Source organism: Actinomadura sp. RB99 (assembly GCF_014706005.1).
Taxonomy (GTDB): Bacteria; Actinomycetota; Actinomycetes; order Streptosporangiales; family Streptosporangiaceae; genus Spirillospora.
In genome coordinates this window covers 1-43,805 of record NZ_JABMCA010000079.1, presented here as the reverse complement: position 1 = coordinate 43,805, position 43,805 = coordinate 1, and the positions used below count along the sequence as shown (strand labels likewise).

Here is a 43,805-nt window from a genome sequence, read left to right as displayed (position 1 = left end):
CGCCCGCCGAGGCGGCCGCGCCGGACGACGCGGCCGCGCCGGCCGATGAGTCCGCGCCCGGCGACGCCGCGCCGGGCGAGGCGGCCGACGCCCCTGATGAGGCTCCGAAAGCCGCGCACGACCTGGAGGAAGGACGGCAGTGAGCATCGCCTCCACGGGCCCCAGCGGCCCCCAGGACTTCGGGTGGCTGCTGCGGCAGTTCGCCTCGTCCACCCCCGGCGTGACGTTCGCGCTGATCGTCTCGTCGGACGGGCTGGCGCTCGTCGAGTCGGGCCCGATGCCGTCGGAGTTCGTCGACCCGATGGCCGCGCTGACCAGCGGGATGATCAGCCTGGGCAACAACATCGCCAAGCACGTCGGCGCCGGCGGCTGCGACCAGGTGATGCTGAAGTTCGCGTCCGGGCACCTGCTGTTCATGGGGATCGGGCAACTCGCCGGGCTGGTCGTGCTGGTCGGCGAGGGCGCGAACCTCGGCGCGGTCGCCCACGAGATGACGAAGTTCGTGCATGGCGCCGGGCACGTGCTGACCCCGCAGATGCGCGACGATCTGCGCCGCATGACCGAACAGGCGATGCCGTGACCGGCGCCGCGGGCGCCGCGCCCCGGCCGGTGCGTCCGGTGGGCCCGGTCCGTCCGGGCCTGCGGGGAGGAGGGACATGACGGCCAATCCGTGGGTGCGGCCGTACGTGCTGACCGGCGGGCGGACCCGGGGCAGGCGGCACCTGTTCGTGCACACCGTGGTGTCCGGCGCGGGCTACGACGCGGCGTTCGCCGAGCGGCTGCTGCCCGAGGCGCGGGCGCTGTACGAGCGCGCGCACACCGCCGCCGAGTCGGTCGCCGAACTGTCCGCGCACTGCGGGGTGTCGCTCGGGGTCACCCGCGTCCTGCTCGCCGACCTGGCCGCGGGCGACCGGATCGTGATCGCCGCCGAGGGCGCCTCGCCGTACGACCCGCACGTCCTGGAGAGAGTGATCGATGGTCTACGCGAGCTCGCCTGACCCGGGGCAGGGGCCGGAGGACGGGCGCCGGTCTCCGGGCGCGCGTCCGGCGGCGCCCCGCACCTCGGTCAAGATCGTCGTCGCGGGCGGGTTCGGCGTCGGCAAGACCACGCTGGTGGAGGCGATCTCGGAGATCCCGGCGGTGAACACCGAGGCGTGGATGACGCAGGCGGCCCGGACCGTGGACCCGCTCGCCGACGCGGGCGGCAAGACGACCACGACGGTCGCGATGGACTTCGGCCGCGTCACCCTGGCCTCCGACCTGGTGCTGTACCTGTTCGGGACGCCGGGCCAGCCGCGGTTCTGGCCGATGTGGGACGACCTGTGCCGCGGCGCGAGCGGCGCGCTGGTCCTGGTGGACACGCGCCGGCTGGACGTGTCGTTCCCGGCCGTCAACTACTTCGAGAACGACTCCGACGTGCCGTTCATCGTGGCGGTGAACCTGTTCGACGGGCGGCGGACGCACTCGCTGGAGCAGGTCGCCGAGGCGCTCCGGCTGGACCCGGGCGTCCCGGTCGTCGCCTGCGACGCCCGCGACCGCGGCTCGGTCGTCGGGACGCTGACGGCGGCGCTCGGCCACACCCTCGACCGGACCGCGGGACGCGGGACCGCCGCGGCCCGCTGACCCCGGCCCCGGCCGCGCCGGCGCCTCCGGGCAGGGCGTGCCGGGCCGCCCCGCATCCATGACGCCCCGCACAAGGAGGAAGCGTTGCGAAGGATCTTGATCGTCGGAGCGGGGCAGGCCGGCCTGCAGCTGGCCCTGAGCCTCCAGTCGGCGGGCTACGAGGTCACCGTGATGTCGGCGCGGACGCCGGACGAGATCCGCACCGGCCGGATCATGTCGACGCAGTGCGTGTTCTGGCCGCAGCTGCGGATCGAGCGCGAGCACGGGCTGAACCTGTGGGAGGACCGGGCGCCGAAGATCGTCGCGCAGCGGGTCACGGTGGCGGCGCCGCCCGGCACCCGCGCGTTCCAGACCCTCGGCCGCTGGGACGACTACGCGCAGTCGGTGGACCAGCGGGTCAAGATGGCGGGCTGGCTGGAGCTGTTCGAGGAGCGCGGCGGCAACGTCGTCTACCACAGCGTGATGACGTCCGACCTGGAAGGGCTCTCCGCCCTGTACGACCTGACCCTCATCGCGGCGGGCAAGGGCGAGCTGGTGGACCTGTTCGACCGCGACGCGAGCCGGTCGCCGTACGACCGTCCGCAGCGCAAGCTGTCGTGCATCTACCTGCACGGGATGACGCCGTGGCCGGACCACCCCGAGCCGCACGTGCGGATCACCGCGACGCCCGGGGTCGGGGAGCTGTTCTTCATGCCCGGCTACACCAACACCGGGCCCTGCGACATCCTGCTCTGGGAGGCGGTCCCCGGCGGCCCGTTCGACGTGTGGGACGACCGTCCGGACCCCGCCGGGCACCTCGCCCGCACGCTCGAACTGATGCGGCAGTACGCGCCGTGGGAGTACGAGCGGACCGTCAACGCCGAGCCCACCGACGCCCGCTGCACGCTGTACGGGGGGTACGCGCCGGTCGTGCGGCGCCCGGTGGGGCGGCTGTCGGACTCCGCGCTCGTCCTCGGGATGGGCGACGTCGTGGTGGCGAACGATCCCGTGACGGGCCAGGGCGCCAACAATGCCGCGCGCTGCGCCGAGATCTACTTCCAGGAGATCCTGCGCAACGCCGACCGCCCGTTCGACGCGGCGTGGATGCAGCGGACGTTCGACGCCTACTGGGAGTACGCCAAGCACCCGACCGCCTACACCAACATGATGCTGGGGCCGCTGCCGGAGCACGTCCAGAAGGTGCTGGCGATCGCGGCGCAGAACGAGGCGGTCGCGTACCGGTTCGCCTACGGCTACGCCAACCCGAGCGATTTCTCGAACTGGCTGCTCGACCCCGCGAAGACCGAGGCGTACCTGGCCACCGTCACCGGCTGACGTCCCGCACCTCGGAAAAGGCCCGTCGTCCAGGGCGTCGCCCAGGCCGCCGTCCAGGCCGTCCGGACCATCGTCAAGACCGCCGTGAAGGCCGTCCGTCCCCCCCGGGGCGGGCGGCCTTCCGCGTGCCGCAGTGCGCTGGATCACCATCCGCCGTGTTGCATGATCATGCATTGGCGTGCATACTTCTACTCATGTCCAAGGTGCTCACCTCTCTGCCTGTCGGCCAGCGCGTCGGGATCGCCTTCTCCGGCGGCCTCGACACCTCGGTAGCGGTCGCGTGGATGCGCGAGAAGGGCGCCGTGCCCTGCACCTATACCGCCGACATCGGCCAGTACGACGAGCCCGACATCGCCTCGGTGCCGGGCCGCGCCACCGCCTACGGGGCGGAGGTCGCCCGGCTGGTCGACTGCCGGGAGGCCCTGGTGGAGGAGGGGCTCGCGGCGCTGGCGTGCGGAGCGTTCCACATCCGCTCGGCCGGCCGCGCCTACTTCAACACCACCCCCCTCGGCCGCGCCGTCACCGGCACCCTCCTGGTCCGCGCGATGCTCGAGGACGACGTGCAGATCTGGGGCGACGGCTCCACCTACAAGGGCAACGACATCGAGCGGTTCTACCGCTACGGCCTGCTCGCCAACCCGTCCCTGCGCATCTACAAGCCGTGGCTGGACGCCGACTTCGTCGGTGAGCTCGGCGGCCGGACGGAGATGTCGCAGTGGCTGCTCGAACGCGGCCTGCCCTACCGCGACAGCACCGAGAAGGCGTACTCCACCGACGCCAACATCTGGGGCGCGACCCACGAGGCCAAGGCCCTGGAGCACCTCGACGCGGGCATCGAGATCGTCGACCCGATCATGGGCGTCCGGTTCTGGGACCCCGAGGTCGAGATCCTCACCGAGGACGTCACCGTCGGCTTCGAGCAGGGCCGCCCCGTGACGATCAACGGCAAGGAGTTCACCACCGCCGTCGACCTGGTGCTGGAGGCCAACGCCATCGGCGGCCGGCACGGCATGGGCATGTCCGACCAGATCGAGAACCGGGTCATCGAGGCCAAGAGCCGCGGCATCTACGAGGCGCCCGGCATGGCGCTGCTGCACGCCGCGTACGAGCGGCTCGTCAACGCCATCCACAACGAGGACACCCTCGCCACGTACCAGAGCGAGGGCCGCCGCCTCGGCCGGCTGATGTACGAGGGCCGCTGGCTGGACCCGCAGGCCCTGATGCTCCGCGAGTCGCTGCAGCGCTGGGTCGGCACCGCCGTCACCGGCGAGGTGACGCTGCGGCTGCGGCGCGGCGAGGACTACTCGATCCTCGACACGTCCGGCCCGTCGTTCAGCTACCACCCGGACAAGCTGTCCATGGAGCGCACCGAGGACTCCGCGTTCGGGCCCGTCGACCGCATCGGCCAGCTCACCATGCGCAACCTCGACATCGCCGACTCCCGCGCCCGCCTGGAGCAGTACGCGGGGCTCGGCATGGTCGGGGACGCCCACCCGGCGCTGATCGGCGCCGCGCAGGCCGCCTCGACGGGGCTGATCGGCGCGATGTCCGCCGGCGGCGCCCAGGCGATCGCCTCGCGCGGCGAGACGACCACCGGCGAGGAGCTCCTCGACGCCGCCGCCATGGAGTCCGGCACCGACTAGCCCCCGAGTCGTGGCGTGTCGCCCTTATCCGGCGCGGGACAAGGGCGACACGCCGCATTCCGGCGTCAGGACCGCGCCTTGGCGGTCTTGCGGGTGTTGGCCTTCTCGATGGCCTTGACGAGCTGCTTCTTGCTCATCGTGGAGCGGCCCGAGACGTCCAGCCGCTTGGCGACGTCGTACAGGTGCTTCTTCGACGCGTTGGCGTCCACCCCGCCCGCGGTCTTCCGGGAGGTCCTGACGCCGCCCGCGGCCTGCCGGTCGGACGGGCCCTTCGCGCCCCGGGGCTTCGGCGCCCAGTGGTCGCCGATCTTCTCGTGCGTGTGCTTGAGCGCGGAGTAGGCGACGCGGTAGGCCCGCTGCCCGCTCCCGTACTCCTTGGCGGCCGAGTCGTGCGCCTCCGCGAACGTGCGCTGCGCCTTGGCGTCCGAACGCTGGATGGTGCTGGGCAGCTCGCCCTTCTTGACCCGGCCGGTCCTGGTCGTCATAGGCATGATGCTGTCCTCCGTACGCATATCGCGTCCTTACGCACGGCGTACCCAGCCAGCTGGAACATCCACATCCACATCCGCGCGTCGCGGCGTGTCGGCATGAGGGTGACATGTCGCGACTCAACGGAGTCGGCGGGCGGGGCTCGATCCGCGGGCGGGGGCGTGTCAGGATGGGCGCGAGTCCGGAGACGCCGTCAGGGCGCTTCGAGATGAGCAACGGGAGCCGTCGTCATGACGCGTATTTCGCATGCCCGAAAGCAGGAGCCCGCAGAGCGCCGCACGTCCCTGTACGGGGGTGAGTTCTCCCGCCGGATCACCCTGCGGGACATCGCCGCCGCGAAGGAGCGCGGCGAGAAGTGGCCGATGCTCACCGCCTACGACGCGATGACCGCGTCCGTCTTCGACCAGGCCGGGATCCCGGTGATCCTGGTCGGCGACACGATGGGCGCGTGCCACCTCGGCTACGACTCGACCGTGCCGGTCACGCTGGAGGAGATCCTCGTCCTGTCCGCGGCCGTCGTCCGCGGCACCGAGCGGGCGCTGATCGTCGGCGACCTGCCGTTCGGCACCTATCAGGCGGGCCCGGAGCAGGCCCTCCGCAGCGCGACCCGGCTGGTCAAGGAGACCGGGGTCGGCGCGGTCAAGCTGGAGGGCGGGGAGCGCAGCGCCCGCCAGATCGACATCATGGTGTCGGCCGGGATCCCGATCATGGGCCACCTCGGGCTGACGCCGCAGTCGGTGAACGCGTTCGGCGGGTACCGGGTGCAGGGCCGCGGCGAGGCGGCGGCGCGGCGGCTCGTCCGGGACGCCCGCGCCGTGCAGGACGCGGGCGCCTTCGCGGTCGTGCTCGAAGCGGTGCCGGAGGAGGTCGCGACCGAGATCACCGCCGCGCTGGACATCCCCACCGTCGGCATCGGCGCGGGCCCGAACTGCGACGCGCAGGTCCTCGTCTGGACGGACGCGATGGGCCTCACGCCGGGACGGCTGCCCCGGTTCGTCAAGAAGTACTCGGGTCTCCGCGACACGCTGGACGAGGCGGCCCGTACCTTCGCGGAGGAGGTCGTGAGCGGCGCCTTCCCGGCGGCCGAGCACGCCTACCACTGACGGGAGTCCGTTCCGGGGCGGCCGGGCCGCCGGCCGCCCCGGACGGAATGGGGGCCTTTAGAGCGAAATGCCGGAGAATGGCGGTGATCGCCGAGAATTCGGCTGGAAAGGGGTGCGCGATGGAGGGCTCCGCGAAGGTCCCGCCGGCGGCCGGGGTGGACATGACCACGCCGAGCGTGGCGCGCATGTACGACTACTTCCTCGGGGGCAAGGACAACTACGAGTGCGACCGCGTCGCCGCGCAGGAGGTCGTCCGGGCGCTGCCCACGGTCGAGGGCGTCGCGCGGGCGAACCGGGCGTTCCTGCAGCGGGCGGTGCGGTTCGTCGCCGAGGCCGGGATCGACCAGTTCCTCGATCTCGGCACCGGTCTGCCGACGCAGGGCAACGTGCACGAGGTCGCCCGCGCGGTGCGGCCCGGCGCGCGGGTCGCCTACGTCGACAACGATCCGCTGGTGGCGGTGCACGCGCGGGCGCTCGTCGACGCCGACGACCGGACCGCCGTCGTCCAGGCCGACCTGCGGGATCCCGACGCGGTGCTGGGGGATCCGCAGGTGCGCGCGCTGATCGACTTCGGGCGGCCGGTGTGCGTGCTGTTCGTCGCGGTCCTGCACTTCGTCCCGGACGAGCGGGATCCGGCGGGGATCGTCCGGCGGTTCGCCGAGGCGGTGCCGCCCGGCAGCCACGTGATCCTGTCGCACGCGGCGGTGGAGGAGCGGCGCAACGTGAACGTCGGGGCGACCTACCGCTCGCAGTCGGCGAACGCGGCCCTGATCGCCCGGACGCGCGACCAGGTGGCGGGGCTGCTGGACGGCCTGACGATCCTGGAGCCCGGCGTCGTCCCGCTGCACGAGTGGCGCCCGGTCGGCGGCGAGTACGTCACCGGCGCGGGCTGGACGGCCGTCGCCCGCAAGGACCGCTAGGCCGGCGAGCGCAGGAGGGCGGCGGCGTCGGACAGCGCCTTCCGCGTGTCCTCCACGGTGGTGTACCGGCCGTCCTCGTCCAGCCAGCCGTAGGTCGCGCGCCCCCGGATGCGGCTCTCGGCGACGACGAGCCGCCGCCCGGACCGTTCGAGGGCCGGACGCGCCTCGGTGGCCGCGGCGAGGACGTCGCCGCACTGCGCGAGCAGGTCCCGGACGTCGGCCGCCGAGCGCTCCCGGTCCATGTAGACGCCGCCCCAGCCGGTCTGGGCGAAGATCGCGACCGGCCCCCAGACGAGGTGGTAGTTGACGCAGTACGAGTTCACCCCGTGGCCCGCGTGGCACACGGCCATGTAGTCGCCGACGCGGCGGCTCATCGCTTCGGTGACGTGGTCCCGGAACATGTACATCGCCATCGGGTCGATCCCGCGGGTGGCGTACAGCCACTCGCCCCGCCGCCGCACGCGGGACTCCAGGTCCGGCGGGACGGGCGGCGCTGACAGCCCCGCGCCCTCGAACACCTGACGCATCTCGTTGGCTCCGTCCACGGACGGAGCCTATCCCCGCGAACCCGGCCGATCCGGTGTGAAGGCCCGCTAGCGCTCCGATTCCAGGCGCGGCAGCTGGCCGCTCGGGCCGGAGACGAACGGGGCCATGCTCATCGTGTCGGAGCCCTGCCCGCCGAACCGGCCGGGGCCGATGCTCACGTCCCCCGTGGGGCCGGACGACACCTGCTGAAGGCTCGCCGACAGGTCCGCCTCCACACCGCCGGGCAGCTTGAGGCGGACCAGCAGCGGCAGCACGAATCCCAGCGCCACCAGGCCCACCAGCACCGGGGTGAGGGTGGCGAGGACCGTCGAGCTGATCCGGTTCGACAGGAAGAACCCGATCCACAGGGCGGCCAGCAGCGACGTCGCGATGGTCATGAGGATCGCGCTGCCCGCGGCCCCGCCGCGGGCGGTCCGCGCGCTCTCCTCGGCGAGCAGCAGCAGCCGGCGCCCCTCCACGTGCCCCGCGTCGCGCCGGACGCATTCCTTGAGGTACCGGACGGCGCGGCGGCGGTAGAACGGGCGGGTCCGCACCTCCGCCCCCGCCGCGGCGGTCTTGTACGTGGCGACCCCCGCGACGAAGTAGGCCTCCGCCTCGCCCGAGGCCCGCTCGATGGCCTCCTGCGCCGTGGTCACCGCCTCCCGGTACAGCTCGGGACGCTGCGTCGCGTCGCCCCGCTCCACCAGGAGCCGGGCCAGCGCCAGCAGCAGCTTCGGACGCGACGGGCCGGTCCCGGCGCGCTCCACCGCGTCCCGCAGCACGCGCTCGGCGGCGAGGAGGTCGCCCGGCGAGCGGGCCAGCCCGATCGCCAGCCCGATCGCGGCGGGGCCGCTCGCGGGGCTGAGCGTCAGCGCCTGCCGGAAGTGCCGGACGGCCTGCCGGGCCCGCGCGTCGGCCTCCGCCTCGTCCGACTCGCACTGCAGGCACAGGTTGCCGTACTCGATGTGCGCCTGCGCGTCGTAAGCGTCCCGCCGCAGGGCCTTGTCGAGCATCTCCTCCGCCTCCTCGAAACGCCCCAGGTGGACGTACAGGGAGGCCAGGTCGACGTAGCCGCCGTCGTACGGGTCGAGTTCGATCGTCCGCTTCAAATGGTGTTCGGCGGCCGCGTACTCCTCGCGCCGGTAGTAGAGGACGCCCAGGCACGTGTGGGCCATCAGGTGCCCCGGGCGTCTCTGCAGGAGGTCCAGGCAGAGCCGCTCGGCCTCGTCCCAGCGCGCCCGGTCGGGCCGGCCGGCCAGCGTCCAGGCCAGCCCCACCTGCCAGTCGCCGGGGCCCGCGCCGGCCTCGCACGCGGCGCGGAAGTGCCGCTCCGCCGCCGCGTGGTCGTCGCTGGTGAACGCCGCCCAGCCCAGGCCGGCGCACGCCTCGGCCCGCCGGCCGGGGCTCCTCGCCTCGTCGCGCAGGCTCTCGAACACCCGGCGCGCCTCCGCCGGGCGGCCCTGGTCGCGGTGGATCCAGCCGAGCTCCATGCGCAGCGAGGCGTTGCGGGGGTAGCGCTCGGCGGCGGCCGAGACCGTCCGCTCGGCCTCGGAGAAGCGCCGCAGCGACCGAAGCGTGGACGATCTCGCGATGACGGCGACGTTGAAGAGGGGGAGCAGCTCCAGCGCGCGGTCGAAGTCCTCCAGCGCCTCGGCGTACTCGTTCCGGTCGTCGAAGACCCTGCCCCGCGCGATGACGAGGGCGGCGTTCCCCGGCATGCGCGTCAGGGCCTCGTTCGCGGCCGCCTCCGCCTCGTTCGGCCGCTGCTGGAGCCGCAGCACCCTGATCCGCTTCTCGTGGGCCTCGACGTGGAACGGGTCCACGCCGATGGCCTGCTCGGCCGCGGTGAGCGCCTCGCCGTACCGCCCGAGGTCCTCGTACACGTCCGCCAACTCGACCCAGGTCTGGGCGTAGTTCGGGCGGAACGCGGCCTCGGCCCGGAGCAGGGACATCGCCTCGTCGTGGCGATCCAGCCTGCACAGCGCGGCCGCGCGTCCGTAGCAGGCGGCGCGGGTGGGTTCCGTGGCCGACGCCTGTTCGAACTCGGCCAGGGCGTCGCCGTACTTGCCCCGGTCATAGAGCGACCAGGCCAGGTGCTGGCGGAGCCGCGCCTTTCCCGGGTGGAGCGGCATCGCGTCCTGGATCGTCCGGACGGCCTCGTCCTGCCGGTCGAGGTCGTCGAGGAGGTCGGCGTGCTGCAACAGGACCGTGACGGACCGGGGCGAGGACTCCAGCAGGCACTGCGATTCGCCGAGCGCGTCCTCGTAGCGTCCGAGCCACCTGTGGAGATTGAGCAGCGCTTGCAGGATGTCGGGATCCCGGGGGAAGCGGTGCAGGGCGTCCCGCAGCACGCTCTCCGCTTCCGCATGGCGCCCCCGGTCCGAATGGACCTGCGCGAGTTCGAGGTGGTGCCGCACGATGTCCGGCCGCCGTTCCACCGCGTCGAGCGCGAGCGCCTCCGCCTCCTCGAACCGCCTCGCCTGCCGGAGCGAGGAGATGCGCAGGTCGGTGATGATCCCGACGTCGCCCTGCTCCGCCCCGGTCAGCTCGTCGAAGGCCGCGTCATGGCGGTCCTGCGCCGTCAGGACGGCGGCGAGCGCCTGGATCAGCTGCGCGTTGCCGGGCTTCTTCCGCAAGGCGTCGCGCAGGAACGACTCCGCCTCGCGGTACCGGTTGAGCCAGAGCAGCGCATAGCCGACGTCGACCTGGTAGTACGGGTCGACGGGATCCAGCTCGACCGCTTTGCGGAACTCCTGGAGCGCCCGCTCGTCCATGTCGCGGGAGACGTGGAGGTAGCCGCACTCGCGGCGCACGGCAGGTTCGTTGGGGAACCTGGCGACCGCCTGCTCCGCGGCCTCCTCGGCCTCGTCGAACCGCGCCGACCGCCGCAGGCAGTCGACGATCGACACGTGCGCCCAGACCTCGCCGGGATCGAGGTCGAGCGCGCGGCGGAAATCCGCCAGCGCCTCCGGATAGCGTTCCTGGTCCCGGTACAGCCTTCCGCGCTCCAGGAAGTTGCCCGCCGAGGGAACGCTGTCGAGCGCGGCCCGGGACGCCTCCTCCGCCTCCTCGTAGCGGCGCAGGCGCCGCAACTCGGTCACCCGCCAGCTCAGCGCGAAGTCATCGAGGGGATCCGCCTCCAGGGCCTTCTCGAACTGCTCCAGCGCCTCGCCGTACCGCTCCTGCTCGTCGAGGAGCAGTCCCCATTCGTCGCGGAGCCGGGGCGCGAAGGGCACGAGCGCGACCGCGTCGGCGATGGCGGCCTCCGCGTCCGGGAAGCGGCGCAGGCTCCGCAGGGCGGTGGCGCGGCCGTCCAGAGCCCCCGCGTGCCGGGGGTGGAGGGCCAGGGCGCGCTCCGCCATGGCGAGGGCCTTCTCGTACCGCCGGAGCAGGAGATAGTGCCAGGCGAGCGCCGCGAGGAGGTTCGCGGACCGGGGATGCGCGCCGATGGCCCGTTCGACGGCCTCCTCGGCCTCCTCGTAGCGGCGGAGCTTGCGGAGGATGTCGATGCGCTGCTCCAGCGCGTCGGGGCAGTTCCCCTGGAGGCGGAGCGCCGCGTCGGCGTCGTCCAGCGCGTCTGTAAGGCGCCCCTCGTCCTCGGCGAGGTAGCTCCGGTGGACGAGGACGTTCGCCGACCGGGGGAGGAGCCGTGCGGCTTCGTCGGCGGCCGAGCGCGCGTCGTCGTACCGGCCCGCGCGGCGCAGCACCCTGACCCGCTCGCAGAGCATCACCCTGTCGTCGGGGTGCGCGCCCAGGACCTTCTCGTAGCGGTCGAGCGCGGCGTCGAAGCGATGCTGCTTCCGGTAGATGTCGCCGACGCTCTCGCTGATGCCGGGCGACTCGGGGTGGCGGGCCAGGGCGATCTCCGCGACGCGCTCCGCCTCGGCGTACCGGCCCAGCCCGGCCAGGATCTCGATCTTCCATTCCAGGGCGTTCTCGTCGTCCGGGCACCGGTCCAGGACGTGGTCGAGCCGCGCCAGCGCCGCGTCGGGGTGCTTCAGCACGTTCAGCAGCCGGGCCAGTGCCACCCCGATCGTCGCGCTGTGCGGGAAGCGCGCCAGGCCGTCCTCGGCGGTCCCGCGCGCCTCGTCGAAGCGGCACAGCCCTTCCAGCGCGGCCACCTGCCAGCCGATCGCGTCCTCCGAGCCGGGGTCGAGCGCCGCCGCCTCGGTGAGCCGGGCCAGCGCGGCGGCGAAGTCGTCCCGGTCGAACTCCAGCCGCCCCCAGGCCAGCTCGACCGCCGCCCTGCCCGCCCCGTCCGCCTGCTCTGCCGCGGCGGCCAGTTCGGCCTCGGCCGCCTCGTACTCGCAGCGCCGGCGGAGCCGGTCGGCGTTCGCCAGATGCACCCGCTCGTCGGCCACTGCCCCACGCACCCGCCCTCGCCTCGCGATCCCCGGCAGTCCGGATGGTAGACAAGATGTGCCGGCTTGTCGGTCCCTACGGCGATCTCGCGTCCGGCGGTGGCCGCGGAGGCGGCCGGTCGTGTTCTCTCAGGTTCGCCTCGTAGCCTGAAACGGACACCCATCCACACCGGCAGGAGACACATGAGCCCGCATCCCGCCGCCGCGCCCGTGCCGCCGCCGGACGCGGGCGAGACCGCGCAGGAACCGGAGCCGAGCGGGGGCCCGCCCGTGTCGCGGGCCGCCGTCGTGAAGCTGCTGGTCCTGGGCGCGGTCCTGCTCGGCGTGGGCGTGGTCGTGGCGATCGCCGGGGGCGCGGTGTGGGGCGACGTCAGCGCCTGGGTCGACTCGCTCGGGTGGTGGGGGCCGCTCGTGTTCGCGGTCTGCTACGCCCTGGCGGTCACGGCGCTGGTGCCCGGATCGGTGCTGAACGCGTCCGCCGGGGCGCTGTTCGGCGTCGCCGTCGGCGTGGGGTCGGTCCTGGTCGGCGCCACCGCGGGCGCCGCGATCTCGTTCGCGCTGGCCAGGGCGCTGGGGCGCCCGGCCGTGGCCCGCTACGCCGGGTCCGGGCGGCTCGCCCGGCTCGACGCGTACCTGTCGCGCCGCGCGTTCGAGTCGGTGCTCGTGCTGCGGATGGTCGGGCTGTTCCCGTTCGGGGTGGTGAACTACGGCGCGGGCGTCGCGGGCGTCCGGTTCGCGCCCTACATCGCGGGCACCTTCGCCGGGATCATCCCGGGGACGCTCGTCTACACCGGGCTCGGCAAGGCGCTGCGCGAGCCCGGGTCCCCGATGGTGTGGATCGCGCCGGTCGGGCTGGTCGCGCTCAGCGGGTTCAGCTGGTGGCTGTCGCGGTACGTCCGCTCTCGGGGCGAGCGCGCCGAGGCGGGCGCCGTGCCCGCCCTCGCCGAGATCGACGACTAGCGCTTGACCTTGACACCGGTGTGAGGCCCTAGCGTCGCGGCCGACGAAGGGAGACGACATGCCGGGAGCAGTGGTCATCGGGGCGGGGCCGGGGATCGGCGCGGCCGTCGCGCGGCGGTTCGCCCGCGAGGGGATGCCGATCGCCCTCATCGGGCGCAACCCAGGGAAGCTCGCCGAGATCGAGGAGGCGACGGAGCCCGTCCTCAAGCTGGCCGCCGACGCCGCCGACGAGGCGGCGCTGCGCGGCGCGCTGGACGCGGCGTCGGCCGAGTTCGGCGTCCCGGACGCCGTGGTCTACAACGCGGCGCTCGTCCGCCCGGACCGGATCGGCGAGCTGTCCGCCCGCGCGCAGATGGACGCCTGGGCGGTCAACGTCGGCGGGGCGCTGACGGCCGCCGCCCGCGTCGCGCCGGACATGGCGCGGCGCGGGAGCGGCACGTTCATCGTCACCGGCGGCATGCCGGAGCCGAAGCCGGGGTACGTCAGCCTCTCGCTCGGCAAGGCCGGGGTGCGGACGCTGGTGACCCTGCTCGACCAGGAGTACGGGCCGTCCGGCGTCCACGCGGCGAGCGTGACCGTGGACGGCCCCGTCGCCCCGGGGACGTTCTTCGACCCCGACCGCATCGCCGAGCACTACTGGCGCCTGCACGTCCAGCCGCGCGGCGAGTGGCAGCGCGAGATCGTCCACACCCCCGGGTAGGTCACCAGGGGAGGCGGCCTTCGGCGTCGAAGTAGCCGCCGGTCGGGCCGTCCGGCGCGACCCGCGCCATCCGGACGATGATCTCGGCGCCCTCCTCGACGGTCTGCGTGCCGGTGCGGCCGTTCAGGTCCGTCGCGGTGAACCCGGGCTCGACCGCGTTGATCCGCATCTCCGGGAACGCCTTCGCGAACTGCACGGTGACCATGTTGACCGCCGCCTTGGACGCCGGGTACGCGACGCCAGGGTAGGCGTACGCGGGCGAGGCCGGGTCGCTGACCCCCGCCAACGAGGCGAGCCCGCTGGACACGTTCACGATGACCGGCGCCTCCGACCGGCGCAGCAGCGGCAGGAACGCGTGCGTGACGCGGACCACGCCGAACACGTTGGTCTCGAAGACCGTCCGCATCTGGTCGGCGGTGACGTCGGCGGCGCCGGGCACGCCGTTGTCGGGCAGCCGGGCCTCGATCCCGGCGTTGTTGACCAGCACGTCGAGGCCGCCGTCGGCCTCGATCGCCTTCGCGGCGGCCTCGACGGACGCGTCGTCGGTGACGTCGAGGACGACCGCCCGCGCGCCCAGCTCGGCGGCGGCGCGGCGGCCGCGCTCGGCGTCGCGGCTGCCGATGTAGACGGTGTGGCCCGCGGCGATGAGCCGCCGTGCGGTCTCGTGGCCCAGGCCCTTGTTCGCTCCGGTGATCAGTGTCGTCGTCATGTCTCCAGCCTGCGGCAGGACGCTGCGGGCAGCCAGTCGTCCCGTCTTCCTGGGAACGGCGGTACCAGGCAGGCCCCCGGCGGGAGCGGGCAGACTGGGGGCATGGCACCGGGGAAGTTCGGCAGGACGCTGCACCGCTGGCGCGACCGGGTCCCCCCGGAGGCGGCGGGGCTGCCCGCGGGCGGGCACCGGCGCACCGCCGGGCTGCGCCGCGAGGAGCTCGCCCAGCTCGCCGGGATCTCCGTCGACTACGTCACCCGGCTGGAGCAGGGCCGCGCGTCCAACCCGTCGCCGCAGGTCGTCGAGGCGCTGGCCCGCGCGCTGCGGCTCTCGGCGGACGAGCGCGAGCACATGTTCCACCTCGCCGGGCTGGTGCCGCCCGGCCCGGACGCGGTGCCCGCGTACATCACGCCGAGCGTCCAGCGGCTGCTGGACCGGCTGTCCGGGACGCCCGTCGCGGTCTACGACGCGGCGTGGACGCTGCTGCTCGCCAACCCGATGTACACGGCGCTGATGGGCGACACGTCCGGCTGGCGGGGGATCGAGCGGAACGGCGTGTGGCGCAACTTCCTCGGGCCGGAGAACCGCGTCCGGTACACGCCGGAGGAGCGGCGCGAGTTCCTGGCGGCACTGGCCGGGGACCTGCGCGACGCCGCCGGCCGCTACCACGCCGACCTGGGCCTCCAGCGGCTGATCGCGGAGCTGCACGCCAAGAGCCCGCTGTTCGCCGAGCTGTGGGACACCGGGACGGTCGGCCGGCACGAGGCGTCCCGCAAGACCATCGACCACCCGCGGGTGGGGGCGCTCACGCTGGACTGCGACGTGCTGACGGTGCGCGGCCCCGACCTGCGCATCATGATCTACACGGCGGAGCCCGGCACCGAGGACGCGGACCGGCTGGCGCTCCTCGCGGTCCTCGGCACCCAGTCCCTCACGGGCTAGCCGGCGTCCGCCACGGGCCGGCCGGAGTCCAGCGCGCCCGCGCTCGCCGCCGGTTCGGCGGGGACGGGGGCCTCGCCGTCCGCCTCGCCGGGCTTCGCGTCCACGACGTCCGTGACGCCGACGACGTCCGCGACGTCCGCGGGGTCGGGCACGTCCGCGGGTGCGGGGTCGGGGACGGGCGCGGGGCGGTTGCGCTTGATCAGCTGGCCGGCCGCGTAGGTCGTCCCGTTGCCCGCCCAGACCAGGCCGGTCCCGAAGAGGGCCGCCATGGACACCGCCACGCCCGCGATCACGTCCAGCACGTAGTGGTTGGCGGTCACCACGACGACGATCGCGGTGACGATCGGGTGCAGTACGGCGATCCAGCGCACGCGGTGGCGCGGCAGCAGCGCCATGATGACCACCGCGACCCACACCGCCCATCCCATGTGCAGGGACGGCATGGCGGCGAACTGGTCGGCCTCGACGCCGCCGGGGCTGTGGACGGTCCCGAAGCCGGCCATGGCCACCGAGTCGACGAACCCCTCGTCCGGCAGCAGCCGGGGCGGCATCACCGGCAGGACGAAGAACACGACCAGCCCGGCGAGGTTGGTCAGGACGAGGGCGTTGCGCGCGGGCCGGTAGACGCCGGGCCCGGCGAGGTAGCACAGCAGCAGGATGCCCATCGTGAAGCCGGTGTGCATGTGCTGGTAGATCCAGACGGCGACCTCGGACAGATCGTGATGCCGCGTCAACCAGTGGTTGGTGCGGAGTTCGAGATCGAGGCCGAGGTGCTTCTCTATGCTCAGGACGTCCCGGCCATGGGAGAGCGCCGGGCCGTAGCGCGTGTCGGCCAGCGACCGGATGTAGCCGTAGACCTGGAGCAGCACGAAGACGATCGCCAGCTCGCCGATCAGCCATGGCCGCTTGCGGCGCGGCCGGCGGACGTCGGTGTCGTGGCCGGTGCGGCGCCCCTCGGGGCGCAGGAGTAGCGCGCGGACGGCTCAGCCCTCTTTTCCCCACGACGGCCCGGCGGGACCCTGCGCGAGCCGCTCAACGGCCGACCGTACATCCCTCACGCCCCCTGTGGCACACCGGGGGCCGATCTTGTGCTCGGTCACGGCCTTCCCCGGGCCGGTCGGCTGACGGCCCGGGACGCGTCGGCGGGCGCCCACGCCCAGGTCAAACAGGGTAAAGCACGCTCGACGGACACGGGTACGGCCGGTGTCGGCCGCCGGTCGCGCCGGCGGCGGATCAAAACCGTATAACGATCGGTTTTCTCGCCCGGAAGCATTGACGCGCAGAAACCGATCAGATTACGGTTTTCGCCAATCGACGGACCGCCGTCCCCGCTGCGGCGCCGTCCCGGACGCCCGCCGGCGACGCTGGTCCCGGCCCTCCAGACGGAGAGATCATGACGAGGTACTCCACCCGGATCGCGGCCTCGGCGGCCTGCGCCGCGGCCGCGCTGGTGCTGACGGGCTGCGGAGGCGGCGGCTCGGCGAGCGGCGGCGCCGCCGAGCTCGACGTCGCGACGCTGACCAACGCGCAGAGTCTGGACCCGGCCGACGCCATCGGCAGCGCGCTGCCCTTCTTCCAGGCGACGTACGACACGCTGATCAAGCGGGACGCCGACGGCTCGTACAAGCCGATGCTCGCCACGCAGTGGTCCTACGACAAGGACCGCACCCACCTGTCGCTCACCCTGCGCACCGGCGTGAAGTTCACCGACGGGACGGCCTTCGACGCCGCCGCCGTCAAGGCGAACCTGGACCACTTCAAGAACGGCGGCGGGGGCGGCGCCAAGTACGCGAAGTCGGTGAAGGACGTCAAGGTCGTCGACCCGGCGCACGCCGTGCTGGAGCTGTCCGAGCCCGACCCGGGCCTGCTGTTCTACCTCAGCGACGCCGCCGGGCTCATGGCGAGCCCCGCCAAGCTCAAGGACGGGAGCCTGAAGACCGCCCCGGTCGGCACCGGCCCCTACGTCCTGGACAAGTCCAAGACCGCGGTCGGGACCAAGTACGTCTACGACCGCCGCGACGACTACTGGGGCGAGAAGGCGAAGTTCACGACGCTGACGATCAGCGTCTTCGACAACGAGACCGCGGTCGTCAACGGGCTGAAGACCGGGCAGATCGACACCGCGGTCCTCCAGGACGCGGGGCAGCAGCAGGCCGTGGCGTCCGACGGGCGGCTGACCAGGACCCCGTTCGCCTTCGACTTCCAGGGCCTGCTGCTGTTCGACCGGAACGGCGTCCGCACCCCGGCGCTGAAGAAGCCCGAGGTGCGCCAGGCGATCAACTACGCGCTCGACCGGAAGACGATGCTGGACAAGATCCGGCAGGGCCGCGGCGAGGTCACCGACCAGGTGTTCGGGCCCGGGACCAAGGGCTACGACCCGAGCCTCGACGCCTACTACCCGCACGACCCCGCCAAGGCCAAGCGGCTCCTCGCCCAGGGCGGGTACGGGAACGGGTTCACGCTGAAGCTGCCGCGCGTGCCGTCGATGGGCGACGCGCTGGCCTCCTCGATCCAGACCGACCTCGGCGCGGTCGGCATCAAGGTCGCCTGGGACCAGATGGACGCCGCGGGCGCCGTGCAGAAGGTGTACCGCGACCGCGCCTACTCGGCGATGGTGATGAACATCGGGCAGCCGGACGTCGACTGGCTGACCGACCAGGACCTCGTGACGCCCGGGGCGTTCAACATGTTCGGCACCACCGACCCGACCGTGCGGCGGCTGCTCGGGCAGGTGCAGGCCGGCGACGACGCCGCGGCCGCCGCCGCGTCCAAGGAGCTGAACAAGCACCTGGTCGAGCAGGCGTGGTTCGCGCCCTTCTACCGGATGAAGTACCTGCTCGTCGCCGGGGACGGCGTCAAGGCGGTGCCGCAGTCGGGCATGGGCGTCCCGTCGGTCTACGACTACGCGCCCGCGTCCTGACGCGGCGCAAGCGCGAGCCGACACCGCCATGGCGAGACGGGGGCCGTACGAGAAGGGCCAGGCCAAGCGCAAGGAGATCCTCCTGGCCGCGCTGGAGGTCTTCGCGGCGGAGGGGTACCGGGGGACCTCCCTGCGCAAGGTCGCGGACCGGTGCGGCCTCAGCCTGCCCGGCCTGATGCACTACTTCGAGTCCAAGGAGGACCTCTTGGCGCAGGTGCTCCGGATGCGCGACGAGACGGCCCGCCTCCGGCATCCGGACCACACCCCGGAGACCTACCGGCGGATCGTCCGGGAGGGGACGTCCACGCCCGGGCTCGTGGAGCTGTTCGTGTCGATGGCGGCGGCGGCCGGCGACCCGCGGCATCCCGCGCACGGCCACTTCGCGGAGCGGTACCCGCTGATCCGCGGCCAGGTCGCCGCGTTCCTGCGCGCCGGCATGGACGAGGGACGGATGCGCTCGGACGTCCCGCCCGACCGGCTCGCGGCGCTGTTCGTCGCGGTCGCCGACGGCGTCCAGATGCAGTGGCTCGTGGACCGCTCGATGGACATGGAGCAGCCGATCGCCGACGTGATGCGGCTCCTCACGCCCCCAAACGCGGTCGCGGTTCCGGCCGCCGACGCGGCCGGGGCGGCCCACGCCGGGGACGGGGCCGGGGGCGGGGCCGAGGACGGGGACGGAGAAGGAGGAGGCCGATGCTGAGGTTCGTCGTGCGGAGGCTGGCCGGGGGAGCGGTGCTCCTGTTCGTCATCTCCCTGCTGTCGTACCTGCTGCTGTCGATCCCGGACAACGACGTCGGGCGGCAGCTGCTCGGGCAGAGCGCGGACCAGGCGGCGGTCGACGCGAAGAACGCCGCGCTCGGCCTCGACCGGCCCGTGCTCGTCCAGTACGCCGACTGGCTGTCGCACGCCGTCCGCGGCGACCTCGGCGCGTCCTGGTTCACCAGCGAGGACGTCACGCAGGCGATCGCCAACCGGCTGCCGGTGACCGTCAGCCTGATGGTGGGCGTCACGCTCGTCACCGCCGTCGTGTCGTTCCTGCTGGGCGTGTGGGCCGGGGTGCGGCGCGGCGCCGTCGACCGGTTCGTGCAGGTGCTCGGCGTCGCCGGGTACGCGCTGCCGGGCTTCCTGGTGACGCTCGTCCTCGTGCTGGTGTTCGCGGTGAAGCTGGACTGGTTCCCCGCCATCGGCTACACCCCGTTCGCCGAGTCGCCCGGCGGCTGGCTGTCCACGATCACGCTGCCGGTGGCGTCGCTGTCGATCGCGTCCGTCGCGGGCGTCTCGCAGCAGGTGCGCGGCGCCGTCATCGACGTCCTGCGCCAGGACTACGTCCGGACGCTGCGCGCCCGCGGCCTGTCCGCGCCGCGGATCGTGTTCAAGCACGTGCTGCGCAACGCGTCCGCGCCGGCGCTGGTGCTGCTCGGCATGCAGTTCGTCGGGCTGCTCGGCGGCGCGGTGCTGGTCGAGCAGATCTTCGGGCTGCCCGGCATCGGCGGCATGACCGTCACCTACACCTCGCGCGGCGACATCCCGGTGGTCATGGCGCTCGTCATGCTCACCGTCGTCGGCGTGGTCCTGATCAACCTGGTCACCGACGTGCTGGTCGGCTGGCTGAACCCGAAGGCGAGGCGGTCATGACCGAGGGCGTGACCGGGGGAGTGACCACCGGTGTGACCGAGGGCGTGACCGAGGGCGTCCGCCGCCGGGGCGCGTTCGGCCGGCTGGTCCGCAACCCGCTCGGCGCAGCGTCGCTGCTGCTGCTGGCGCTGCTCGTGGTGGCCGCGGTGCTGGCGCCGCTGCTCGCGCCGCAGGGCCCGCAGGCCGCGTCGCTCGCCCACGCCTTCGACGGGCCGAGCGGCGGGCACCCGCTCGGGATGGACTCCGCGGGCCGCGACATCCTGTCCCGCCTGCTGTACGGCGGTCGCGGCACGCTCGGCGGCGCGGTCGTCAGCGTGGCGATCGCGCTGGTGCTCGGCGTCCCCGCGGGCCTGTACGCGGGGTACCGCGGAGGCGGGTTCGACGCCGCCGCGAGCTGGACGGCCGACCTGGTGATGGCGCTGCCCGCGATGGTGGTGCTGCTCGCGTCCCGCGCCGTCCTCGGCTCGAACGTGTGGGTCCTGATGGTCGTCCTCGGGTTCCTCGTCGCTCCGTCGTTCTTCCGGCTGGTGCGCGGCATCGTCGCCGACGTGCGCGGCGAGCCGTACGTGGACGCGGCGCGGGTGTCCGGGCTGTCCGACCTCCGGATCGTCGCCCGGCACGTGCTGATCGTGGTGCGCGGGCCCGTCATCATCCAGATCGCGCTGGTCGCGGGGCTGGCCATCGGCCTGCAGGCGGGCCTGGAGTTCCTCGGCGTCGGCAGCGGCTCCGCCGCGACCTGGGGCGCGATGCTGAACGAGGCGTTCCAGAACATCCAGCGCGCCCCGATGCTGCTGCTGTGGCCGGGCCTCGCCCTCGGCGTGACGACCGGCGCCCTCGTCCTGCTGGCCACCGCGCTGCGGGACGCGCTGGAGGACCGCACCGGCACGCCGCCCGCCCGGCGCCGCCGCCGTGCCGCCGCAGCCCCGGCTCCGGTCGAGGCCCCGGCGGGGGACGTCCCCGGGGACGACCGCGCCGAGCTGCTGTCGATCCGCGGGCTGGCCGTCGCCTACGCGCGTCCCGACGGCTCCGAGGCCGAGGTCGTCCACGGCATCGACCTGGACGTCCGGCCGGGCGAGATCGTCGGGCTGGTCGGCGAGTCCGGGTCCGGGAAGACGCAGACCGCGTTCTCGGTGCTCGGGATCCTGCCGGACGGCGGGCGCGTCACCCGCGGCAGCGTGATCGTCGCGGGCCGGGAGGTCGCCGGGCTGTCCGAGCGGCGGCACCGCGGGCTGCGCGGGACGACCGTCGCGTACGTCCCTCAGGAGCCGATGAGCAACCTCGACCCGGCGTTCACCATCGGCAGCCAGCTCACCGAGCCGATGCGGCACGTCATGGGAATGTCCCGCAGGCAGGCCGCCGAGCGCGCCCTCGACCTGCTCCGCATGGTCGAGATCCCCGAGCCCGAGCGGGTGCTGCGCCGCTTCCCGCACCAGATCTCCGGCGGGATGGCGCAGCGGGTGCTCATCGCCGGGGCGATGTCCTGCGACCCGGCGCTGCTCGTCGCCGACGAGCCCACCACCGCGCTGGACGTCCGCGTCCAGGCCGACGTCCTGGACCTGCTGCGCCGCCTCCGGGCCGAGCGCGGCCTCGGCGTCCTGCTCGTCACCCATGACCTCGGCGTCGTCGCCGACCTCTGCGACCGCGTCGCGGTGATGAACGGCGGGCGGATCGTCGAGACCGGCCCCACCGACCGGGTCCTGCGGGACCCGCGCGACCCCTACACCCGCGGGCTGCTGGACGCCGTGCTGGACGACGCGCCCCCGCGCCCGCCCTGGCGGTCCGTCGAAGCGAGGAGCGAGACCGCGTGAGCACCACCGCGTCACCTACTGGCCCGCTGCTGTCGCTGCGCGACGTCCGCGTGTCCTTCCCGGGCGGGCGGCGGCGCGCCCGCATCGAGGTGCTGAAGGGCGTCGACCTGGACGTCCGGCCCGCCGAGACGCTCGGCCTCGTCGGCGAGTCCGGCTCGGGGAAGACGACGATCGGCCGGGCGATCCTCGGCCTCGTCCCGGTCGCGTCCGGCACGGTCGTCTTCGACGGGGAGCGCATCGACACCGCGACCGCCGCCCGCCGCCGCGCGCTCAGCCGCGACCTCCAGGTGATCTTCCAGGACCCGTACACGTCGCTGAACCCGTCGCTGACGATCGGCGACACCCTCGCCGAGCCGCTCATCGCGCAGGGCGGCGACGCGCGCGGCACCCGCGCCCGCATCGCCGCGCTGCTCGACCGGGTCCGCCTGCCCGCCGACGCCGCGCACCGGCTCCCGCGCGAGTTCTCCGGCGGGCAGCGGCAGCGGATCGCCATCGCCCGCGCGCTCGCGCTGCGGCCGCGGCTGATCGTCTGCGACGAGCCCGTGTCCGCGCTCGACCTCACGACCCGGCGCACCATCCTCGACCTGCTGCTGGAGATCCAGGAGGAGACCGCCGTCGCCTACCTGTTCGTCTCGCACGACCTGTCGGTGGTGCGCTCCATGAGCCACCGCGTCGCGGTGATCCACCGCGGCCGGATCGTCGAGACGGGCGAGTCCGCACAGGTCACCGCGGCCCCCGAGCACCCGTACACCCGCACGCTCCTGCTCTCGGCCCCGGTCGCCGACGTGGCGGAGCAGCGCCGCCGGCGCGCGGCGCGGGCCGCCGCGTCCGGGGATTTTTAGAACGTGTTCTTGTCTTGGGCGGGCGGACCGGTCAGGCTGTCTCGCATGGACCTGGAAGCCCTGGAAGAGATCCGCCGGCTCAAGCACCGCTACCTGCGCTGCGTCGACCTCAAGCAGTGGGACGAGTTCGCCGGGCTGTTCCTCCCCGGCGCCGTCGCCGAGTACGACACCCCCGTGCTCCGCAAGACCCTCCGCCTGGAGGGGCGGGACGCGATCGTCGAGTACATGCGCGGCAACCTGGGCGACGACAAGATCAGCGCGCACACCGCGGGCGCCCCCGAGATCGACATCGACGGCGACCGGGCGACCGGCGTCTGGTCCCTCGACGACACGATCATCATCCCGGAGCACCGGCTGCTCATCCGGGGCGCCGCGTTCTACCGCGACGTCTACCGGCGCGGCGAGGACGGCCGCTGGCTGGTGGAGAGGACCGGGCACAAGCGGACGTACGAGTACATGGTGTCGCTCGACGACGTCCCGAGCCTGAAGTTCACCACGCCGGTGCCCGGCTCCCGGTGATCGGGACCCGTTCGTTGACCCGCACATAGAACGCGTTCTACCGTCCGGTCCGATGCGCGCGAGCAGCGCCCCGCGCACGCGCCGATCCCGCGTCCCCAGGAGAGCCCGGTGGCCACCGACGCAACAGACCGTTCCGACGCCGCGACGCGCCCGTTCGCCGACGCGATCGTCGAGGCCGAGCAGATCATCCGCAACGCGCCGTTCGTCAGGACGGACCAGGACCTCGCCGAGGGCCTGGACTACCTCGCCGGCAGCATCAAGGCGTCGCTGCACATGGTCGGCGCCTACCAGCACGACCACCCGTACTTCGCCTCGTCCACCGGCCCCTACACCAAGCTGGGCCTGGACAACCCGGACACGCTGTACTTCCACGCCTACCTCAGGGACGACGCCGAGTACGTCGTGACCGGCCGCCGCGGCACCACCGCCGACCTCAGCTTCCAGATCATGAACGGCGACTACTCGCCGACGCAGTCGCCCGACAGCCTCACCGCGTTCGACGACCGCAAGCTGACGATCGGCGAGGACGGGAGCTTCCGGGTGCGGTTCGGCCCGCCGAAGGACGGCGAGGGGGACGACTACGTCGCGCTCGCGCCCGGCTCGGCGATGCTGATCGTCCGCGAGGTGTTCTCCGACTGGGACAACGACCGGCCCGGCGAGATCCGCATCCACCGCGCCGACACCCTCGGGACGTCCCCGGAGCCCGTCCCGTCGTCCAAGATGGCACGGCGGTACGCGGTGGCCGGGAAGATGCTGGTGTCCCGGATCAAGACCTTCCTGGCGTTCCCGGAGTGGCACTACCTGAAGCTGCCGGTCAACACGCTGACCGAACCGCGCGCGACGCCCGGTGGCCTCGCGACGCAGTTCTCGTCCGTCGGGCACTACGACCTGGCCGACGACGAGGTCATGGTCATCACCGCGCCCGCCGCCGACCCGTCCGTGGCGCCGTACATGGGCTTCCAGCTCGGCAGCATGTGGTACATCTCGCTCGACTACATCAACCACCAGACGAGCCTCACCCGCGACCAGGCCCGCGTGGACCCGGACGGCAAGATCCGCTACGTGGTCAGCGAGCGCGACCCCGGTCTCGCCAACTGGATCGAGCGGACCGGCCACAGCCGCGGCTACCTGCAGTTCCGCTGGCAGCGGCTCACCCGCGACCTCACCCCCGCCGACGGCCCGACCGCCGAGATCGTCAAGTTCGACGAGCTGCCGCGCGTCCTGCCGCACTACGAGGCCCAGCGCGTCACCCCGGGGGAGTGGAAGGAACGGATCGCGGCCCGCCAGGTCGCCGTGGCGCGGAGGATGCTCGGCTGATGGGTTCCGGACTGCTCAAGGACAAGGTCGTCGTCGTGTCGGGCGTCGGCCCCGGGCTCGGCCGCGGCCTCGCGCTCCAGTGCGCCAAGGCCGGCGCCGACGTCGTCCTCGCCGCGCGCAACGAGACCCGGCTCGCCGAGGTCGCCAAGGAGGTCGAGGACCTCGGCCGCCGCGCCGTCACCGTCCCGACCGACATCAACGACGCCGCGGCGTGCGAACGGCTCGCCGAGACCGCCGTCGCGTCGTTCGGACGGGTCGACGGCCTCGTCAACAACGCGTTCGCGACGCCGCCGCTGCGGGACCTGATGAAGGTCGACATCGACGCCGTGCGCGCCGGGTTCGAGACGAACGTGCTCGCCGCGCTGCGCCTGACGAAGCTGCTCGTCCCCGCCCTGGAGGAGCGCGGCGGCTCCGTCGTGATGATCAACTCGGCGGTGCTGCGGCACTCGCGGCGCACCTTCGGCGCCTACAAGATGGCGAAGGCCGCGCTGCTGGCGATGACGCAGAACCTGTCCACCGAGCTCGGGCCGCGCGGCATCCGCGTCAACACCATCGCGCCCGGCTACATCTGGGCCGACAACCTCCAGTGGTACTTCAACCACCTCGCCGAGAAGCGCGGCGTCCCGACGCAGCAGGTGTACGACGAGAACGCCGCCACCACCGACCTGCGGAAACTCCCGGAACCGGACGAGGTCGCCGACGCCGTTGTGTTCATGCTGTCGCCGCTGGCGCGCGCGGTCACCGGGCAATGCCTGGACGTCAACTCCGGCGAGTGGCACCACTAGGAAGGCGCCCTGTTGAGGAAGGCACAGCGATGAGCGCAGGCCGCGACAGCGTGGGGACCGTCGAGGACCTCCACGCGTCCGCGCGCAAGGTCACCGGCATGACGGAGTTCGGTGACGACGACTACCTCGGCGGGCTGGAGGTCCTGCTCGACTCGCTGGCGAAGGACGCCGGCCTCACCCCGGCCGGGAACAAGGCGCAGCGCGCGATGCTGCGCGGCGCCCTCGCCGCCCGGCAGTTCTCCGAGGCCGCCTGGAAGAAGCACCCCGGGTACGCGGACGTGCCGATCGAGCGGCCCATCTTCGTCACCGGGCTGCCCCGCACCGGCACGACGGCGCTGCACCGGCTGCTCACCGCCGACCCCGCCCACCAGGGCCTCGACCTGTGGCTCGCGGAGATCCCGCAGCCGCGCCCGCCCCGCGAGACCTGGGCGGACGACCCGCTCTACCAGGCGATCGACGCCGCGTACCGCAAGCACCATGTCGAGAACCCGGAGTTCATGGGCGTCCACTACATCTCGGCGGACTCCGTCGAGGAGTGCTGGCAGCTCCTCCGCCAGAACATGCTGTCGATCTCGTTCGAGTGCCTGGCGCACCTGCCGACGTACTCGTCCTGGCTCGCCGGGCAGGACTGGACGCCCGCCTACGCCCGGCACCGCCGCAACCTCCAGCTCATCGGCATGAACGACCCCGGCCGCCGCTGGGTGCTGAAGAACCCGAGCCACCTGTTCGCGCTCGACGCGCTGCTGGAGGTCTACCCGGACGCGCTGATCGTCCAGACGCACCGGACGCCGCGCACCGCCATGGCGTCGATGTGCAGCCTCGCCGCGCACGCCACCGCCGGCTGGTCGGACGTCTTCACCGGCGCGACGATCGGCCGCGACCAGCTCGACCTGTGGAGCCGCGGCCTGGAGGCGTTCCGCGCCGAGCGGGCCCGGCACGACCAGGCGCGGTTCGCGGACGTGCACTACGACGACTTCGTCCGCGACCCGATCGGCACGGTCGAGGGCGTCTACGCGCACTTCGGGCTGCCGTTCACCGGCGAGGCCCGGACGGCGATGGCGCGCCTGCACGGCGAGAGCACCACGAGCGCCGCGAAGCCCGCGCACCGCTACTCGCTGGAGGACTTCGGCCTGACCGCCGAAGAGGTGGACGAGCGGTTCGCCGACTACGTGAGCGGTCTGCGGGCCTGAGACGCCGCTTTCCGAGGGCGGGGCCGACGGCGGCCCCGCCCTCGTTCCGCGCCCGGGAACCTTCCCTCAATTACTACAGTTGTAGAAGAAGGTGCGGACCGTCCGCACGGCGATGGGAAGGGAAGCGATGGCTCTCTGGAACAGGCTCCGCGAGTCGACCCAGACGATGCAGACGCAGCTGCTCAACAAGAAGAACGAACTGACGAGCGGAGCGTTCCGCGACGCGAGCATGGCGATGTGCGCGCTGGTCGCGGCGGCCGACGGCGACGTGGACCCGGCCGAGCGGCAGCGCACCGCGTCGCTCATCATGGGCAACGAGGTGCTGCAGAACTTCCCCGCCGACGACCTGCAGCGCCGCTTCAACGACTACGTGGCCAAGCTCACCGCCGACTTCGACTTCGGCAAGGTCGCGGTCCTCCAGGACATCGGCAAGGTGAAGAAGAAGCCCGCCGAGGCCCGCGCCGTCATCCAGATCGGCATCGTCATCGGCGGCGCCGACGGCGACTTCGACGACGCGGAGAAGGCCGTCGTCCGCGAGGCGTGCTTCGCCGTCGGCCTGCCGCCCGCCGAGTTCGAGCTGTGACCGCCGGCCCCGCCCGGCGGGTCACCGGGCGGCGGCGGGCTCCCACCAGGTGAGGTTGGCCGCGGCGTGGGCGGTCGGCTCGATGATCTCCCACGCCTCGGCGATCAGCCCGCCGTCGACCCGCCAGATGTCGACGACCGCGATCTCCGGCCCGCCGTCCGGCAGCCGGCGCCGCGTGTGCAGCACCACGTGGTCCCCGTCGGCCAGCAGGTGCCGGATCTCGACCTGCATATCGGCGAGCGGGGTGAGCGCCGCCTGCACGTTGGCGAGCCATTCGGTCTTGGTCGAGGAGGTCGCGTCCGGCCTGTGGTGGATGAAGTCGTCGCTGAGCAGCGGCGCGAGTCCGGCGGTGCTGCCGGTCGCGATCAGTTCCGACAGTGCCCGCTGAACGGTGTCCTTGTTCGTCATGGCCGCAGTGTTTCCGCGGCGGCTGCGGATTGTCGATGAAATCCCATTTCATGGCGTCCGGCGCCACGATGAGTACGCTCGGGAACCGTGCACACGGTCGGGGAGCTCCTGCGGCAGTGGCGGCATCGCCGGCGGCTCAGCCAGCTCGACCTCGCGATCGCGGCCGACGTGTCGGCGCGGCACGTCAGCCTCGTCGAGACGGGCCGCTCCAACCCGAGCGCCGACATGGTGCTGCGGCTCGCCGACCAGCTCGACGTGCCGCTGCGCGACCGCAACCGGCTGCTGCTCGCGGCCGGTTTCGCGCCCCGGTACGCCGAACGGCCGCTCGACGACGCCGCGCTGTCCGCCGCCCGGAACGCCGTCGAACGGGTGCTCCGCGCGCACGAGCCGTACCCGGCGCTGGCGTTCGACCGCCGCTGGAACATCGTCATGACCAACGCCGCCGTCGAGCCGTTCCTCGCCGAGGTCGACCCGGAGCTGCTCCGGCCGCCCGTCAACCTGCTGCGGCTCGGCCTGGACCCGCGCGGCCTCGCCCGCCTGGTCGTCAACATGGCCGACGTCCGCGCGGTGTTCCGCTCCCGGGTCCGGCGCCAGCTCGCCGCCGCCCCGGACCCTGGCCTGGCCGCCCTCTACGAGGAACTCCTCGAACCCGGCCCGGACGACCCTCCTGCCGACTCCGACGTCGTCATCCAGATGATCGTCCGCCACTCCGGCCGCGAGCTGCGGCTCTTCTCCACCATCACCACGTTCGGCACCCCGCAGGACATCACCCTCGACGAGGTCGCCATCGAGTCCTACTATCCGGCCGACGCGGAGACCGCCGCCCACTTCAAGAACCCGGCCACCGATAGGTGATCTGCGTCAGCCGAGTTGCGCTTGGAAGACCCGCTGATCGAAGTAGGCGCGCGCCTCGCGGATGAGGCCGTCTCCGCCCGACTCGCCGACGGTGATGCCCGACCAGTCGCGGATCGCGTCCCGGCCGACGATCGGCGCCCGCCCGACCGGGTCGTGGAGGCGCCGTCCGCGGCGAAGACGGGCGCCCCGGCGGCTGCGGACACAGCACCGCTCAGGAACGCCGCGACCATGCAGACGGTGCTGACGCGGCTCCGCGCTCCGGGATGGGCGCGAAGACGCGCGATGTGGAACAAAGTATTCCGTTCTGATAGAGTGGAGGTACCGCAAGAGAGAAGGAGATCGGCAATGATCCTGGTCATCGGTGCTACCGCGTACTTCGGCCGGCAGACCGTCGAGGCGCTGCGTCGGGAGGGCCACCAGGTGCGGGCGCTCACCCGCACCCCGGAGAAGGCCGGTCTCCCCGAAGGAGTCGAGGTGGTCCAGGGCGACCTGGCGAAGCCCGCGACGTTCGCGGCCGCGCTCGACGGTGTGACCGCCGTGTTCCTGGTCCTGCCGTACGGGCTGGATGCCACCGCGTTCCTCGAGGCGGCCGCCAAGGCGGGTGTCGGCCGGATCGTCTTCCTGTCGTCGGGTGCCGTGGTCGACGGCGCGGACCGGCAGCCGGACGTGATCGCGGCCTATCACGCCGGGGTCGAGCGGGCGATCGCGGCGACCGGCGTTCCCGCGACGATCCTCCGCATCATGTTCCCGGCGATCAACTCGCTGGCCTTCGGCATGCAGCTCCAGGGCGGCGAGGTGATCCGCGGCGCGTACGCGGACGCCGCGTTCTCGATGATCCACGAGAAGGACGTCGCCGACGTCGCGGTCCGGGTGCTCGTCGACGGCGGGCACCAGGGCCGGGTGTACGAGCTCACCGGAGCCGCGTCCCTCACCCAGACCGAGCAGGTCCGCGTGCTCGGCGAGGCGCTCGGCCGGCCGCTGCGCTTCGAGGAGATCCCTGACGGTCCGCTGCGCGAGCAGATGGGCGCCTTCATGGACCCGGACTTCGTCAACGCGCTGTTCGACCTGATGGCCGCGACCGTCGGCAAGCCCGCCCCTGGCACCTCGGTGGTCGCCGACCTCACCGGTCACGCGCCCCGTACGTACGCCGAATGGGCCGCGGAGCACGCCGGCGACTTCGCCTGAGGTCCCTCCGGGATCGGCCTGTCGTGAAGGACGGCGTCACCAGGTACACGCCCCCTGTTCTCAGAAGTGCCGAGCAGGGCGAACGGTGCGGCGCGGGTCTTCTGCGCGCGGCCGACCTCCAGCATGGCCTGGTAGACCCCGGCCTGCCCGGGGTGGTGGCTCGGCGGCGGCCATCAGGATCGGGCTATCCGGTCGGCCGGATCGGTGATCGAAAGATCACCTCAGTCGACCGGGTTGTCCAGCCATCGGCCATCCCGCATGACCGTGCGCCCAACGAATTCGTGAAAGCCGTTCCAGACCTGGATGCGCCTGAAGTCCAGGCGTAGGTAGACGAACGTGCCCTCCGGGGAGGTGCGGGGGTCTGTGGAAACCTTGGCGTAGCGCTCGGCGATGTCAGCGTCGATGTCAGGGAGATCCATAAGGGACGCGCTGGTGTCGATCATGACGACGTCGGCGGTGTCGCCGAGAGCGACCCGCGCTTGTGGGCGCCCTTTGATGTTGGAAACAGTGCTGCTCTTGGCAAAGGTCGCGGTATAGAGAGCCGAGCCGGCCCGCACATAGGCCACGGGGATCAGATGCGCGCCATGGCCATTGCTCCCGGTGGCCAGCCACATCTGGAAGTCGGTGTCGAGCCGGTTTCGGGCATAGGCCTGTCGCTCGGCCAGGCTGCGCGGGACCGGGATCGAGGCCAGCTCTTCGTCAACATGCACGACGATTCCCCCTTCACATGGGTGCAAGTTCCCCTCCCCTGTGCCGGGAGGTCGTACATCGAAGACGAACGGCACCCCGCCTAAATCGACACATCGCTGGGCCGTCCGGGGGGCGGGGCCCGTGGCGCGGGGTCACGCCGGTGAACGTCTCCACCAGACCCTCCGGCCCGCCTACCAGCAGATCATCAACGGGATCGAAGAGGCCTCGGCCACCGCCCTCGATGTTCCGGGCACGCTCACGCTCGGCAGCATGGGCCCGGAGGGCTGGCAGATCCGGGAGATCGTGGACTGGTTCCGCGCCCGGCACCCGGCCGCCCGGTTCGTGCACCGCGAGCTCAACGCCGTCGACCCGCTCACCCCGCTGCGTTCGGGGGAGATCGACATGGCCCACTTGTGGCTGCCGGTCCGCGAACCCGACATCACCGTCGGCCCGATCACCCACACCTGACCGATCGTCCTGGCGATGGCCACCAGCAACCCCTACGCCGACCGCGAATCCCTCAGCCTGGAGGACTACGGCGACCTGACCTTCATGGCCCACCGGTCGCCGATCCCGGCGTCCATGGAGGAGGTGTTCCAGCCTTTCCGCACCCCGTCCGGACGCCTGATCGCCCGTGGCCCGGCCGTCTCCGACTGGGAAGACCAGCTCAAGGCGGTGAGCGCCGGGCATGCCGTCGCCGCCGCGACCGCCGAGGCGGCCGGCTTCTACCCCCGACCCGACCTGGTCTACATCCTCGTCCGCGACGCCCCGCCCATCCGGTGGGCCTTCGCCTGGCACACCACCAACCCCAACCCACTGATCCGCGCCCTCGCCAGCGCCCGCTGACCCGCCGTCAGAACGGCGCGCGGTGCCTGCCGACGTACCTGGGGCGGCGGCCGACGGTGAGCGCGGTCGCCCAGCTCGCCGACACCGCCGCGGCGAGCGCGATCGCCGCCGTCACGAGCGCGGTCACGGCGCCGCTCCCGGCGCCCCGTCCAGCAGGCCCTTGATCGCGAGGACGGCGTCCGCCACCCGGTCCGCCTCCGCGACCGGATGACGCCACCCCGTCCAGAACCACGGCCGCCCCGCGTCCTCTGGGCGGGGTTCCACGGTCATGACGAGGCAGGGGTGGACGGTGCAGCAGCCGTCCGCGTCCGGGTTCTCCACATGAAGGCCGTCCGGCGTGAACCACGCGCTCAGCCCGTGCGCGCGCAGAACGGTCCCGAGCGCCTCAAGCCGCGCCCTAGCATCGGGTGTCATGGGTCGTTCGCCTCCTGGGGCGTCCGGTCCTAGCCCCGTTCGGACGGTCGCAACGTCCGGACGGGGCGCTTCTGTTTCGGCACCCCAAGCTTAGGCAACCTACGCACGCTGCGCAGCCTATGCGAGCTAAGAAGCATACGCGACATGCGCATACCGTTGGATCATGGTCGAGCTGGACGGCGAGGCGCCGCTGCGGGTGCAGCTGGCGGACCTGGTCGCCGCGCGCATAGCGGACGGGACGTACCCGCCCAGGACGGCCATCCCCTCCGGGGCCGAGCTGGCCGCGGAGTGCGACGTCTCCCCGCGCACCGCGACGGAGGCGGTGAAGATCCTCAAGGCGCGCGGTCTGGTGCGGGGTGTGCCGGGTAAGGCGGTCATCGTGAAGGCGGACGCGCTGGACGTCCTGAAGAGCGCGGCGCCGGACTCTGAGTAGCGACTTACCGGAGTGCGGGCGGCCGAAAGTGGTCTTCGGCGGCGATGAGTTCTGAACCGGCGGGCGGTCTGCCAAGGTGGGGCGAACGGCCCCAGGGCGGACATGATCCCGCCCGCTCAGAACCATCACGAGAGGCTCGGGAGATCCCAGATGCGCACTCTGATCAGCACCGCTTTCGTCTCGCTCGACGGCGTCGTCGAGGGTCCCGGCGGCGAGCCGGAGTACCGCAACTCCGGATGGACCTTCAAGGACATCGAGTTCCTCCCGGAGGCGTACGAGCTCAAGGGCCGGGAGCAGAAGGAGGCCGCCGCGATGATGATGGGCCGGGTCAGCTACGAGGCGTTCAGCCCCGTCTGGCCGGGCATGGCGGAGTTCGCCGACTACAAGGTGATGCCGAAGTACGTCGTCTCCACCACCCTCACCGACGATGACCTCGTCTCCGACTGGGGCGAGACCACGATCCTGCGCTCGCTGGACGAGGTCGCCGCGCTGAAGGAGACCGACGGCGGCCCGATCATCATCCACGGCAGCGCCACCCTGAACCGGGACCTCTCCGACGCGGGTCTCATCGACCGCTACCACCTGCTCGTCTTCCCGGTGCTGCTCGGCGCGGGCAAGCGGCTGTTCAGCGGCACCGACAAGGACGCGCAGAAGCTGAAGCTCGTCGAGCACGAGGCGTACGCGAACGGCATCCAGAAGAACGTGTTCGACGTCGTCCGCTGACGCCCCCGGCTAGGCGGCCCGCGCCTGGGGCTCGGCGAGCGCGGCGGTGAAGAACGCGGCGAGCTTCTCCACCGCCGGCCCGACGTGGCGCTCCCTGTCGTAGAGGTCGACGTGGCTCGCGCCGTCGATCCAGTGGATCTCCTTGGGTCCGGTGGCCTTCTGAAACGCCTTGACGCTCATCCAGGACGTGACGGCGCGGGTCCCGACGATCATCAGCAGCGGGCGCGGGCCGATCAGCGGGACGGGCGCGAAGGCGTCGAAGGCGGCGATCCTGTCGACGCTGGACCAGGTGAGGGCCGTCGCCGAGCGCGGGTGCGCGGCGCGCGGGGTCCGGTAGTAGTCGAAGCCTTCGGCGCCGTGCTCGCCGCCGAGCCGGCGCGCCTCCTCGGCGGTGGCGGGGAACAGGGGCAGCGCGCCCGGGTCCTCGCCGCGCGCGGCGGTGGTGCGGGCGACGGCCGCGGCGTCGAGCATGCCCTGGAAGACGGCCGGGTCCTGGGCGCCGTCGGCGCCGAGCCGGAACTGGCGGGCGATGTCGACGGCGCTGACGGTGGCGACGGCCCGGACGCGGTGGTCGCCGGCGGTGGCGGGCAGGACGTAGCCGCCGGAGGCGCAGATGCCGAGCGCGCCGATGCGTCCGGCGTCGATCTCGGGGCGCGTGGTGAGGAACGAGACGGCGGCCTTGAGGTCCTCGACGCGCTGGGCCGGGTCCTCGAGACCGCGGGGTTCGCCGCCGCTCTCGCCCTGGTAGGCGGCGTCGAAGGCGAGGGCCGCGAAGCCCCGGGCGGCGAGCCGGGACGCGTAGAGTCCCGCGGTCTGCTCCTTCACGCCGGTGCCGGGATGGCCGACGACCACGCCCGGCCACGGGCGGTCGGCAGGGGTGTCGGGCAGGTGGAGGTGACCGGCGAGGGTGATGCCGTTGCTGTCGAAGGCGACGTCGATCTTCATGGGACGCTCCAGTGCTTCGTGGGGCCGCCGCCGGTGATTCCGGCGGCGTGGTTCCACGGTGGCGCTCCCATGAGGCGCCCGTAAGAGGCGGGTTCTTGCCTGGGAAGGATCCTGCCCTCCCAACGCGTCCCCGGTCCGCCGACAATGGACGGTATGACCGCTTCATCGCAGGCCGGGGACCTCGGGGTCTTCCTCAAGGCGCGCCGGGCCCAGCTCACGCCGCGCGACGTGGGCCTGCCCGAGGACGACGGGCGCCGCAAGGTCGCGGGCCTGCGCCGCGAGGAGGTCGCGCGGATCGCCGCGATCAGCGTCGACTACTACACCCGGCTGGAGCAGGGCCGTGTCCGGGCGTCCGCCGGGGTCCTCAAGACTCTCGCCGACGCGCTGCGCCTGGACGAGGACCAGCAGACCTACCTCTACGAGATCGCGGGCAAGACCGACGCCCGGCCGCGCCGCCGCCGCGCCGCCCAGAGGGTGCGGCCGGCGGTGCGGCGCCTGCTCGACCGGCTCCCGGGGACGCCGGCGGTCGTGCTCGGCAAGCGGATGGACGTCCTGGCGTGGAACGACGCGGCCGCCGCCCTCTACACCGACTTCGCCCGGGTGCCCGCCGGTGAGCGCAACTACGTCCGCCTGATGTTCACCGACCCCGGCATCCGCGGCATGCACCTGGAATGGCGGCACGACGCCCGCGACGCCGTCGCGGCCCTCCGCATGGAGGCGGCGAAGGACCCCGACGACCCCGAGCTCGCGCGGCTCGTCGGGGAGCTGTCCGTCCAGGACGCCGACTTCCGCACCTGGTGGGCCGAGCACCGCGTCAACTCCGCGGGTCACGGCACGAAGCGCTACCGGCACCCCGTGGTCGGCGACCTCACGCTCGACTGCGACACCTGGAACAGCCCGGACGGCAGCGGCCAGCGGCTCATGGTCCTCACCGCCGAGCCGGGGACGCCGTCCGACGACGCGCTTCGCATCCTGCTCTCCTGGGCGCCGCAGGACCGTCCGGCCACGGCACCCGGCGCCTAGCGCGGACGCCCCGGCCGCCGCGGGAGGCGCGGGTCAGTCGAGGCAGAACTCGTTGCCTTCGGGGTCGGCCATGATGATGTGGCCGGCGCCGAGCGGGGGAGCGGGCTCGAACCGCTGGAGGCGGGCGGCGCCGTGCGCGACGAGCCGCTCCGCCTCCGCCTCCAGGGCCGCCATCCGCGCGTCGCCCGTGAGGCCGGGCGCCGCCCGCACGTCGAGGTGGACGCGGTTCTTGACCTGCTTGGGCTCCGGGACGCGCTGGAAGAACAGGCGCGGCCCGTCGCCCGCCGGGTCGACGACCGCCGAGGCGTCGTTGCGGCGTTCGGGCGGCACGCCCATCGCGTCGAGGGCCTCGTCCCAGGTTCGGAAGTCGCCGGGCGGGTCCTGGAGCCGGTAGCCGAGGGCCTCGGCCCAGAACGCGGCCAGGGCGGCCGGGTCGGCGCAGTCGAAGGTGATCTGGATCTCGCGGGCCGTCACGGCGCGCGTTCCGCTGGTGTTCGAGGTCATGGTGCAAGCCTCGCGGACAATCCGGACAGCTTCGTTCCGCGAACGGTGAAAGTTCTGCCGGGAGATCGTCCGGCGGGTCAGGGAGGGGCGAGGAGGCCGTCGATCGCGCGGCGGGCCAGGGCGGTCGCGCCGGGCTCGTCCAGGCGCAGGGCGGTGTTGGCGGCGGTGAGGACGGCGTCGGTCTGGAAGGCGGCCAGGTGGGCGTCGAGCGGCGCGATCTCGCCGGCGGCCGCCGCGCGGCGGTACTCGGCGGCGAGGAGGGCGAGCCAGTCCCGGTGCTGGCGGGCCAGGGCGTCGCGGACGGGGCCGGGCCTGCTGTCGAAGTCGGGGAGGTTCGCCGCCCAGAAGCATCCGCCGGTGAACAGCGGCTTCTCGGCGTAGTCGATCCAGTTCGCGACGAGCGCGCGCAGCCGGGCCGCGCCGGGCGGGGCGGACTGCGCGGGGCGCACGACCGCGTCGACGAACAGCTCGCGGGCCGCCTCGACGGTCGCGAGGTGCAGGTTCTCCTTGGACCGGAACAGGGTCTGGATGCCGCTCTTGCTCATCCGCAGGTCGGTGGCGAGGCGGCCGAGGCTGAGGCCGTCGAGCCCCTCGGCGGAGGCGACGTCGACGGCGTGCCGGGTGACGGTCTTCCGGGTCCGCGCCCCGCGCAGCAGCCGGCCGTCGGCCGGGAGGTCGTCCTCGCTCATCGGGTCCATCGTGCCAGATTGCCTATACGTACGATCGATCGTATTGTTTTCTTGTCGGCGGGAGAGGAGCGGGCATGGACCCCGATCGCATGGTCGAGCTGGCGGAGGCGCTGGCCGCCGCCAAGAGCCGCCAGGACGTGCCCGCGGCCATGGCGCTGCTGCACCCGGAGATGGTGCTGGAGAGCCCGGCCTTCGGGACGACCGCGCGCGGCCCGGCGGAGAACGCGGCGGCGCTGCGCCGGTTCTTCGCCTCGTTCCCGGACTACGACGTCGCCTTGCAGGGGCATGCCGCGAACCGCGACGCCCTGGTCTGCTGGGGGACGGCCCGGATGACCCTCACCGGCACCCGGTTCGGCGTCGAGCCCAGCGGGCGCCGCGCCGAGCTGCCGGTGTTCATCCGGTTCGCGTTCAAGGACGATCTGATCGCCGGTGAGTACTTCTTCTTCGACCTCGCGGAGCTGTGCGCGCAGTCCGGCGTCTCGGCCGACGCCGTCCGGCGCCGCCTGTTCCGCGACCGGGAAAGGTGATGGCGCATGCTCGCGGACCCGCGTGTGAAGGACGTCGGGGAGATCCGGACGGAGCTCCTGTTCGACATCGTGGTCGACCTGGACCCGCCGCTGGACTTCGGCAGGGGACCGGCCGGGCGGCGCGTCCTGTTCGGCGCCGCGGGCGGCGCCTTCGAGGGACCCCGCCTGCGCGGCGAGGTGCTGCCGGGCGGCGGTGACTGGGCGCTGTTCCGCCCCGGCGGGACGATGTGCCTGGACGTCCGGCTCGCGCTGCGCACCGACGACGGAGCCCTCGTGCACATGACCTACGGCGGCCGCTACACCACCCCGCCGGAGCTGCGCGACGAGATGGCCGACACCGCCACCCGGCACCGCGTCGAACCGTCCCGCTACTACTTCAGGACGACCCCGCTCTTCGAGACGGGCGCCGAGCGGTACGCGTGGCTGAACGACGCCGTCTGCGTGGGGACGGGCTACCTCGTCGAAGGCGGCATCGCCTACAAGGTCTCCCGGGTGGTGTGAGCCGGGCGGGCCGGTCCGGGTGCGGTGAGGCGGCGGCCGAGGGCGGCGAGCAGGGCGACCATCGCGGCGGCGACGACGATCAGGCCGAGGGCGTCCGGGATGTTCCCGGTGTTCGCGACCAGCCCGAACGCGGTGTGCGCGACGAGAGCGCCGGAGATCGCCGCGAGGCGGTGGCGGTCCGTCCAGCCTCCCGCCCGGCGCAGGAAGACGGCGGTCGCGGCGGCCAGGAGCGCGGCGGCGGCCATCGGGACGGGCGTCCACGAGCGCGCGACGAAGGCGGAGTGGTCGGCGCCGGCGAACGGGAACAGCAGGGCGAGGTACCCGAACGACGCGGCGCCGCAGACGATGCCGAGCACCCGGGGCGCAGGCAGGGCGCCCCGCAGCGGCGGGCGGGGCAGGCGGGGCAGAACGCCCAGGGCCAGGACGGTCAGCGCCGCGCACAGCGCGAGGATGATCAGCGCGGCCCCGCCGGGCAGCGCGTAGTGCGGGTCCTCGGACGGCGGGACCGAGACGCGGAGCAGCAGCGCCCCGAGGGCCGCGACGAGACCCGTGACGACCAGGCCGCCGCGCCGCAGGTAGGCGGCCCGGCCGTGGCGGCGGAACACCAGCTCCACGAGCGCGATCGGGATGAGGACGCTGAACACCGCGTGGTACGGCAGGTTCAGCTCCGCGTACGGGGCGTTGACGCCGAAGGGGCGCGGCCCCCAGTCCGCCGCGCCGTACAGGTGCGGGCTGGTCAGGCTCTGCAACGCCAGCCCCTCCTCGACCAGCCCGTACACCAGGCCCATCGCCAGGACGCTGCTCCACCCGCCCCCGAAGCGGCGGACCAGCTCCCGGACCAGCAGCACCCCGGCGCCGTAGACGGGCACGTAGAGCAGCACCAGCCAGAACATCCGGACCGGGACGGTGCCGAGGGTGAGCTCGGCGACCGCGGGCGCGACCAGGACCAGCGTCCACGCCGCCCGCCGCGACCGCGGGGCCGCCCTCGAAGACGGGGCCGTCCCCGAACGCCGCTTCATCATGCCGCCAACGCTAGGAACGCGCGGCCCGGGGCGCTTCCAACGAAGGATCGGTCTCCGCCTTGCGACTTTCGTCGGAGAGCCGCCCCGGAACGCGGGTTCCTAGGCGGAGGGGCGGGGGCGGACCAGGCCGAGGTCGTAGGCGAGGACGACCGCCTGCACGCGGTCCCGCAGGCCGAGCTTGCGCAGGATGCTCGACACGTGCGTCTTCACCGTCGCCTCGGTGACGACGAGCCGCGCCGCGATCTCGGCGTTGGACGCGGCGCGCGCCACGAGCTCCAGCGTCTGCATCTCGCGGTCGGTCAGCTCCGCGAGCGCCTCTGGCCGGACGGGTGCGCGCGGCTCGGTCGCGGTGAACCGGTCGAGCAGCCGCCGGGTCACCGACGGCGCGAGCAGCGCGTCGCCGCGCGCCACGACCCGGATCGCCTCGGCCAGGTCGTCCGGCCGGACGTCCTTGAGCAGGAACCCGGCGGCGCCCGCCCGGAGCGCCGCGTAGAGCGGCTCGTCCAGGTCGAACGTCGTCAGGATGATCACCTTGGGCGGGTCGGCGGACGCGGTGATGCGCCGGGTGGCGGCGATGCCGTCGACGCCGGGCATCCGGACGTCCATCAGCACGACGTCGGGGCGCAGCCGCTCGGCCGCGCGGACGGCGGACTCGCCGTCCCCGGCCTCGCCGACGACGGTGAGGTCGTCCCGCGCCTCGATGATCATGCTGAACCCGGCGCGGACGAGGTCCTGGTCGTCGGCGACCAGCACGCGGATCGTCACCCGGCCTCCCCGACCGGCAGCGACGCCCGCACCCGGAACCCGCCGTCCGGGTCGGGGCCGGCCTCGAACGTGCCGCCGAGCAGCAGGGCGCGCTCCCGCATCCCGGCGATGCCCTGCCCGCTCCCGGCGAGCCCCGCCGCCTCGGAACCCGGGCCGCCGGGGGCCGTGAGGGCGCCGGGGCCGTCGTCGCGGACGTCGACGTCGAGGCGCCCGCCCGCGTACCGCAGCATCACGTCGGCGCGGCCCGCGCGGGCGTGCCGCAGCGCGTTCGTCAGCGCCTCCTGGACGATCCGGTAGACCGCGAGGCCCACGCCGGACGGAACCCGCACCTCGGCCATCCCCTCCCGCTGGATCCGGACCCGCAGCCCGGCGCCGGTGACGGAGGCGGCGAGCCGGTCCAAGTCTCCCAGGCCGGGGACGGACCCGTCCGCGTCGCCGCCGTCGGCGTCCCGGACCGACCGCAGGAAGTGCCGCAGCTCCGCGAGCGCCTGCCGCCCCTCGGCCTCCAGGTTCCGGACGGCCCGCCGCGCGAGCCCGGGGTTCGCGTCGAACACGTCGTCCGCGGCGGCGGCCTGCACGACCATGACGGACACGGTGTGGGAGAGGACGTCGTGCAGCTCCCGCCCGATGCGCGCCCGCTCCTCCACGGCCGCGCGCCGGGCCTCGGCGTGCCGCCGCGCCGCTTCCGCGCGTCCGAGCGCGCCCCAGCTCCAGGCGAGCAGGGCGGCGACGGGCCACAGGGCGACGAGCCGGTCCTGCGCGGCGGCGACGGCGGCGGTCACGGCGGCGACGGCGCCCATGCCCCACAGCGAGGTCCGCGCGGGACGCAGCCACGCGAACGCGCACAGCACCACGAAGAGGATGCCGGGTCCCAGCTCGGGCCCGAGCGCCTGGATCCCGGCGCCCGCGGCGGCCGTCACCGCGAGCGCGGCCTCCGGGCGGTCGCGCATCAGCCATCCCGCCGCGGCTCCCTGAACGAGGAGCAGCGCGACGATGGCCGCCCGCGCGGTCCAGCCCGCGTCCAGGAACGGGACGGCTCCCGCCGCGCCGAGCGCGCAAGCCCCGGACACCGCTCGCCACCAGGACGGCAACACCACCGCATACCGATCCCGCACGCTCGCCGACGCTACCAACCCGGCCCCCTGGACGGGGCGGGAGCGGAACCTCCGGGGCGCCCGGCGCCGTACAGAGGGTGGGGGACTTGCCGGAGATGGTGTGCTTGTTGTTATCTGCGGTGTTCCAGGAGGTCTCCAGGGGGTCGGGGGCGATCCGCTGGAGGGACGGTGACGCGCGTGGGCGAGGACGTGGACCTGCTGGTCCGGGCGGCGCAGGACGGCGACCCCGAGGCCAGGGAGCGGCTGGTCGCCGAGCACCTGCCGCTGCTCTACAACGTGGTCGGCTGGGCCCTCGACGGCCACGCCGACGTGGACGACGTCGTCCAGGACTCGGTGCTGCGCGCGCTCGGCGGGCTGCACGGCCTGCGCGAGCCGGGACGGTTCCGCTCCTGGCTCGTGTCCATCGCGATGAACCAGGTGCGCCGCCGCTGGACGTCGCTCCAGCGCGGGACGCCCATGGACCCCGACGCCCTCGCGCGGGTCGCCGCGTCCGAGGCCGACTTCGCCGAGGCCGCCGTCCTGCGGCTGGAGCTGTCCGGGCAGCGCCGCGAGATCGCCGAGGCGACCCGCTGGCTCGACGCGGGGGAGCGCGAGCTGCTCGGCCTGTGGTGGCTGGAGGCGTCCGGCCACCTCACCCGCGGCGAGCTGGCCGACGCGCTGGGCGTGTCGGCGGCGCACGCGGCGGTCCGGGTGCAGCGGATGAAGAAGCAGCTCGCGACGTGCCGCGCCGTCGTGCGGGTCGTGGGGGCGGAGCGGCGCTGCGAGGCGCTCGTCCCGGTCCTCGCGCGATGGGACGGGCGGCCGTCGCCGCTGTGGCGCAAGCGCGTCGCCAAGCACGTCCGCGGCTGCCGGGACTGCGGCTCCCGGCAGCGGGACCTCCTCCCGCCGGAGGCGCTGCTCGCGGGCCTGGTCATGGTGCCGCTGCCCGCCGCGCACCCGCTGCACGCGCTCCCGGCGGCGCTCACGGCCTCGTCCACGCCGACGGCCGCGTCCGCCGCGTCCGGGGCGGGCACGGCGGGCACGGCGGGCGCGGGGAAGGGCGCCGGTCTCGCGGCGGCCAAGTGGGTGGCGGGCGCCGCGGCCGTCGGCGTCGCGGGCGCGGCGGTGGTCTTCTGGGGCACGCGGGGCGGCTCGCCCGCCGAACCGCCGCCCCGCGACGACCCGCCCGCCGCCGCGCACCGGACCCCGTCGCGCACCCCGGCGCCGCGTCCCGGCGCTACCTCCGTCAAGGAGCACCTCGCGCCGCCGCGGCCGTCGAAGACCGCGAAGCCGGGCGTCGAGCAGCAGGTCGTCGCGCTGGTCAACCGGAACCGGGCCAAAGCCGGATGCCGCCCCCTGCGCGTCTCGCCCGCCCTGCACAAGGCCGCGCAGGCGCACACCGAGGACATGGCGTCCCGGCACGCCCTCGACCACGGCGGCGCCGGCGGAGACGATCCGGGCGACCGGATCACCGCCGCCGGCTTCCGCTGGAGCGCGTGGGCGGAGAACATCGCGCAGGGCCAGGCGTCCCCGCCCGCCGTCGTCACGGCCTGGATGAACAGCCAGGGGCACCGCGCCAACATCCTGAACTGCCGCCTGACGATGATCGGGGTGGGTTTCGTGCCGGGGTCCGGCGGCCCCTGGTGGACGCAGGACTTCGCGACCCCCGCCTGAGGCCCCGGCGCGGTCAGCGGCTCGTGCCGAAGTCCTGCGTCCAGTACGGGCCGCCGCTCAGCACCACGCCGACGCCGATCTCCTTGAACCCGCAGTTCAGGATGTTCGCGCGGTGGCCGGAGCTGTTCATCCACGCGTCCATCACGCTCGCGGGGGTCGCCTGGCCCTTGGCGATGTTCTCGCCGTAGGAGGACCAGCGGTAGCCCGCGGCGGTGATCCGGTCGCCGGGGTCCTTGCCGTCCGGGTTGGTGTGGTCGAAGAAGTTCCGGGCGTGCATGTCGGCGGAGTGGCCCTGCGCGGCCCGCGCCAGCTTGCTGTTGACCGTCAGGGCGCCGCAGCCGTGCTTGGCGCGCTCGGCGTTGACCAGCGCGACGACCTGCGAGGCGTACCGTCCGGCGGTCCCGCCGGCGGGCGCGGCCGGGGCCTTCGGCTTCGCGGGTGCCTTCGTCGGTGCCTTCGTGGCGGGACGGCGGTGCGTCGCGCGCGGCGCCGGCTTGTGCGACGCCTTGGCCTTCCTGTGCTTCGGCTGCGGCGCGCGGCTCGGTGCCGTCCGCGGGGCGTCGGCGACCGGGGCGGTCGGCGCGGCGCTCGGGGAGAACGACGAGCCGCTCGCGGTGGGCGCGCCGTCCGCGCCGTCCCCGAACGCGCCGGCGGCCGTCCCGGCGACGCCGCCGATCACCAGCAGGCCCGCCGCGCCCGCGGCCGTCCAGACCGCGACGCGGCGGGACGCCCTGCGCGGCCGTCCCGGGCGCGGCCTCGCGGGACGCGGCCGTCCGGTGCCGCGGGCAGGGGGATAGCTCATGGCGATGCCACATCCTTCTCTCGTCGGGGCTGTGCGAACACGCAGCGGACCCCGCGCGGGACGGGCGATAACCAAAAATCCACGGCTTCTTCAGAAGCGCCCAAGACGCGGCGCCGGGACGGGCCAAGAAAGGGGCAAGACCGCATGTCGGACGGCACGCCCACGGGGGCCGGGCTCTCTGATTGACCACCGGTGGGCACAGCGCCCCCCTGGTCCGGGCAACCGAGGAGTCACGCCGTGAAGAGAAGCTGGAAGGCCGCGATCGCCGCCGCCGGGGCGACCGCCATGACGACCGCCTCCGTGGCATGGCCCGCGCCCGCCGGGAACGCGTCCGGGAACGGCGTCGGCGCGTCCGGCAAGGGGCGCTGGGTCCTGCTGGACGCCGAGGACTTCGACCGGCCCCTGCGCGTCGACGGCGCGCCGTGGCGGCTGGACCCGCAGGGAAGGCGCAGCCCGTGGAACGTCGACGCGTTCGACGACGACGGCGAGGCGTGGACGAGGATGAGCGGCCCGCTGTTCAAGAAGCAGATGGCCACGCTGAACGTGTTCCGCAAGCGCGTCGCGTTCGGCCGGAAGGGATGGCTGACCGCCGAGGTCGCCGCCGTCGACAAGGACCACGACGGCCGCCCCGACTCCCGTCCCGGCCTGTCGACGGTCACGCTGCCCGGCGGGCAGCGGGCCGCGCGGCTCTCCGAGCCGAGCTGGGACGCGGGCGTGCTGATCCGGCCGACCCGCCCGCTGCCCCGGCACTACCGCGTCGAGATGACGCTGCGCGGCATCGACTTCGGCGGGAAGCGGAACGGCACGTTCGACTACAACGGCCGGCACAACGGCTACACGAAGGAGCCGTGCAAGACCCGCTTCCCGTGGACGTTCACCGGCGCCCTCCCTGGCCAGTCGCGGTGCCAGTACCACGACGTGACGCGGGAGAACGGCTTCTACTACATGACGATCCTCGACTACGCCACGCCCGCGCCGCACGGCAACCCGGACATCCACTTCCGGCGCAAGGTCATCATGGACGGCTACTACAGCGACCTCCCCCGCTGGAAGCACGCCGCGACCTGCAACCCGAAGACCCGCAAGATGTACCGGACGTTCGACGGCACCTTCAACGGCGTGAACGCGCTGTTCGCGCGGGGCGACAAGTTCATCGGCGGCCCGGACAACAACATCAGCACCGAGTACTACGCCAAGACCGCCTGCGGCAACGCGTCCCTGGACAAGCCCTACGGGCCGGGGAAGCGGTTCGAGGGGCACCTGACCAGCGCGGAGCTCCAGCCGCAGCTGCTGCCGAAGGCGTCGTACCGGTTCGCCGTGGAGCGCGACGACACCGGGTACACGCTGGAGATGAGCGGCCCGTTCCGGTTCATCGGGCAGGCGACGCTGCGCGTCCACCACGACTTCGTCGAGCACGGCCGCCCGATCTGGCACTACAACCAGACGCCCGGCGAGTACGACGGCCGCTTCGACCGCAGGCTCGTCCACAAGGGCCCGCACGGGACGTGGGTCACCCGGCACACCTGGCCGAAGGGCTCGGCGTACCCCGACTCGTTCGTCATCGGCGACCCGCACCTGAACTACTACGAGGGCGAGGCGGTCATCGACGACATCCGCCTCTACGTCCCCCGCAAGGACAGGTGACCCGCTGAGCGACGGCGCCCGCGGCGCCCGTGGTGCCCGCGGCGCCCGCGGCGGCTAGCCGCGGGCGCCGCGGCGAGGGCGGCGGGCCCCGGCAGCACCGGGACGGCGACCGTGAGGTCGACGTTGGCGTAGCCGCAGAACACGATCATGGGAGGACCACGCCCGCCTTCGCG

At 73.3% G+C, this 43,805-nt stretch carries 46 protein-coding genes; 31 read left to right on the top strand and 15 right to left on the bottom strand.

Annotation, left to right across the window (positions count from 1 at the left end):
• The first annotated feature begins 139 nt into the window (after positions 1-139).
• The 5 genes from amrb99_RS41630 to argG all read left to right on the top strand — a co-directional run bounded on the left by amrb99_RS41630 (position 140) and on the right by argG (position 4,580).
• Positions 140-580 (top strand): roadblock/LC7 domain-containing protein, encoded by a 441-nt coding sequence (locus amrb99_RS41630; RefSeq protein WP_208267354.1) that lies wholly within the window; start codon positions 140-142, stop codon positions 578-580.
• Positions 581-656: 76 nt separating this feature from the next.
• On the top strand, positions 657-998 hold the full coding sequence (locus amrb99_RS41625) for a DUF742 domain-containing protein (protein WP_190867009.1): 342 nt from the start codon (positions 657-659) through the stop codon (positions 996-998).
• A complete protein-coding gene (locus amrb99_RS41620; protein ID WP_190867007.1) occupies positions 976-1,623 on the top strand; it encodes an ATP/GTP-binding protein in 648 nt (215 codons plus the stop codon). Before amrb99_RS41625 ends, amrb99_RS41620 begins: the two co-directional genes overlap by 23 nt.
• Positions 1,624-1,707: 84 nt before the next feature.
• On the top strand, positions 1,708-2,937 hold the full coding sequence (locus tag amrb99_RS41615) for a styrene monooxygenase/indole monooxygenase family protein (RefSeq protein WP_190867005.1): 1,230 nt from the start codon (positions 1,708-1,710) through the stop codon (positions 2,935-2,937).
• A gap of 194 nt (positions 2,938-3,131) precedes the next feature.
• Positions 3,132-4,580 (top strand): argininosuccinate synthase, encoded by a 1,449-nt coding sequence (argG, locus tag amrb99_RS41610; protein WP_190867003.1) that lies wholly within the window; start codon positions 3,132-3,134, stop codon positions 4,578-4,580.
• Between the two features lie 65 nt (positions 4,581-4,645).
• On the opposite strand, the gene amrb99_RS41605 is transcribed toward argG, so the two are convergent.
• Positions 4,646-5,071: a ChaB family protein gene (locus tag amrb99_RS41605; protein WP_190867001.1), complete on the bottom strand. Its 426-nt coding sequence runs from the start codon at positions 5,069-5,071 to the stop codon at positions 4,646-4,648.
• 228 nt (positions 5,072-5,299) lie between these two features.
• Here amrb99_RS41605 and panB point away from each other — a divergent pair, with 228 nt between their 5' ends.
• Together panB and amrb99_RS41595 are read left to right on the top strand one after the other, a co-directional pair.
• Positions 5,300-6,172: a 3-methyl-2-oxobutanoate hydroxymethyltransferase gene (gene panB / locus amrb99_RS41600; RefSeq protein WP_190866999.1), complete on the top strand. Its 873-nt coding sequence runs from the start codon at positions 5,300-5,302 to the stop codon at positions 6,170-6,172.
• Between the two features lie 119 nt (positions 6,173-6,291).
• Complete coding sequence (locus amrb99_RS41595) at positions 6,292-7,092, top strand: SAM-dependent methyltransferase (RefSeq protein ID WP_190866997.1); 801 nt, start codon at positions 6,292-6,294, stop codon at positions 7,090-7,092.
• Here amrb99_RS41595 and amrb99_RS41590 read toward each other — a convergent pair.
• Together amrb99_RS41590 and amrb99_RS41585 are read right to left on the bottom strand one after the other, a co-directional pair.
• Positions 7,089-7,637: a hypothetical protein gene (locus amrb99_RS41590; RefSeq protein WP_190866995.1), complete on the bottom strand. Its 549-nt coding sequence runs from the start codon at positions 7,635-7,637 to the stop codon at positions 7,089-7,091. The genes amrb99_RS41595 and amrb99_RS41590 overlap by 4 nt on opposite strands.
• A gap of 48 nt (positions 7,638-7,685) precedes the next feature.
• Positions 7,686-11,990, bottom strand: coding sequence for a tetratricopeptide repeat protein (locus tag amrb99_RS41585; protein ID WP_190866993.1), 4,305 nt, complete (start codon positions 11,988-11,990; stop codon positions 7,686-7,688).
• Between the two features lie 171 nt (positions 11,991-12,161).
• On the opposite strand from amrb99_RS41585, the gene amrb99_RS41580 reads away from it, so the two are divergent.
• A complete protein-coding gene (locus amrb99_RS41580; RefSeq protein ID WP_190866991.1) occupies positions 12,162-12,938 on the top strand; it encodes a TVP38/TMEM64 family protein in 777 nt (258 codons plus the stop codon).
• Positions 12,939-12,996: 58 nt separating this feature from the next.
• Entirely contained in the window at positions 12,997-13,638 is a 642-nt protein-coding gene (locus amrb99_RS41575) for an SDR family NAD(P)-dependent oxidoreductase (protein ID WP_190866989.1), read from the top strand.
• 1 nt (position 13,639) lies between these two features.
• Here amrb99_RS41575 and amrb99_RS41570 read toward each other — a convergent pair whose 3' ends face one another.
• Positions 13,640-14,347, bottom strand: coding sequence for an SDR family NAD(P)-dependent oxidoreductase (locus amrb99_RS41570; RefSeq protein WP_190866987.1), 708 nt, complete (start codon positions 14,345-14,347; stop codon positions 13,640-13,642).
• 102 nt (positions 14,348-14,449) lie between these two features.
• On the opposite strand from amrb99_RS41570, the gene amrb99_RS41565 reads away from it, so the two are divergent.
• Complete coding sequence (locus amrb99_RS41565) at positions 14,450-15,289, top strand: helix-turn-helix transcriptional regulator (protein ID WP_190866985.1); 840 nt, start codon at positions 14,450-14,452, stop codon at positions 15,287-15,289.
• On the opposite strand, the gene amrb99_RS41560 is transcribed toward amrb99_RS41565, so the two are convergent.
• Positions 15,286-16,158, bottom strand: a complete 873-nt coding sequence (locus tag amrb99_RS41560) for a phosphatase PAP2 family protein (protein WP_190866982.1) — start codon at positions 16,156-16,158, stop codon at positions 15,286-15,288. The two genes, amrb99_RS41565 and amrb99_RS41560, sit on opposite strands and share 4 nt — an antisense overlap.
• 524 nt (positions 16,159-16,682) lie before the next feature.
• On the opposite strand from amrb99_RS41560, the gene amrb99_RS41555 reads away from it, so the two are divergent.
• The 10 genes from amrb99_RS41555 (at position 16,683) to amrb99_RS41515 (ending at position 26,888) form a co-directional block, all read left to right on the top strand.
• The gene (locus tag amrb99_RS41555) at positions 16,683-18,209 is read left to right on the top strand and encodes an ABC transporter substrate-binding protein (RefSeq protein ID WP_190866980.1); all 1,527 of its coding nucleotides are present in this window, start codon (positions 16,683-16,685) and stop codon (positions 18,207-18,209) included.
• Between the two features lie 28 nt (positions 18,210-18,237).
• Complete coding sequence (locus tag amrb99_RS41550) at positions 18,238-18,909, top strand: TetR/AcrR family transcriptional regulator (protein ID WP_190866977.1); 672 nt, start codon at positions 18,238-18,240, stop codon at positions 18,907-18,909.
• Entirely contained in the window at positions 18,903-19,844 is a 942-nt protein-coding gene (locus tag amrb99_RS41545; RefSeq protein WP_190866975.1) for an ABC transporter permease, read from the top strand. The genes amrb99_RS41550 and amrb99_RS41545 overlap by 7 nt, the downstream gene beginning before the upstream one ends.
• Positions 19,841-21,652 (top strand): dipeptide/oligopeptide/nickel ABC transporter permease/ATP-binding protein, encoded by a 1,812-nt coding sequence (locus amrb99_RS50330; RefSeq protein ID WP_206700312.1) that lies wholly within the window; start codon positions 19,841-19,843, stop codon positions 21,650-21,652. The genes amrb99_RS41545 and amrb99_RS50330 overlap by 4 nt, the downstream gene beginning before the upstream one ends.
• On the top strand, positions 21,649-22,494 hold the full coding sequence (locus amrb99_RS41540; RefSeq protein WP_347257082.1) for an ATP-binding cassette domain-containing protein: 846 nt from the start codon (positions 21,649-21,651) through the stop codon (positions 22,492-22,494). Before amrb99_RS50330 ends, amrb99_RS41540 begins: the two co-directional genes overlap by 4 nt.
• A gap of 45 nt (positions 22,495-22,539) precedes the next feature.
• Complete coding sequence (locus tag amrb99_RS41535; protein WP_190866973.1) at positions 22,540-23,013, top strand: nuclear transport factor 2 family protein; 474 nt, start codon at positions 22,540-22,542, stop codon at positions 23,011-23,013.
• A 108-nt stretch (positions 23,014-23,121) separates the two neighbouring features.
• Entirely contained in the window at positions 23,122-24,330 is a 1,209-nt protein-coding gene (locus tag amrb99_RS41530; protein WP_190866971.1) for a hypothetical protein, read from the top strand.
• Positions 24,330-25,115, top strand: a complete 786-nt coding sequence (locus amrb99_RS41525) for an SDR family oxidoreductase (protein ID WP_190866969.1) — start codon at positions 24,330-24,332, stop codon at positions 25,113-25,115. Before amrb99_RS41530 ends, amrb99_RS41525 begins: the two co-directional genes overlap by 1 nt.
• 29 nt (positions 25,116-25,144) lie before the next feature.
• Complete coding sequence (locus amrb99_RS41520) at positions 25,145-26,305, top strand: sulfotransferase (protein WP_190866967.1); 1,161 nt, start codon at positions 25,145-25,147, stop codon at positions 26,303-26,305.
• Between the two features lie 127 nt (positions 26,306-26,432).
• Entirely contained in the window at positions 26,433-26,888 is a 456-nt protein-coding gene (locus amrb99_RS41515) for a TerB family tellurite resistance protein (RefSeq protein ID WP_190866965.1), read from the top strand.
• A 21-nt stretch (positions 26,889-26,909) separates the two neighbouring features.
• Here amrb99_RS41515 and amrb99_RS41510 read toward each other — a convergent pair whose 3' ends face one another.
• A complete protein-coding gene (locus amrb99_RS41510; RefSeq protein WP_190866963.1) occupies positions 26,910-27,296 on the bottom strand; it encodes a nuclear transport factor 2 family protein in 387 nt (128 codons plus the stop codon).
• Between the two features lie 87 nt (positions 27,297-27,383).
• Between amrb99_RS41510 and amrb99_RS41505 the strand changes: the two genes are divergently transcribed.
• Together amrb99_RS41505 and amrb99_RS41500 are read left to right on the top strand one after the other, a co-directional pair.
• The gene (locus amrb99_RS41505; RefSeq protein WP_190866960.1) at positions 27,384-28,151 is read left to right on the top strand and encodes a helix-turn-helix domain-containing protein; all 768 of its coding nucleotides are present in this window, start codon (positions 27,384-27,386) and stop codon (positions 28,149-28,151) included.
• 345 nt (positions 28,152-28,496) lie between these two features.
• On the top strand, positions 28,497-29,336 hold the full coding sequence (locus amrb99_RS41500) for an NAD(P)H-binding protein (protein WP_190866958.1): 840 nt from the start codon (positions 28,497-28,499) through the stop codon (positions 29,334-29,336).
• 221 nt (positions 29,337-29,557) lie between these two features.
• Here amrb99_RS41500 and amrb99_RS41495 read toward each other — a convergent pair whose 3' ends face one another.
• Positions 29,558-30,046, bottom strand: a complete 489-nt coding sequence (locus tag amrb99_RS41495; protein ID WP_206700311.1) for a hypothetical protein — start codon at positions 30,044-30,046, stop codon at positions 29,558-29,560.
• Positions 30,047-30,167: 121 nt separating this feature from the next.
• Here amrb99_RS41495 and amrb99_RS41490 point away from each other — a divergent pair, with 121 nt between their 5' ends.
• Positions 30,168-30,494 (top strand): hypothetical protein, encoded by a 327-nt coding sequence (locus amrb99_RS41490; RefSeq protein WP_190866956.1) that lies wholly within the window; start codon positions 30,168-30,170, stop codon positions 30,492-30,494.
• Positions 30,495-30,497: 3 nt separating this feature from the next.
• On the top strand, positions 30,498-30,872 hold the full coding sequence (locus amrb99_RS41485) for a LysR substrate-binding domain-containing protein (protein ID WP_347257083.1): 375 nt from the start codon (positions 30,498-30,500) through the stop codon (positions 30,870-30,872).
• 123 nt (positions 30,873-30,995) lie between these two features.
• On the opposite strand, the gene amrb99_RS41480 is transcribed toward amrb99_RS41485, so the two are convergent.
• Positions 30,996-31,286 carry a hypothetical protein gene (locus amrb99_RS41480; protein ID WP_190866952.1) on the bottom strand — a complete coding sequence of 97 codons (291 nt, stop codon included), beginning with the start codon at positions 31,284-31,286 and terminating at the stop codon, positions 30,996-30,998.
• Positions 31,287-31,449: 163 nt separating this feature from the next.
• On the opposite strand from amrb99_RS41480, the gene amrb99_RS41475 reads away from it, so the two are divergent.
• Both amrb99_RS41475 and amrb99_RS41470 read left to right on the top strand, forming a co-directional pair.
• Positions 31,450-31,719 (top strand): winged helix-turn-helix domain-containing protein, encoded by a 270-nt coding sequence (locus amrb99_RS41475; RefSeq protein WP_206700310.1) that lies wholly within the window; start codon positions 31,450-31,452, stop codon positions 31,717-31,719.
• Positions 31,720-31,869: 150 nt separating this feature from the next.
• The gene (locus amrb99_RS41470; protein ID WP_190866950.1) at positions 31,870-32,442 is read left to right on the top strand and encodes a dihydrofolate reductase family protein; all 573 of its coding nucleotides are present in this window, start codon (positions 31,870-31,872) and stop codon (positions 32,440-32,442) included.
• A 9-nt stretch (positions 32,443-32,451) separates the two neighbouring features.
• Here amrb99_RS41470 and amrb99_RS41465 read toward each other — a convergent pair whose 3' ends face one another.
• Positions 32,452-33,387 carry an alpha/beta hydrolase gene (locus tag amrb99_RS41465; RefSeq protein ID WP_190866948.1) on the bottom strand — a complete coding sequence of 312 codons (936 nt, stop codon included), beginning with the start codon at positions 33,385-33,387 and terminating at the stop codon, positions 32,452-32,454.
• A gap of 153 nt (positions 33,388-33,540) precedes the next feature.
• On the opposite strand from amrb99_RS41465, the gene amrb99_RS41460 reads away from it, so the two are divergent.
• Entirely contained in the window at positions 33,541-34,410 is an 870-nt protein-coding gene (locus amrb99_RS41460) for a helix-turn-helix domain-containing protein (RefSeq protein WP_206700309.1), read from the top strand.
• Positions 34,411-34,443: 33 nt separating this feature from the next.
• Here amrb99_RS41460 and amrb99_RS41455 read toward each other — a convergent pair whose 3' ends face one another.
• Positions 34,444-34,914, bottom strand: a complete 471-nt coding sequence (locus amrb99_RS41455) for a VOC family protein (protein ID WP_190866944.1) — start codon at positions 34,912-34,914, stop codon at positions 34,444-34,446.
• Between the two features lie 77 nt (positions 34,915-34,991).
• The gene (locus tag amrb99_RS41450) at positions 34,992-35,603 is read right to left on the bottom strand and encodes a TetR/AcrR family transcriptional regulator (RefSeq protein WP_206700308.1); all 612 of its coding nucleotides are present in this window, start codon (positions 35,601-35,603) and stop codon (positions 34,992-34,994) included.
• 74 nt (positions 35,604-35,677) lie between these two features.
• Here amrb99_RS41450 and amrb99_RS41445 point away from each other — a divergent pair, with 74 nt between their 5' ends.
• Positions 35,678-36,130, top strand: a complete 453-nt coding sequence (locus tag amrb99_RS41445) for a nuclear transport factor 2 family protein (RefSeq protein WP_206700307.1) — start codon at positions 35,678-35,680, stop codon at positions 36,128-36,130.
• Between the two features lie 6 nt (positions 36,131-36,136).
• On the top strand, positions 36,137-36,631 hold the full coding sequence (locus amrb99_RS41440) for a DUF3237 domain-containing protein (protein WP_190866941.1): 495 nt from the start codon (positions 36,137-36,139) through the stop codon (positions 36,629-36,631).
• Here the strand turns inward: amrb99_RS41440 and amrb99_RS41435 are convergent.
• The 3 genes from amrb99_RS41435 to amrb99_RS51955 form a co-directional block, all read right to left on the bottom strand.
• On the bottom strand, positions 36,607-37,653 hold the full coding sequence (locus amrb99_RS41435) for a hypothetical protein (RefSeq protein ID WP_190866939.1): 1,047 nt from the start codon (positions 37,651-37,653) through the stop codon (positions 36,607-36,609). The two genes, amrb99_RS41440 and amrb99_RS41435, sit on opposite strands and share 25 nt — an antisense overlap.
• A 99-nt stretch (positions 37,654-37,752) precedes the next feature.
• Positions 37,753-38,418: a response regulator gene (locus amrb99_RS50325; protein WP_190866937.1), complete on the bottom strand. Its 666-nt coding sequence runs from the start codon at positions 38,416-38,418 to the stop codon at positions 37,753-37,755.
• On the bottom strand, positions 38,415-39,533 hold the full coding sequence (locus amrb99_RS51955) for a histidine kinase (protein WP_190866935.1): 1,119 nt from the start codon (positions 39,531-39,533) through the stop codon (positions 38,415-38,417). The genes amrb99_RS50325 and amrb99_RS51955 overlap by 4 nt, the downstream gene beginning before the upstream one ends.
• Positions 39,534-39,710: 177 nt before the next feature.
• Here amrb99_RS51955 and amrb99_RS41420 point away from each other — a divergent pair, with 177 nt between their 5' ends.
• Positions 39,711-41,186, top strand: coding sequence for a sigma-70 family RNA polymerase sigma factor (locus tag amrb99_RS41420; protein ID WP_190866934.1), 1,476 nt, complete (start codon positions 39,711-39,713; stop codon positions 41,184-41,186).
• A gap of 13 nt (positions 41,187-41,199) precedes the next feature.
• Here amrb99_RS41420 and amrb99_RS51950 read toward each other — a convergent pair whose 3' ends face one another.
• A complete protein-coding gene (locus tag amrb99_RS51950; RefSeq protein WP_190866931.1) occupies positions 41,200-41,988 on the bottom strand; it encodes a CAP domain-containing protein in 789 nt (262 codons plus the stop codon).
• 237 nt (positions 41,989-42,225) lie between these two features.
• Between amrb99_RS51950 and amrb99_RS41410 the strand changes: the two genes are divergently transcribed.
• Positions 42,226-43,632, top strand: a complete 1,407-nt coding sequence (locus amrb99_RS41410) for a hypothetical protein (RefSeq protein WP_190866928.1) — start codon at positions 42,226-42,228, stop codon at positions 43,630-43,632.
• Positions 43,633-43,805 lie beyond the last annotated feature (173 nt).

What these genes read in the sequence shown, in the direction of transcription:
- amrb99_RS41460 (WP_206700309.1), top strand. Translation starts at nt 33,541, where the DNA reads ATGACCGCTTCATCGCAGGCCGGGGACCTCGGGGTCTTCCTCAAGGCG.
- amrb99_RS41435 (WP_190866939.1), bottom strand. Translation starts at nt 37,653, where the DNA reads ATGATGAAGCGGCGTTCGGGGACGGCCCCGTCTTCGAGGGCGGCCCCG.
- amrb99_RS41555 (WP_190866980.1), top strand. Translation starts at nt 16,683, where the DNA reads ATGACGAGGTACTCCACCCGGATCGCGGCCTCGGCGGCCTGCGCCGCG.
- amrb99_RS41475 (WP_206700310.1), top strand. Translation starts at nt 31,450, where the DNA reads ATGGTCGAGCTGGACGGCGAGGCGCCGCTGCGGGTGCAGCTGGCGGAC.
- amrb99_RS41455 (WP_190866944.1), bottom strand. Translation starts at nt 34,914, where the DNA reads ATGACCTCGAACACCAGCGGAACGCGCGCCGTGACGGCCCGCGAGATC.
- amrb99_RS41470 (WP_190866950.1), top strand. Translation starts at nt 31,870, where the DNA reads ATGCGCACTCTGATCAGCACCGCTTTCGTCTCGCTCGACGGCGTCGTC.
- amrb99_RS41445 (WP_206700307.1), top strand. Translation starts at nt 35,678, where the DNA reads ATGGACCCCGATCGCATGGTCGAGCTGGCGGAGGCGCTGGCCGCCGCC.
- amrb99_RS41605 (WP_190867001.1), bottom strand. Translation starts at nt 5,071, where the DNA reads ATGCCTATGACGACCAGGACCGGCCGGGTCAAGAAGGGCGAGCTGCCC.
- amrb99_RS41535 (WP_190866973.1), top strand. Translation starts at nt 22,540, where the DNA reads ATGGACCTGGAAGCCCTGGAAGAGATCCGCCGGCTCAAGCACCGCTAC.
- amrb99_RS41625 (WP_190867009.1), top strand. Translation starts at nt 657, where the DNA reads ATGACGGCCAATCCGTGGGTGCGGCCGTACGTGCTGACCGGCGGGCGG.
- amrb99_RS50330 (WP_206700312.1), top strand. Translation starts at nt 19,841, where the DNA reads ATGACCGAGGGCGTGACCGGGGGAGTGACCACCGGTGTGACCGAGGGC.
- amrb99_RS41565 (WP_190866985.1), top strand. Translation starts at nt 14,450, where the DNA reads ATGGCACCGGGGAAGTTCGGCAGGACGCTGCACCGCTGGCGCGACCGG.
- amrb99_RS41440 (WP_190866941.1), top strand. Translation starts at nt 36,137, where the DNA reads ATGCTCGCGGACCCGCGTGTGAAGGACGTCGGGGAGATCCGGACGGAG.
- amrb99_RS41465 (WP_190866948.1), bottom strand. Translation starts at nt 33,387, where the DNA reads ATGAAGATCGACGTCGCCTTCGACAGCAACGGCATCACCCTCGCCGGT.
- amrb99_RS41515 (WP_190866965.1), top strand. Translation starts at nt 26,433, where the DNA reads ATGGCTCTCTGGAACAGGCTCCGCGAGTCGACCCAGACGATGCAGACG.
- amrb99_RS41525 (WP_190866969.1), top strand. Translation starts at nt 24,330, where the DNA reads ATGGGTTCCGGACTGCTCAAGGACAAGGTCGTCGTCGTGTCGGGCGTC.
- panB (WP_190866999.1), top strand. Translation starts at nt 5,300, where the DNA reads ATGACGCGTATTTCGCATGCCCGAAAGCAGGAGCCCGCAGAGCGCCGC.
- argG (WP_190867003.1), top strand. Translation starts at nt 3,132, where the DNA reads ATGTCCAAGGTGCTCACCTCTCTGCCTGTCGGCCAGCGCGTCGGGATC.
- amrb99_RS41620 (WP_190867007.1), top strand. Translation starts at nt 976, where the DNA reads ATGGTCTACGCGAGCTCGCCTGACCCGGGGCAGGGGCCGGAGGACGGG.
- amrb99_RS41545 (WP_190866975.1), top strand. Translation starts at nt 18,903, where the DNA reads ATGCTGAGGTTCGTCGTGCGGAGGCTGGCCGGGGGAGCGGTGCTCCTG.
- amrb99_RS41550 (WP_190866977.1), top strand. Translation starts at nt 18,238, where the DNA reads ATGGCGAGACGGGGGCCGTACGAGAAGGGCCAGGCCAAGCGCAAGGAG.
- amrb99_RS41520 (WP_190866967.1), top strand. Translation starts at nt 25,145, where the DNA reads ATGAGCGCAGGCCGCGACAGCGTGGGGACCGTCGAGGACCTCCACGCG.
- amrb99_RS41580 (WP_190866991.1), top strand. Translation starts at nt 12,162, where the DNA reads ATGAGCCCGCATCCCGCCGCCGCGCCCGTGCCGCCGCCGGACGCGGGC.
- amrb99_RS41450 (WP_206700308.1), bottom strand. Translation starts at nt 35,603, where the DNA reads ATGAGCGAGGACGACCTCCCGGCCGACGGCCGGCTGCTGCGCGGGGCG.
- amrb99_RS41575 (WP_190866989.1), top strand. Translation starts at nt 12,997, where the DNA reads ATGCCGGGAGCAGTGGTCATCGGGGCGGGGCCGGGGATCGGCGCGGCC.
- amrb99_RS41570 (WP_190866987.1), bottom strand. Translation starts at nt 14,347, where the DNA reads ATGACGACGACACTGATCACCGGAGCGAACAAGGGCCTGGGCCACGAG.
- amrb99_RS51950 (WP_190866931.1), bottom strand. Translation starts at nt 41,988, where the DNA reads ATGAGCTATCCCCCTGCCCGCGGCACCGGACGGCCGCGTCCCGCGAGG.
- amrb99_RS41595 (WP_190866997.1), top strand. Translation starts at nt 6,292, where the DNA reads ATGGAGGGCTCCGCGAAGGTCCCGCCGGCGGCCGGGGTGGACATGACC.
- amrb99_RS41500 (WP_190866958.1), top strand. Translation starts at nt 28,497, where the DNA reads ATGATCCTGGTCATCGGTGCTACCGCGTACTTCGGCCGGCAGACCGTC.
- amrb99_RS41510 (WP_190866963.1), bottom strand. Translation starts at nt 27,296, where the DNA reads ATGACGAACAAGGACACCGTTCAGCGGGCACTGTCGGAACTGATCGCG.
- amrb99_RS41480 (WP_190866952.1), bottom strand. Translation starts at nt 31,286, where the DNA reads ATGACACCCGATGCTAGGGCGCGGCTTGAGGCGCTCGGGACCGTTCTG.